This window comes from Thioalkalivibrio sulfidiphilus (genome assembly GCF_000377945.1).
Taxonomy (GTDB): domain Bacteria; phylum Pseudomonadota; class Gammaproteobacteria; order Ectothiorhodospirales; family Ectothiorhodospiraceae; genus Thioalkalivibrio_A; species Thioalkalivibrio_A sulfidiphilus_A.
In genome coordinates, this window is sequence record NZ_KB898940.1 from 1 (window position 1) to 56,259 (window position 56,259).

The window sequence follows — 56,259 nt, forward strand, 5'->3', positions numbered from 1 at the left end:
AGCGGGTGCGGCATCGGGGTGTCCTTCTTTTGGTTACTTTTCTTGGACAAGCAAGAAAAGTAACCCGAGCCCCGTGCAACGGGGATCGGAAGCCTTTGACTTTATTAATCAACCCTAAGCCACAACCCCAAAATCACCCCAATAACCCGACTTTATAGTGGAACTCTCCCTCTCCCCCACAGTCACACTGCCAAAGAAGCCGTGAACCCACCCCCAAAGTGGACATTCACAGCACACAGAAGTCGGGCTTAGAATCCCGCCATCCGCCAAAGGCGGAACACAAAAACACCGGAGGAGAGAGATGAACCGCCCCCATCTGATGCCTGTCGCGCGTCGACCAGCCGCCTGGTTGTGGTCCGGCATGATCCTGGCGACCCTGCTGGTCTGGGGCACCCTGGCCCGGGCCGCCGGCGGTCTCGACCCCTACGAACACTTCTTCCAGACCACCTTCGGCGACTTCCAGGAAGAACTGGAACTGACCCGCGAGGAGGACAAGAAGGCCCTGCTGATATTCTTCGAGATGGACGAGTGCCCCTTCTGCCACCGCATGAAGCAGAACGTGCTCAACCAGCCCGAGGTGCAGGCCTTCTACCGCGAGCACTTCCGCATATTGAGCGTGGACGTCAACGGCGACGTGGAGGTCACCAACTTCCAGGGCGAGACCGTGCGCCAGGCCGACTTCGCCTTCCGCGAGAACCGCGTGCGCGCCACGCCGGTGTTCCAGTTCTACGACCCCGAGGGCAATCCCATCGCCCGCTTCACCGGCGCCACCTCGGGCGTGGAGGAATTCCTGTGGCTGGGCGAGTTCGTCGCCGAGGGCCACTACAAGGACAACAACTTCAACCGCTTCAAACGCGAGCGACAGGCCCAGTCACGGCAATGATGCGATCAGGGAGGAATGCCGGGCGGGCGTGGGGGCGCGCGCTCGTGGCAACGGCGCTGTGCCTGGCCACCGGGGCCATGGCCGAGACCCGCCTGCCATCACCCCTCACCCTCAGTGACGCACTCGCCTTCGCCGACGACGCGCATCCCGCCGTGGCCCAGGGCCGCGCCGGCGTGCTGCGCGGCGAGGCCGAGCGCATGGCCGCCGAGAGCGCCAATGATCTCGCCGTGGGCATCCGCCTCAATGCCCGCTGGGTGGACCCCAATGAACGGGCCCCGGACCAGGGCAACAACGACTCCCAGGCCATCCTGCGCCTCACCAAGCCCCTCTATGATTTCGGCCGCAGCAGCAACGCCCAGGCGGCCGCCGAGACCGCCCTGCGCGGCCAGCAGGAACAGCACCTGAACCTCATGGCCCGCCAGCGCATGGAGATCATGCGCCGCTACTTCGACGTGCTGATGGCGGACCTGGCCTACGCCCGGGACAACGAGGCCATGGCCATCGCCTTCATCGCCTTCGACCGGGCCCAGAACCGCAACGAGCTGGGCCAGGTCTCCGACATCGACCTCTACGCCCTGCAGGAGCGCTTCCAGGAGAGCCGCCTGCGACGCCTGGCCACCCTGCAGGAGACCCGCAGCGCCCGCAATCGCCTGGCCCTGGCCCTGAACCGCCCGGATCAGGTGCCCTCGGACCTGATCAACCCCGCCCTGCCCGGCAATGACCGGGCGCTGCCCGAGGTCGAGGAGCTCTACGCCCTGGCCGAGGCCGGCAACCGGCGCCTGGCCAGCCTGCGCCTGGAGGCCGAGGCCGCCAGCCAGCGCATCGCCGCCCGGCGCGCCGACCGTCGCCCCGTGCTCAGCCTGGAGGCGGAGGCCGCCCACTACGAGCGTGTACTGGGCAGCCGCGACCCCCTGGCCGCCGGGCTGGTGCTGGACATCCCGCTCTACAGCGGCGGGCGCGTGGACGCGGGCGTGGCCCGGGAGCAGGCCAACCTCTACGATGTCCAGGCGCGCCTGCGCCAGCACGAATTGGACCTGCGCCAGGCGGTGCTGGAGACCTGGCTGGAGATCCAGCGCCTGCGCACCCAGCGTGACCATGCCCGCGCCACCGCCGACTACCGCGACCTGTACCTGGACCGCAGCCGCGCCCTCTACGAACTGGAGGTGGCCACGGACCTGGGGGATGCCATGACCCAGCAGTCCGCCGCCATGCTGTTCACGGCCCAGACGGAATTCGAACTGGCGCTGGCCTGGGAGCGGCTCGCCCTGCTCACCGGCCAGCCGGACTTCAGCGCCGTGCACGCCAGCCACGCCCAGGGCACGCCCTGATGAACCCGAACCGGGAGTTGCCACCCATGCACAGCCCTTCCAAAGCCCGGCGCCTCGCCACCCTGCTGCCCGCCCTGGCCCTGTCGCTGACCCTGGCCGCGCCGTCGTCGGCCCTGGCCCAGGACATCCCCGCGCAGCTCGACTGGGCGGAACGCCTGGAACTCGGCACCCCGGTCTCCGGCATGGTCACCCGGGTCAATGCCGAGCCGGGGCAGCAGGTCAAGCGCGGCGAGGTGCTGGTGCAGCTGGACGATCGCGGCCTGCGCGCCTCCGTGGAGGAGGCCGAGGCCCAGGTCAAGCGCCTGGAGCTGGCCCGCGATGAGGCGAAGCTGGAATACGAGCGCCAGCAGGAGATGTTCGACCGCACGCTGATTTCCCAGCGGGACCTGAGCCTGGCGGAGATCGGCTTCGCCATGGCGGAGGCGGAGTTCGTGGCCGCCCAGGCGCGGCTCACCCGCGCACGCCTGGACCTGGAATACAGCCGCGTGCGCGCCCCCTTCGACGGCCTGGTGCTCGCCCGCCACGTGCGCGTGGGACAGGCAGTGAACAACGAGCTGCAGGTGACGCCGCTGGTCACCCTGGTGTCCGCCGAGCCCATGCTGGCCCGGGGCAGTGTCGCCGAGGATCGACTGGCGCGCCTGCGTGAAGGCCAGAACATGGTGGTGCGCGTGGGCGAGGCCCGCTACGAGGGCACCGTGCGTGCCATCGGCCTGGAAGCGGTGGACAGTGGCTTCCCGGTGACGGTGCAGTTCAGCGCCCCGGCCGAACACCGCCTGCGCGCCGGCCTCGCGGCCACCCTGCAGACCGGCAATGACTGACGCCACCGGCACCCTGCTGGCCTTCACCACCCTGCCCGATGAAGCCAGCGCCACCCGGCTCGCCTCGTCGCTGGTAGAGCGCCGTCTGGCGGCCTGTGTGAATATTCTGCCCGCCGGGACGTCCATCTACGAATGGGATGGCGAGATTCACCAGGACCCGGAGCACGTGCTGATCATCAAGAGCACCGAGGCCCGCTTCGAACGGCTGCAGAACGCCATCCTGGAACTGCATCCCTATGAACTTCCTGAGATCGTGGCGGTTCCAATCAGTCACGGGCTCCTCCCTTACCTCCAATGGATCAAAGAAAGCACCACGCCATGAAACGACTGCTCGCCCTCATCCTCCTGCTGTTCACCCTCCCCGCCCACGCCTTCCTGGGCGATGAACTGCTGGAGCCCGAAAAGGCCTTCGCCTTCGAGGCCAGCGTGCAGAACGGCGACACCCTGGTGGCCGAATGGCGCATCGCCGACGGCTACTACATGTACCGGGAGCAGTTCGCGTTTGAATCCCAGACCGACGGCATCCGCCTGGGTACTCCGCGCATCCCGGCGGGCACGGTCAAGGAGGACGAGTTCTTCGGCCGGGTGGAGACCTACCGCAACCACATCCGCATCGAGGTGCCCATCGAACGCGCCAGCGGCGCCCCCAACCGGCTCGAGGTGAAGGCCCGTTCCCAGGGTTGCGCCGACATCGGCGTGTGCTACCCGCCGCTGTTCCAGACCGCATCCCTGGACCTGCCGGCCGCGCCCCGCGCCGGTAACGGTGCCGTCAGCGCCCTGAGCCAGCTGGCCGGCAGCATCGGCGGCGGCAGCGCCGACGAACTGCTGGAGCCCGAAAAGGCCTTCATGCTGTCCGTGGAGCCCATCAGCCAGAACGCCGTGCTGGCCACCTGGACCATCGCCGAGGGCTACTACCTGTACCGGGACAAGCTCGCCTTCCGGGTGACCGAAGGCGCGGGCAACCGGGTCGGCCCGGTCAATCCCCCCGAGGGCATCAAGGTGGAGGACGAGTTCTTCGGCCTCACCGAGACCTACCGCCACGAGGTGCAGATCCTGGTGCCCATCCTGCGCGAGGAGGGTGCCAGCAACCGCGTGACCCTGGAGGCGGACTACCAGGGCTGCGCCGACCTGGGGGTCTGCTACCCGCCGCTGACCCAGACCGTGAGTTTCGAATTCACCGGCGACCTGGCCGCCAGCGTGGACATCCCCGCCGCACCCGAACGGGCCGCGCCGCCGGTCTCCGAGCAGGACCGCATCGCCGCCCAGCTGGCCGACGGCCGCCTGTGGCTGGTGGTGCTGGCCTTCTTCGGCTTCGGCCTGCTGCTCACCTTCACGCCCTGCGTGTTCCCGATGATCCCGATCCTGTCCAACATCATCATCGGGCAGAAGAACCTCACCACCCGCAAGGCCTTCTTCATCTCCCTGGTGTTCGTGCTGGCCATGGCGCTCACCTACACCGTGGCGGGCGTATTCGCGGGCCTGGCCGGCGCCAACCTGCAGGCCGCCTTCCAGAACCCCTGGATCATCGGCGCCTTCGTGGCGGTGTTCATCGCGCTGGCCATGTCCATGTTCGGCTTCTATGACCTGCAGATGCCCTCCGCCATCCAGACCCGGCTGTCCAACATCAGCAACAAGCAGGAAGGCGGCACCTTCATCGGCGCCGGCATCATGGGCTTCCTCTCGGCCCTGATCGTCGGTCCCTGCGTGACCGCACCCCTGGTGGGCGCCCTGCTGTACATCAGTCAGACCGGTGACGCGGTGCTGGGCGGGCTGGCGCTGTTCTCCCTGTCCATGGGCATGGGCGCGCCGCTGCTGGTCATCGGCACCGCCGGCGGCAAGATCCTGCCCCGGGCCGGCGCCTGGATGGACCCGGTCAAGGCGGTGTTCGGCGTGGCCCTGCTGGGCATGGGCATCTGGCTGCTGGAGCGGGTCATCCCCATGCCGGTGGCCCTGTTCCTGTGGGGTGCGCTGCTGATCGTCTCCGGCATCTACATGGGCGCCCTGCAGTCCCTGGCCCCCGGGGCCAGCGGCTGGCGCAACCTGTGGAAAGGCCTCGGCCTGGTGCTGCTGGTCTGGGGCGTGCTGCTGATGATCGGCGCCGCCTCCGGTGGCCGCGACGTGTTCAAGCCCCTGAGCGGCCTGACCGCCACCACCGTGGTCAGCGGCACCCCCGGCGCCGCGACCCAGGCCCAGGGCCTGCAGTTCAGAAAGATCGACAGCCTCGCCGACCTGGAGCGGGAAGTGGCCAGCGCCAGCGCGGCGGGTCGGCCGGTGATGCTCGACTTCTACGCCGACTGGTGCGTGGACTGCGTGCGCATGGAACGCACCACCTTCCAGGATACCGGCGTGATCCAGGCCCTGTCCGGCGCCGTGCTGCTCAAGGCCGACGTGACCGCCAACAACTCGGACCACCGGGAGCTGATGCGACACTTCAACCTGTTCGGACCGCCGGCCATCGTGTTCTATGATGCCAGCGGCCGTGAACTGCGCGATTATCGCCTCGTGGGCTTCATGCCCGCCGCACGCTTCACGCAACACGTCAATAATGCCTTCGGTGGATAACAAGCCATGGTCGCCTCACGCCTCCTCCCTCACGCCTCACGGCCCCGGCAAAGCCGGGGCATGAGCCAGCCCGCCTTTCTGGGCCTGCTGGTGGTCATCGCCCTGCTGGCGGGTTTCGGCGGTTACGGCTTCTATCACCTGGGCCAGCCCAGTGAGCCTGCCCCTGCCCAGGCCGCCGTCACGCCCGCCGCCAGCAACGGCGTGGTCGGCATGGCCCGCCCCGAGTTCAGCCTGCCGGACCTGGAAGGCACCGCGCGGCACATCTCCGAGTGGGATGGCGACGTGGTGCTGGTGAATTTCTGGGCCACCTGGTGTCCGCCCTGCCTCAAGGAGATGCCTGCCTTCGTGGAGGTGCAGGAGGAATACGGCGCGCGCGGCGTGACCATCGTGGCCGTGGCCATCGACGAGGAGAATGCCGTGCGCGACTTCGTCAACACCTACGGCATCAACTTCCCGGTGCTGATCGGCGAGACCGAGGCCATGACCGTGACCCGGGACTACGGCAACCGCTTCGGCGCCCTGCCTTACAGCGTGCTCTACGACCGGGAAGGCAAGATCCGCTTCGTCAAGGCCGGCGAACTGCACAAGGACACCTTCGTGCGGGAACTCAAGCCGCTGCTTTAAACATCGATTCAAAATTCAAGATTCAACATTCAAAATTATTCCGCTGGGTCCCGTCTTGAATTTTGAACCTTGAATTTTGAATTGCCTTTGCGACCCAGGTCTCAAATTTTCAGCTAAGATCCCCGAACTGGCGCCGATCTTCGGCCAGACGCATCCCCGGCCCCGTGCCTCGCTGGACACCCCTACATTCATCAGGCAAAATGCCTTCGCCTGCCGGATAAACACCAGAACAAGCCAAGATTCCGGCCCATTTCCAGCCGTTTCAAGAAAGATCATGGCAAAGTTCCTGCTCCTCAACGGCCCCAACCTGAACCTGCTCGGCACCCGCGAGCCGCAGATCTATGGCAGCCAGACCCTGGCCCAGATCTGCGAGACGCTGCGCGAACAGGCCAAGGCCCACGGCCATGTACTGGAGGACTTGCAGTCCAATGCCGAGCATGAACTGGTGGAGCGCGTGCACCGCGCCGGCCGGGAAGGCATCGACTTCATCCTCATCAATCCGGGCGCCTTCACCCACACCAGTATCGCCCTGCGCGACGCCCTGCTGGGGGTGGCCATTCCCTTCATCGAGGTCCACCTGTCCAACGTGCATGCCCGCGAGCCATTCCGCCACACATCCTACCTGTCGGACGTGGCCCGGGGCGTGATCATGGGACTGGGACCCAAGGGCTATGCGCTGGCGCTGGAAGCCGCCATTCACCTGACACAGAAGAACTGACACCCCCATGGATATCCGCAAGATCAAGAAGCTGATCGAACTGCTGGAGGAATCCGGCATCAACGAGATCGAGATCAAGGAAGGCGAGGAATCGGTGCGCATCACCCGCAGCGCACCCGGCAGCCAGCATGCCTTCGTCATGCCCCAGCACTTCTCCGCCCCGACGGCCTCGGCACCCGCCCCGGCCGCCGAGGCCGTCACCGAGAACACCGGCGCGCCCGCCCTGCCCGCGGGCCACGCGGTCACCGCCCCCATGGTGGGCACCTTCTACCGCGCCCCCTCCCCGGGCGCCAAGCCCTTCGTGGACGTGGGTCAGTCGGTGTCCGTGGGCGACACCCTGTGCATCATCGAGGCCATGAAGATGCTCAACCAGATCGAGGCCGACAGGGCCGGCGTGGTCAAGGCCATCCTGATCGAGAACGGCCAGCCGGTGGAATACGGCCAGCCCATGTTCATCATCGAGTGATCAGAGAGTCAGAATCTGCCGCAGAGACGCGGAGGCGCAGAGAAAACAGAAGAACAATGACAGGATGGACAGGATTAAACGGATTAACAGGATTTATCTGTATTAAAAATGAACCCTCGGTTGACGGCTCTGACTTGATCTACCTGTTAATCCTGAAAAATCCTGTCCATCCTGTCCATTGCCTTTCTCCACGACTCGCGTCTCTGCGGCAATGATTAGGTTTTTTACAGGAACCCCATGTTCGACAAGATACTGATCGCCAACCGGGGCGAGATCGCCCTTCGCATCCTCCGGGCCTGCCGCGAGATGGGCATACAGACCGTGGCCGTGCACTCCGAGGCGGACCGGGATCTCAAGCACGTGCGCCTGGCCGACGAATCCGTGTGCATCGGCCCGGCCAGCTCCACCGACAGCTACCTCAACGTCCCCGCCATCATCAGCGCCGCCGAGGTCACCGACGCGGGCGCCATTCACCCCGGCTACGGTTTTCTCGCGGAGAACGCCGACTTTGCCGAGCGGGTCGAATCCAGCGGCTTCGTGTTCATCGGCCCGCGCGCGGCCACCATCCGCCTGATGGGCGACAAGGTCTGCGCCAAGGACGCCATGCTCAAGGCGGGCGTGCCCTGCGTGCCCGGCTCCGGCGGCGCCCTGAGCGATGATCCGGACGAGAACCTGCGCACCGCCCGGGAGATCGGCTACCCGGTGATCATCAAGGCCGCCGGCGGCGGCGGTGGTCGCGGCATGCGCGTGGTGCACACCGAGGGCGCACTGCTCAGCTCCATCAGCCTCACCCGAAACGAGGCCCGCAACGCCTTCAACAACGACACGGTGTACATGGAGAAATTCCTGGAGCACCCGAGGCACATCGAGTTCCAGGTGCTGGCCGACGAGCACGGCAATGCCGTGCACCTGGGCGAGCGGGACTGCTCCATGCAGCGCCGCCATCAGAAGGTGCTGGAAGAGGCACCTGCCCCGGGCATCACCGAGGAACAGCGCCGTCGCATCGGCGAACGCTGCGCCCAGGCCTGCCGGGACATCGGCTACCGGGGCGCGGGCACCTTCGAGTTCCTCTACGAGAAGGGCGAGTTCTACTTCATCGAGATGAACACCCGCATCCAGGTGGAGCATCCGGTCACCGAGATGGTCACCGGCATCGACCTGATCCGGGAACAGATCCGCGTGGCTGCCGGCGAACAGCTGAGCTTCACCCAGGACGAGGTGGTCATCCGCGGCCACGCCATCGAGTGCCGCATCAACGCCGAGGACCCGCGCAGCTTCGTGCCCTCCCCCGGCACCATCACCCAGTACCACAGCCCCGGCGGCCCCGGCATCCGCGTGGACACCCACATCTACAACGGCTACAAGGTCCCGCCCTACTACGACTCCATGATCGGCAAGCTGATCGGCTACGGCTCCACCCGGGAGATCGCCATCGCCCGCACCCGGGGCGCCCTGTCGGAGATCGTCGTGGAAGGCATCAAGACCAATATCCCCCTGCAACGCGACCTGCTCAACGATGCCGCCTTCCAGGCCGGTGGCACCGACATCCACTATCTCGAGAAGAAGCTGAAGGCTGAGGGGTAGGACGGCACAGAGGCAAGACACAAGATAAAACCAAAGGGTCTTTTCTTGTATCTTGCCTCTTTCAACTTGTCTCTGGCGCTCTCATGTTCAAACTGAAGCTCACCGTCCCCGGCCCGCAGGTAGAGTCCGTCGAAGATCACTTGCTCCAACTGGGCGCCTTATCCACCTCCCTGGAAGATGCCGGCGATCATCCCCTGCTGGAGCCCAGGCCCGGCGAGACGCCGGTCTGGCCCGAGGCGGTGGTGGCCGGCCTGTTCGATGACGACGCCGATGCCGCCAGCCTCACCCTGGCCCTGAGCGCCCGGACAGGGCTCGCGGCCGAGGCCATCGTGCGCGAGGACGTGGTCGAGCGGGACTGGGTGCGGGCCTGGATGGATGACTTCAGACCCATGCGCTTCGGCGAGCGCCTGTGGATCGTGCCCACCGGCTATGAGCCCCCCGACCCGCAGGGCGTGAACCTGCTGCTGGACCCGGGGCTGGCCTTCGGCACCGGCACCCATCCCACCACCGCCCTGTGCCTGGAATGGCTGGATAAGCACCCGCCCTCGGATGCCACCGCCATCGACTATGGCTGCGGCTCCGGGGTGCTCGCCATCGCGGCCTTGAGGCTCGGCGCCCGCCACTGCATCGGCGTGGACCTGGACCCCCAGGCCCTGGTCGCGACCCGGGACAATGCGCGGCGCAACGGCATCGCCGACGCACAACTGCCCGTCTGCCTGCCGGAAGATCTCCAGGCCGCGCCCGTGGATCTGGTCATGGCCAATATCCTCAGCGGCCCGCTGGTCGAGCTCGCACCGGTGCTGAGTGGCCTGGTCCGCCCGGGCGGCCGTTTGATCCTCTCCGGCCTGCTGGCCGAGCAGGCCGCATCCGTCAGCGAGGCCTATCGAAGCGCCTTCCTGATGGAGGCACCCGTGCTGAAGGAAGGCTGGGTCCTGCTCGCCGGAACCAGGCGTTGAACATGACCCGCGCATCGAGGATAAGCCTGCCCGTAAGACATCCTGGGGCGGCTACGCCGGCTACTTTGCCGATCCGGACGGATACCTCTGGGAGGTTGCGCACAACCCGCTCTTCTGGGTCGGGCCGAAGGACGAGCCCGCAGGCTGAGCCCGGCGCATCTCGCCTGATACAGGGCGACATGGGCTGCGCGAAATCAGGCGGTTCCGCTCGACGACGGGTCGTGAGTGCATCGTCTGCAGCGCTCATTCCTGATAAGATCGCTCAGAAATACAACATCTCATCATCAAAGGAGCGTCGTAATGGAAGCAGTGGTGGACGGCAAGACGATTCAGCTGAGCGAGGCCGGCTGGCTGGAGAACCTGGACGAATGGAGCGAGGCCCTGGCGGTGGAGATCGCCAAAAACGAGAACATCCCCGAGCTGACCCAGGAACACTGGGACATCATTCACACGGCCCGGGAATACTTCCAGGACACCGGCGTGGTGGCCGAGCCGCGCGCCTTCTCCAAGCTCATGAAGGAGAAGTTCGGTCCCGAGCGCAGCGACCAGAAGTACATCTACTCCCTGTTCCCCACCGGCCTGATCAAGTGCGCCAACAAGGTGGCCGGCCTGCCCCGCCCCAAGGGCTGCAGCTGATCGACCGGCAACTGCACTCGATGATCTTCAAGGGCCTGCACGTATGGCGCGTTCAGGCCTTTTTTGCTTGCCGCACAAGCACTACCCCCACCGGCAGAGTGAAACCTCCCGCCCAAGCGGCTACCATCCTTGCCACTAGCCACTAGCCACTAGCCACTTGCATGTACACCCAGTGCCCCCACTGCCAGGCCGTGTTCCGGGTCACCACCGCTGACCTGACCCTTCAGGACGGGCAGGTGCGTTGTGGTGAATGCATGGAGGTGTTCAACGGCATGAACAGCCTGAGCGTCCTGCCGCCGGAGGAACTGGTAGACATGGCGCCGAAGCCCTCCGGCCGGGAGCCCGCGCCGCATGGGGCACCGGCAAAGGTCGCTGATCGAAGGGCCGATGCGGAAACAGCAGCACTGCCTGACGTGGAGGCAGCGGTTGAACCCCCGCAGCCGCCACCGGAAGAACCCGAGGCCACTACGCAAGCCGAGGTTGATGAAACCAGGCACGCCTCTGCGCCAAGCGCCGCCGGCCGCAAGGGTGCCGCCACGGTCCCGCTGGCCCTCAAGGATGAGCTGGAGGCGGCCAATACCGGCACCAGCCGCCGCCATGTGGCGAGCACCCTGGGCCTGGGATTACTGTGCCTGGCCTTGATCGGCCTGCTGGGTGCACAGGTGCTCTACCATGAGCGGGAACGCCTGGCCGTCTATCCCGAACTCTCACCGGTCATCGACCGGATCTGCGCCACCACCGGCTGCACCACGGCCGAGCGCCGCGAACCCCAGGCCTTCCAGGTCACCCAGCGCAACATCTACAGCCACCCCAACGCCGTGAACGCCCTGATGGTGCAGGCGAGTTTCGTCAACGGGGCCGGCTTCACCCAGTCCCTGCCCCAGGTGGAGCTGAGCTTCCGTGACCTACAGGGTTCCCTGGTGGCCGTGCGCCGCTTTAGCCCCCAGGAATACCTGCCCCAGGGCCAGGCGCCGGAACCCGTCGCGCCCAGGGCCAGCGTGGACCTGCGCCTGGAGATCGAAGATCCAGGCCCGCGCGCCGTGGCCTACGAATTCCGTTTTCTCTGATTCCCCGACCAGCGGCAGTCCCCTCGGCTTTAACCCCGGGGGCAGTGTCGTTATCATGCTCGTTCGCCTCGACCACCCCCGTCCATGATGCGCATTGGTAACCACACATTGCCGAGCGGTCTGATCCTCGCCCCCATGGCGGGAGTGACCGACCGCCCCTTCCGGCTGTTGTGCCGGCGCCTGGGCGCGGACATGGCGGTCTCGGAGATGGTGATCGCCGACACCCGTCTCTGGCACACCCCGAAATCCCGACAGCGCCTGGACCACGAGGGCGAGCCGGACCCGATCAGCGTGCAGATCGCCGGCGCCGAGCCGGACATGCTGGCGGAGGCGGCGCGGCGCAACGTGGACAACGGCGCGCAGATCATCGACATCAACATGGGCTGTCCCGCCAAGAAGGTGTGCAACCGGGCCGCCGGTTCCGCCCTGCTGGGGGACGAGCGCCTGGTGAGCGAGATCCTGGAGACGGTGGTCAAGGCCGTGGACGTGCCCGTGACTCTGAAGATCCGCCTGGGCCTGGACCGGGACCATTTGAACGCCCTCAGCATCGCCCGCATCGCCGAGCACAGCGGCATCCAGGCGCTTGCCGTGCACGGCCGCACCCGGGCCTGCGCCTACAAGGGCGCCGTGGACTACGACGCCATCGCCGCCGTGAAACGATCGGTCGGCATCCCGGTGATCGCCAACGGCGACATCAACACCCCGGAACAGGCCAGGGCGGTGCTGGCGCGCACCGGCGCCGACGCCCTCATGATCGGGCGTGCCGCCCAGGGCCGGCCCTGGGTGTTCCGCGAGATGGCCCATTTCCTCGCCACTGGCGAACACCTGCCCGCCCCCACGGCAGACGAGATCTCCGCCCTGTTGCGCGAGCACCTGGAGGCCCTGTACGGCTTCTACGGCGAGCAGTCCGGGGTGCGCATCGCCCGCAAACACATCGGCTGGTACCTGCGTGCCCACCCGGCCGCCGCCCGCTTCCACGGCGCCATCATGGCCGCAGAGGATCCCGCCACCCAGATGGCGCGGGTCCAGGCCTGCCTGGACGCCAGCGCCGGGGAGGCCCTCGCGGCATGAGCGGCAAGCCCATCAACGGCGAGGCCAAGACCCTGTCCCTGGCGGTGCACCAGTCCCTGGAGGACTACTTCGCCCGCCTGGAAGGCCACGAGCCCGACGGCCTGTTCCGCATGGTCATGGAAGAGGTGGAGCGCCCCCTGCTGGAATGCGTCCTGCGTCACTGCGAGGGCAACCAGAGCAAGGCCGCCCAGTACCTGGGCCTCAACCGCGGCACCCTGCGCAAGAAGCTCAAACAACACGGCATCAGTGAGAAGTGAGAAGTGTGAATTGAGAAGTGCGAATTAGCCGTACTTCCAACTTCCCAATTCACCCTTCCCACTTCCTTTATAATTCCCCGCCTTACTCAACCAAGACTGCAGATATCACCCATGTCCCAGACCCCCGCCCTCACCCCCGTCCGCCGTGCCCTGATCAGCGTCTCCGATAAGGAGGGGGTGCTGGAATTCGCCCAGGCCCTGCAGAGTCTCGGGGTGGAGATCCTCTCCACCGGCGGCACCGCGAAGCTGCTGGCGGACAACGGCGTGAAGGTCAAGGAGGTCTCCGAGCACACCGGCTTTCCGGAGATGATGGACGGGCGGGTGAAGACCCTGCACCCGCGTATCCACGGCGGCATCCTGGGTCGGCGCGGCATCGACGACGCGGCCATGGCCGAGCAGGGCATCGTGCCCATCGACCTGGTGGTGGTGAATCTCTATCCCTTCGAGGCCACCGTGGCGCGCCCCGGGTGTTCCCTGGAGGACGCCATCGAGAACATCGACATCGGCGGCCCGGCCATGGTGCGCGCCGCCGCCAAGAACCACGCCCACGTGGGCATCGTGGTGGAGCCGGCCGACTACGAACGGGTGCTACAGGCCCTGAACGCCCACGACGGGCACCTGCCGGCGCGCCTGCGCTTCGAGCTGGCCGCTCGGGCCTTCGCCCACACCGCCCGCTACGACGGCGCCATCGCCAACTACCTGACCCGCTTCAACGAGGACGACAGCCAGGCGGACTTCCCGGAGACCCTGAGCCTGCAGTTCTTGCGCGTGCTGGACATGCGCTACGGGGAGAACCCGCACCAGAAGGCCGCCTTCTACCGGGACACCGTGCCCACCGAGGCGGGCGTGGCCACCGCCCAGCAGATCCAGGGCAAGGCCCTGTCCTTCAACAACATCGCCGACACCGACGCGGCCCTGGAATGCGTCAAGCAGTTCGAGGCGCCCGCCTGCGTGATCGTCAAGCACGCCAACCCCTGCGGCGTGGCCGTGGCCCAGAACACCCTGATGGCCTACGAGCGGGCCTTCCAGACCGATCCCACCTCCGCCTTCGGCGGCATCATCGCCTTCAACCGTCCCCTGGACGGCGACACCGCGCATGCCATCGTCAGCCGCCAGTTCGTGGAGGTGATCATCGCGCCGGAGGTCACCCCCGAGGCGGTGCGCGCCGTGGCCACCAAGCCCAACGTGCGCCTGCTGGCCTGCGGCCAGTGGGGCGCGCCCCAGCCGGCCTGGGACTTCAAGCGGGTCAACGGCGGCCTGCTGGTGCAGGACCGGGACCTGGGCGAGGTGGGCGAGTCGGACCTGAAGGTGGTCAGCCGACGTCAGCCCAGCGCACAGGAACTCAAAGACCTGCTGTTCGCCTGGCGGGTGGCCAAGTTCGTGAAATCCAACGCCATCGTCTACGTGCGCGATGAGCAGACCATCGGCGTGGGCGCCGGCCAGATGAGCCGCGTGTACTCGGCGAAGATCGCCGGCATCAAGGCCGCCGACGAGGGCCTGCGGGTGGAGGGCTCGGTGATGGCCTCCGACGCCTTCTTCCCCTTCCGCGACGGCATCGACGCCGCCGCCGAGGCCGGCATCCGCGCCGTGATCCAGCCCGGCGGCTCCATGCGCGACGACGAGGTCATCCAGGCCGCCGACGAACACGGCCTGGCCATGGTGTTCACGGGGATGCGTCATTTCCGGCATTGAACGGATGGAAAATCCAACGCAAAGACGCGAAGGCGCAAAGGCCGCAAAGCGGTTGGATGTTAAAACCCCATGAGGATAAGGCAGTGTTTTTTACTACTGTTTTCCTTTGCGTTCTTTGCGCCTTCGCGTCTTTGCGTTGAAGGCCTTTGAATTTAATTCCTGCAACACTCACGAGGCATCGCAGTGAAGGTATTGGTGATCGGCGGCGGTGGCCGCGAGCATGCGCTGGCGTGGAAGCTGGCCCAGTCGCCCCGGGTGCAGACCGTGTTTGTGGCGCCGGGTAATGCAGGTACGGCGCTCGAGCCCCGCTGCCTGAACGTGGAGGTCAACGTCAGCGACATCCCCGCCCTGGTGCACTTTGCCCAGAGCCAGGAAGTCGACCTCACCGTGGTGGGTCCCGAGGCGCCGCTGGTGGCCGGGGTGGTGGACGCCTTCCGCGCGGCGGGGCTGCGCATCTTCGGGCCCACCGCCAAGGCCGCCCAGCTGGAGGGCTCCAAGGCCTTCAGCAAGGACTTCCTGGCCCGGCACCGCATCCCCACCGCCGCCTACGCCAACTTCACCGACCTGGACGCCGCGCTGGCCTACATCCGCGAGCGGGGTGCTCCCATCGTGGTCAAGGCCGACGGCCTGGCCGCCGGCAAGGGCGTGATCCTGGCCCAGACCGTGGCGCAGGCCGAGGCCGCGGTGCGCGACATGCTGGCGGGCAACGCCTTCGGCGAGGCGGGTCACCGGGTGGTGATCGAGGAATTCCTGACCGGCGAGGAGGCGAGCTTCATCTGCATGGTGGACGGTGAGCACATCCTGCCCATGGCCAGTTCCCAGGACCACAAGGCCCGTGACGACGGAGACAAGGGCCCCAACACCGGCGGCATGGGCGCCTACTCTCCCGCCCCCGTGGTCACCCCGGAGATCCACGCGCGCATCATGCGCGAGGTGATGGAGCCCACGGTGCGCGGCATGGCCGCCGAGGGCAACCCTTACACGGGCTTCCTCTATGCCGGCGTGATGATCGCCCCGGACGGCACGCCGAAGGTGCTGGAGTTCAACTGCCGCTTCGGCGACCCGGAGACCCAGCCCATCATGATGCGCCTGCGCTCGGACCTGGTGGATCTGCTGGAGGCCGCCCTGGACGAACGTCTGGACCAGGTCGAGGCCGACTGGGACCCGCGGGCCGCCCTGGGCGTGGTGCTGGCCGCCGCCGGCTACCCCAACGACTACCGCAAGGGCGACGTGATCATCGGTCTGCCCGAACAGGATGAACCCGACGCCAAGGTCTTCCACGCCGGCACCCTGCAACAGGATGGTGCGGTGGTCACCAATGGTGGTCGAGTCCTGTGCGTGGTGGGCCTGGGCGAGACCGTCGCCGAGGCCCAGAAACGGGCCTACGCCCTGTCAGACCGCATTCACTGGGACGGCGTATACTGTCGCAGAGACATCGGTTACCGGGCCGTGGCCCGGGAACAGGGTCGCGCCTGAACCACCCCACGCCCGGTCTGGCACTTCCCTTGCTAGATTTCTGTGGGGCCCTGCGCCCCACACTCTTCCGTATTACGGTGAATTGACCATGGCAGCTGCCGACATCCTGACTGAACTGGAACACCACCCCCGCCCCTGCGACAAGGAGGGGCTCAAGCGCTCCATCCGCGACGCCCTGATCCACCAGGCGGGCAAGGACCCCCTGCACGCCACCCCCCGGGACTGGCTGGAGGCGGTCTCCTACGCCGTGCGCGAACGCCTCATCGAGCGGCGCATGTTCACCCAGCGCCTGTTCAACCAGGAGCACGCCAAGCGGGTCTACTACCTGTCCATGGAGTACCTGATCGGGCGCATGCTCATCAACAGCCTGCTGAACCTGGGCTTCTTTGATGCCTGCCGCGAGGCCCTCTCCGAGATGGGCGTGGACCTGCTGGAAATCTCAGAACTGGAACCGGATGCCGCGCTCGGCAACGGCGGCCTGGGGCGTCTGGCCGCCTGCATCCTGGACTCCATGGCCAGCCAGTGCATCCCCGGCTACGGCTACGGCATCCGTTACGAGTACGGTATGTTCCAGCAGCAGATCCAGAACGGGCAGCAGATCGAGCACCCGGACAACTGGCTGCGCTACGGCAACACCTGGGAATTCCCGCGCCCCGAGAAGATCTTCCCGGTGCGCTTCTACGGCCGGGTAGTCACCCACCGGGACAACGGTGAAGTGCGCCACCACTGGCAGGACTGCGAAGAAGTCATCGCCATGGCCTACGACTACCCGACCCCGGGCTACGGCAACAAAAACGTCAACAACCTGCGCCTCTGGGCGGCCAAGGCCACCCGGGACTTCGACCTCAACTACTTCAACGAGGGCGACTACATCGGCGCCATCCAGCAGAAGGCCCAGTCCGAGACCATCTCCATGGTGCTCTACCCCAACGATGCCACCGCCATCGGCCGGGAACTGCGCCTGAAGCAGGAGTACTTCTTCGTCTCCGCTTCAATCCAGGACATCCTCGCCCACCACGAGGCGATGGGCTACCGGATCACCGAGCTGGCCGACAAGGTGGCCATGCAGCTCAACGACACCCATCCAGCCATCGCCGTGGCGGAACTCATGCGCCTGCTGCTGGACAAGTACCAGTTGCCCTGGATGACCGCCTGGGAGACCACCAAGTCGGTATTCGGCTACACCAATCACACCCTGATGCCCGAGGCCCTGGAGACCTGGCCCGTGGCGCTCATGGAGCGGGTGCTGCCCCGCCACATGCAGATCATCTACGAGATCAACTTCCATTTCCTCAACGAGGTGCGCCACACCTTCCCCGGCGATACGGAGATCGTCAAGCGCCTGTCCATCATCGACGAGGACCACGGCCGGCGTGTGCGCATGGCGCACCTGGCCGTGGTGGGCAGCCACCACATCAACGGCGTGGCCGCCCTGCACACCCAGTTGCTCAAGGACACCCTGTTCCACGATTTCTACCGCCTGTGGCCGGAGCGCTTCATCAGCATCACCAACGGCATCACGCCGCGCCTGTGGCTCAACCAGGCCAATCCGGCCTTGTCTGCGTTGATCAGTGAGCACATCGGCAAGGAATGGGTCATGGACCTGGCCCAGCTCAGGGATCTGGAATCCTTCGCCGAGGACGCCACCTGCCGGCAGGAATTCAGAACCGTCAAGGAGGCCAACAAGCGCCACCTGGCGGAACTGGTGCTTGCGCGTACCGGCATCGAGATCGATCCCGCGGCCATGTTCGACGTCCAGATCAAGCGCATCCACGAGTACAAGCGCCAGCTGCTCAACATCCTGCACGTGATCGCCTTCTACAACCGCATCCGTCACGGTGAGGCCCCGGAACAGGCCCAAAGAGTGGTGCTGTTCGCCGGCAAGGCGGCGCCTGCCTATGTACGCGCCAAGCAGATCATCCGCCTGATCAATGACGTGGCCGACGTGGTCAACCACGACCCGGTGGTGGAGGGCCGCCTGAAGGTGGTATTCTTCCCCAACTACGACGTCAGTTCCGCGGCCGTAATCATCCCCGCCGCCGACCTCTCTGAGCAGATCTCCACCGCCGGCATGGAGGCCTCGGGCACCGGCAACATGAAGCTGGCCCTGAACGGCGCCCTGACCATCGGCACCCTGGACGGCGCCAACGTGGAGATCCGCGAGGCGGTGGGCGAGGAGAACATCTTCATCTTCGGTCTGACTGCCGACGAGGTCGCCGAGACCAAGGCGCGCGGCTATCGGCCGCGGGAGCACTACGAGAAGAATGGGGAGCTCAAGGAAGTGATCGACATGATCGCCTCCGGCTTCTTCTCGCCCTCGGAGCCCGGGCGCTATCGAGACCTGGTCCACGACCTGCTGAACAACGACACCTTCCTGGTGCTGGCCGATTTCGAAAGCTACCTGCATGCCCAGGAGCGGGTCGACATGCTGTACCGCAAGCCCGAGGAATGGACCCGCCGCGCCATGCTCAACACCGCCCGCATGGGTTACTTCTCCATCGACCGCACGGTGAAGCAATACGCCGACGAGATCTGGGGCGTGACGCCCGAGTGTTGGGTTTGAAGCGCTAGAGGCAAGTTGCTAGATACAAGAGACAAGTAAGAGCCGAAAAAAGAGAGGCCGGTTTTACCGGCCTCTCTTTTTGTTCCACTTGTCTCTTGTATCTTGGATCTTGTCTCTCATCCTTTCTTCATCATATCGAAGAACTCGCTGTTCACCTTGGTGGATTGCAGGCGGCTCAGCAGGAACTCGATGGCCTCCAGCTCGTCCATGGAGTGCAGGAACTTGCGCAGGATCCAGAGCTTCTGCAGCTCGTCGGGGTCGGTGAGGAGTTCTTCGCGGCGGGTGCCGGAACGGTTGATGTTGATGGCGGGGTAGGTGCGCTTTTCGGCGATGCGGCGATCCAGGTGGATCTCCATGTTACCGGTGCCCTTGAACTCCTCGTAGATCACCTCGTCCATCTTGGAGCCGGTGTCCACCAGGGCGGTGGCGAGGATGGTCAGGCTGCCGCCTTCCTCGATGTTGCGGGCCGCGCCAAAGAAGCGCTTGGGCCGGTGCAGGGCGTTGGCGTCCACGCCGCCGGTGAGCACCTTGCCGGAGGACGGCACCACGGTGTTGTAGGCCCGGGCCAGGCGGGTGATGGAATCCAGCAGGATCACCACGTCACGCTTGTGCTCCACCAGGCGCTTGGCCTTCTCGATGACCATCTCGGCCACCTGCACGTGGCGGCTGGCGGGCTCGTCGAAGGTGGAGGAGATCACCTCGCCCTGCACCATGCGCGCCATCTCGGTCACTTCCTCGGGCCGCTCGTCGATGAGCAGCACGATCAGGTAGCAGTCCGGGTAGTTGGTGGCGATGCTCTGGGCGATGTTCTGCAGCATCAGGGTCTTACCCGCCTTGGGCGGGGAGACGATCAGGCCGCGCTGGCCCTTACCGAAGGGGGCGACGATGTCGATGACCCGGGCGGTGATGTCCTCGGTGCTGCCGTTACCCCGCTCCATGCGCATGCGCTCGCTGGCATGCAGGGGGGTGAGGTTCTCGAACAGGACCTTGTTCTTGGCGTTTTCCGGCGCCTCGAAGTTGATCTGGTCCACCTTGAGCAGCGCGAAATAGCGCTCACCTTCCTTGGGGGGCCGGATCTTGCCGGAAATGGTGTCGCCGGTGCGCAGGCTGAAGCGGCGAATCTGGGAGGGCGAGACGTAGATGTCATCAGGGCCTGCCAGGTAGGAGCTGTCCCCCGAGCGCAGGAAGCCGAAACCATCCTGAAGTATTTCCAGCACACCATCGCCGAAGATGTCCTCTCCGTTCTTCGCATGCGCCTTGAGCATGGCGAAGATGATGTCCTGCTTGCGAGCCCGCGCCATGCCTTCGATCTTCATGGACTGGGCGAGTTCAACGAGTTCTGCTGCGGGCTTGCGCTTGAGTTCGGTCAGATTCATGCGAGTCGATATCGGATGGAGGGCAGGGAGAGGGTTACAGGCGTACAGACACACCCTTGGCGGGTGGCCGGAACTGCTGATCTGATTGGGAATTCGGTTCGGGGAGGCTTCGCGCGCCAGAACGACGGGCGAGGTCTGCTTATATAATTTTCGTTAAGCTAGCATGATCATCCGGTCGAGTCCAGCCCGGCGCGCAGGGCGCCGGGCCGGTCCGTGAACCGGATCAGATATTCTGGTCCAGGAAGGCAGTCAGCTGGGACTTGGACAGCGCGCCCACCTTGGTGGCCTCGACACTGCCACCCTTGAACAGCATCAGGGTGGGGATGCCGCGGATGCCATACTTGGGCGGGGTGCCGGGATTCTCGTCGATGTTCAGCTTGGCGATCTTGACCCGGTCACCGTACTCGGAGGCGATCTCGTCCAGGATCGGGGCGATCATCTTGCAGGGGCCGCACCACTCGGCCCAGTAGTCCACCAGCACCGGCTGCTCGGACTTGAGCACCTCGTCCTCGAAACTGGCATCGGTCACGTGAAGGATCTTTTCACTCACAACGGTTAACCTCCGGTTAGAATAGGGGTTTCGCGGCCTGGGCTCGGGGGGATTTGCCTGCCCCGTGCCAGGGCAGAGCGGCGAATACCCGGCAATTGGAGCCCATTCCGCCCACCATTTCAAGCCCATATGAATAGCCAGGACCCCATGACGGATACCCACCTCTCGGATACCTCCTTCAGCCAGTTCGACCTCCCCGACAGTGTCAGACAAGGCATCGAAGACGCCGGATTCAGCCGCTGCACCCCCATCCAGGCCCTGGCCCTGCCCATCGCCCTCAAGGGTCACGACGTGGCCGGCCAGGCCCAGACCGGCACCGGCAAGACCGCCGCCTTCCTGATCGCCACCTTCAACCGCCTGCTGCGTGATCCCGCCCCCGCCGAGCGCAAGCAGAACCAGATCCGCGCCCTGATCCTTGCCCCCACCCGCGAGCTGGCCATCCAGATCCACAAGGATGCCGTGACACTCGGCGCCCACACCGGCCTGAAGCTTGGTCTCGCCTACGGCGGCACCGATTACGACAAGCAGCGCCAGCAACTGGTGGACGGGGTGGACATCCTGATCGGTACCCCCGGGCGCATCATCGACTACTTCAAGCAGAAGGTGTTCGACATGCGCCTGGTCCAGGTGATGGTGCTGGATGAGGCGGACCGCATGTTCGACCTGGGCTTCATCAAGGACATCCGCTTCCTGCTGCGGCGCATGACCCCGCCCACGGAGCGCCAGTCCATGCTGTTCTCCGCCACCCTCTCCCACCGGGTGATGGAGCTGGCCTACGAGCACATGAACAACCCCGAGAAGGTGCAGACCCGGGACGAGCAGGTCACGGCCCAGCGTGTCCGCCAGGTGGTCTACTACCCCGCCAATCCGGAAAAGATCCCCCTGCTGCTGGGACTCATGAAGCGCATCGGCCCGAGCCGCTCCATGGTGTTCGTCAACACCAAGCACATGGCCGACAAGCTGGAGGCCTGGCTCAAGGGCAACGACATCAAGGTCGCGGTGCTCTCCGGCGACGTGCCTCAGCAGAAACGCCAGCGCCTGCTCAAGCAGTTCGAGAACGACGAATTTCAGGTGCTGGTGGCCACCGATGTGGCGGCCCGCGGCCTGCACATCCCCGACGTCTCCCACGTGTTCAACTTCGACCTGCCACAGTCCGGCGAGGACTACGTGCACCGCATCGGCCGCACCGGCCGCGCCGGCGCCGAGGGCGACGCGGTGAGCTTCGCCTGCGAGGATTCCGCCTTTTACCTGCCGGACATCGAGCAATACATAGGCTTCAAGATCGAGGCCGCAGCCATCGACCCGGAACTGCTGGTCAAACCGGCGCCGCCCGCCAAGCGAGAGATCCGCGAGCGCCTGGGCGGTCAGAATCGCGGTGACCGCAGCGGAAAACGCGCGCCGCCCCGCCGGCGCCGGGAACACACCTGATCCGGGCGGCGTACCCACGCCGCCAGCCATCGCAAATCCACGCCGCACCCCCGCCTCCGGGCCCTGCCGGGCCCGGAAATCTGCCTTTTCCGGGCTGTCTCGCCCAAATTCCGTGAATAGACCCAAAAGTTTTCACCACTTACCCCCCGCGATGGGGATGTCGTATAGTCAGGCGGTTTGTAAATTTCTCACTATAAAAAACCGGGGCTTTGCATGGCCCCGACAAATCACCAAAGCGATTAGGAGACAGACATGGCGAACAAGGTACTCGTCGCCCAGGGGGGCGGCCCCACGGCCGTAATCAATCAGTCCATGGTGGGCGCCGTACTGGAGTCCCGCAAATTCAGGAACGTGGAGCTGGTGTACGGGGCATTTCACGGCGTACGCGGCATTGTGGACGAGGAATTCCTGGACCTGACCCAGGAGACCAGCCACAACCTGGAGCTGGTGGCCCAGACCCCGTCCTCCGCGCTCGGCTCCACCCGCGACAAGCCCGACCTCAAGTACTGCCAGGAGATCTTCAAGGTCCTCAAGGCCCATGAGATCGGCTACTTCTTCTACATCGGCGGCAACGACTCCTCGGACACCGTGCGCATCGTCAGCGAGGAGGCCCAGAAGGCCAATTACGACCTGCGCTGCATCCACATCCCCAAGACCATCGACAACGACCTGGTGGAAAACGACCACACGCCCGGCTTCCCGTCCGCCGCGCGCTTCGTGGCCCAGTCCTTCATGGGTGCCAACCTGGACAACTGGGCCCTGCCCGGTGTGTACATCGGCGTGGTCATGGGTCGTCATGCGGGCTTTCTCACCGCCGCCGCCGCGCTCGGCAAGAAGTTTCCGGACGACGGTCCGCACCTGATCTACCTGCCGGAGCGGGTCTTCGACATCGACAGGTTCCTGGCCGACGTGAAGGCCACCATGGAGCGCTACGGGCGCTGCGTGGTCGCCGTGAGCGAGGGCATCCACGACGCCGAGGGCACCCCCATCGCGGTGAAGCTCGCCAAGGAAGTGGAAAAGGACGCCCACGGCAACGTGCAGCTCTCCGGCACCGGCCAGCTGGCGGACATGCTCTGCGACGAGATCAAGAACAAGCTCGGCATCAAACGCGTGCGCGGTGACACCTTCGGCTACCTGCAGCGCTCCTTCGTGGGCTGCGTCTCCGACGTGGACCAGCGCGAGGCCCGGGAGGTGGGCGAGAAGGCGGTGCAGTACGCCATGTGGGGCAAGCAGGATGGCTCCGTGGTGATCGAGCGTACCGGCTTCTACTCCGTGGACTACCGGCTCGCGCCCCTCGAGGCGGTGGCCGGCAAGACCAAGGTCATGCCCGATGAGTTCATCACCGCCTCCGGCACGGACGTCACCGACGCCTTCCGCCTGTACCTGCGCCCGCTGCTGGGCTCTGGCATGCCGGACGCCTACCGGCTGCGCCAGAACCTGGTGGAGAAGGTGCTCAAGAAGTAGGAAGGGGGAATTGGGAAGTGGGAAGTGGGAATTGGGAAGTGTGAAGTGGGAATTGGGAAGTGTGAAGTAAGAAGGGCCGGCTTTTGCCGGCCCTTCTCTTTGGTGCCTTGGGAAACGGGTGAGGGGTGAGGGGTGAGGGGTGCAAGCCGGACATGGTTTACTCCCTATCCCCTATCCCCTATCCCCTATCCCCTATCCCCTATCTCCTAACCGCTCACGCCTTCCCCCCCTGAGCCGCCGAGCGCCTCGAACACCTTGTCGCGGATCTCCTCCACGGAACCGACGCCCGCCACCCTGGCGTACCGGGTGGCACAGTCCTCGCTGCTCTCGGCCAGGCTGCAGTAGAACGCCACCAGCGGCTTGGTCTGGCTGTGGTACACGTCCAGCCGCTTGCGCACGGTCTCCTCGGATGATCTCGTCGGACACCAGGCCGCCCGCGTCCATGACCTTCTTGGCCTCCACGCCCAGCGGCGTGCCGGCCTTGACGGCGGCACGGAGCATGTCGCCGGTGGAGATCTGCGGGATACCGTATTTCTCGGTGATGAACTGAGCCTGGGTACCTTTCCCGGCGCCGGGAGCGCCCAACAGAATACATCTCATTTCTGACCCCTTCCGTTTGGGTGGTGGACCCGCTGGGATACGGGGCCCGTTTTTTTAGGTTATCGCGCACGAAACTTTGGCTTCTGGGCCCACAATCGTTTACTTTAGATACCCACGGCCCGTGCCCGTTTTCATGGCGACATTGATCCTGTCGCATTCGTCACCGGCGCACGAGTCCACATGCAAGCCGGCCTCCACCACGTCACGCCACTTCCCGGCAGATCGGAAGGATCCGAACAGGGACCGCAGATCAATCACTTGCGCGCACCCACCACCCGACCCTATCCCCAATGGGGGATATATGGATCAGCACAGCTTATTTAAAGATTCAAAATTCCGATTCCTAGCGCGGGCCGGGCAGTGCTAGTGTCGTGTGGCGAGATCTAGAATCTTACATTTTTCCGGCAATTCAACGGTTTCTTAATTAATTAAAGAGGAAAAAACTAATGTCACTGGTGAATCCTCACGGGGGGGGTCCGCTCAAGCCCTTGCTGCTGGAAGGCGAGGCTTTGAGCGCTGAACGGGGGCGCGCCGAGTCGCTGCCCAAGGTCAAGGTCAGCTCCCGGGAAAAGGGCGACATTATTATGTTGGGTCTGGGCGGGTTTACCCCCCTGGACGGCTTCATGAGCCACGCGGACTGGGAAGGCGTCTGCGACGGCATGAAGACCGCCAGCGGCCTGTTCTGGCCCATCCCCATCACGCTCTCCACCGACGAGGTGGTGGCCGACGGCATCAAGACCGGCAGCGACATCGCCCTGGTGGACCCGGAGAATGACGAGATCCTGGCCACCATGACGGTGACCGAGAAATACCGGATCGACAAGGCCCACGAGTGCGCCACCGTGTTCAAGACCACCGACCTGGAGCATCCGGGCGTGAAGATGGTCATGGAACAGGGCGACGTGAACCTCGCCGGTCCCGTGAAGGTGCTGTCCCAGGGCGGATTCCCCGAGAAGTACGGCGATCTGTTCATGTCCCCCAAGGAGACCCGCGCCCAGTTCGAGGCCATGGGCTGGAGCAAGGTGGCGGCGTTCCAGACCCGCAACCCCATGCACCGTTCCCACGAATACCTCGCCAAGGTGGCCATCGAGACCTGCGACGGCGTGCTGATCCACTCGCTGCTGGGCAACCTCAAGCCCGGCGACATCCCGGCCGACGTGCGCGCCAAGGCCATCAACACCCTGGTGGACAAATACTTCGTCAAGAACACCATCATCCAGGCGGGTTACCCGCTGGACATGCGCTACGCAGGTCCCCGCGAGGCCCTGCTGCATGCAGTGTTCCGCCAGAACTACGGCTGCTCCCACCTGATCGTGGGCCGCGACCATGCGGGTGTGGGCGATTACTACGGCCCGTTCGACGCGCACCATATCTTCGACCAGATCCCCAAGGGCGCCCTGGAGACCCAGGCCCTGAAGATCGACTGGACCTTCTGGTGCTACAAGTGCGGCGGCATGGCCTCTGCGCGCACCTGCCCCCACGAGCCCGGCGACCGGCTGCTGCTCTCCGGCACCAAGCTGCGCAAGGCCCTGTCCGAGGGGGACGACGTGCCGGCAGAGTTCTCGCGCCCGGAAGTGCTGGAGATCCTGCGCGAGTACTACAACAACCTCACCGAAAAGGTCGAGGTCAAGCTGACCGGGCATTCCGCCAAGTAGGGGTCGTCATCCGCCAGGTCGTGCATGAAGCGTAACTGGTGCAGGGCCGTCATGATGACAAAGGGTTAGACGAGATCCGTCTCTAAATCAATAAGAACTCAGCATCACCACTAGGAGAGTAGACAATGATTAGTACCAACCCATTCAGTGAGCTTGCAGCATTCATTCCGCCCGCGGCCATGCAGATCTATGTGGTGGCCATGATCCTGCTGGTCATCGCCGGCGTGCTCATCGATGTGACGCACAAGAAGAGCGCCAAGTATTTCTTCGAGAATGCGAAAAAGCAGGAAAAGAACGCCCGGCGCAGCGTGAGCAGTGGCGAGAAGGTCGGCCTTGCAGTCCAGACCATCGTCGGCGAGGTGCTCACCTCCTCCGAGTTTTCCCACCGCGGCGAGCAACAGCGGCGCGTCTCGCACCTCCTCACCATGTACGGCTTCATCTTCTTCGTGGTGTCGACGGCGGTGCTGATCTTTGCTCACCCCACCTCGGGCGAAGCGGGCATCTGGCCGCTGCTGTGGCACCTGGGCGCGCTCAGCCTCGCGGTCGGCGGCTACTGGTTCTGGTTCTTCATCCGCGTGGACGTCTCCGCCGAAGGCAACCCCTGGTACCGCGTGGTGCGCGCCGATCTGTTCATCCTTTCCCTGCTGGCGATGGCCACCTTCGCGCTGCTGTGGTCCTTCACCCAGGGCACCGCCATCGGCTGGCTGTTCTTCGCCCTGTTCATCGCCGCCAGCACGACGCTGTTCTCCACGGTGATCTGGTCCAAGTTTGCCCACATGTTCTTCAAGCCCGCCGCCGCCTACCAGAAGAAGGTCACCAAGGCCGACGGCTCTCAGGAGAATCTGCCCGATGTGGGTGAACTGACGGATCCCAAGCTGCAGGCGCGGTATCCCGACATCCCGGAATACATGGGCACCAACCCGCCCAACATGGGGCTCGGCATCACCCGCGAACCGCCACGCCACTACTGAGTCGAGACACTGAATAACAATTCTTTTAAGAGAGGACCGACATGCCAACTTTCGTATATATGACGCGCTGCGACGGCTGTGGAGCCTGTGTCGATATCTGCCCGTCGGACATCATGCACATCGACCCGACCGTGCGCCGTGCCTACAACATCGAACCCAACATGTGCTGGGAGTGCTACTCCTGCGTCAAGGCCTGCCCGCACAACGCCATTGACGTGCGTGGTTATGCGGACTTCGCTCCGCTGGGCCATTCCGTACGGGTGATCCGTGACGAGGAAAAGGGTGTCATCGCGTGGCGCATCAAGTCCCGCAACGGTGAAATGGACCTCAATCTGCTGGCCCCCATCACCACCAAGCCCTGGGGTCAGTACATTCCCAAGCTGGCCGACGTGCCGGCGCCCAGCAAGGAAATGCGCGACAGCCAGCTGCTCTTCAACGAGCCGAAATACATCCGTCTGGATGAGGGCGGTCTGCATACGCTGGAATCCAATGGCCTGAGAATGAAAGCAGGGGTGTACTACTAATGGCTTACAACACAATCGTAGAAGACAACATCGACATCCTGGTCTGTGGCGCTGGCCTCGGTGGCACCGGTGCGGCGTGGGAGGCTCGTTACTGGGGTCAGGACAAGAAGATCGTGATCGCCGAAAAGGCCAACATCGACCGTTCCGGCGCCGTGGCCCAGGGCCTCTATGCCATCAACTGCTACATGGGCACCCGCTTCGGCGAGAACAACCCGGAAGATCACGTGCGCTACGCCCGTATCGACCTGATGGGCATGGTGCGCGAGGACCTGCTGTTCGACATGGCGCGCCACGTGGACTCGGCTGTTCACCAGTTCGAGGAATGGGGCCTGCCGATCATGCGCAACCCCAAGACCGGCACCTACCAGCGTGAAGGCCGTTGGCAGATCATGATTCACGGTGAGTCCTACAAGCCCATCGTGGCCGAGGCCGCCAAGAAGTCCGCCGACAAGGTCTACAACCGCGTCTGCATCACCCACCTGCTGATGGACGATGCCAAGGAGAACCGCGTGGCCGGTGCCGTGGGCTTCAACGTCCGCACCGGTGACTACCACGTGTTCAAGTCCAAGGCCGTGATCGTGGCCGCGGGCGGTGCCTCCAACATCTTCAAGCCGCGTTCCGTGGGTGAAGGCGCCGGTCGCGTGTGGTATGCCCCCTGGTCCTCCGGTTCCGCCTATGGCCTGATGATCGAGGCCGGCGCGAAGATGACCCAGATGGAAAACCGCATCGTGCTGGCCCGTTTCAAGGACGGTTACGGCCCGGTGGGTGCCTACTTCCTGCACCTCAAGACCTACACCCAGAACGCCTATGGTGAAGAGTATGAGTCCAAGTGGTTCCCGGAACTGCAGAAGATGGTGGGCAAGGAGTACCTGGACCCCGAGGTCTCGCACCGCACCCATCGTCCGATCCCGACCTGCTTGCGCAACCACGCCCTCATCAACGAGGTGAATGCCGGTCGCGGTCCGATCCACATGGTCACCATGGAGGCCTTCCAGGACCCTCACCTCGAGGAGATCGGCTGGCACAACTTCCTGGGCATGACCGTGGGTCAGGCCGTGCTGTGGGCCGCCACCGACGTGAACCCCAAGTACGAGAACCCGGAGCTCACGACCTCCGAGCCCTACGTCATGGGTTCCCACGCCACCGGTTGCGGCGCCTGGTGCTCCGGTCCCGAGGACATCTCTCCGCCCGAGTATTTCTGGGGCTACAACCGTATGACCACGGTCGAAGGCCTGTTCGGTGCCGGCGATGCCGTCGGCGGCACCCCGCATGCCTTCTCCTCCGGCTCCTTCACCGAAGGACGCCTGGCTGCCAAGGCCGCGTGCAAGTACATCGACGATGGCAAGGCCGAGGGGATCCGTGTCTCCCAGGAGCAGATCGACCGCCGCAAGGCCGAGATCTACAAGCCCATGGAGCACTACAAGATCTACCGCAATGAGATCGTCGCTGGTTCGGTCAACCCCAACTACATCAACCCGCGCCAGGGTCTGGATCGCCTGCAGAAGCTGATGGATGAGTACTGCGGCGGCGTGACGGTCAACTACATGACCAACGACAAGCTGCTCAACATCGGCCTCAAGAAGATGAAGGCCCTGGAAGAGGACCTGGAGAAGGTCGCGGCGGAGAATATCCACGAACTGCTGCGCGCCTGGGAGTTGAAGCACCGTCACCGCACTGCCGAGGCGGTCTTCCACCACACCCTGTTCCGCAAGGAGACGCGCTGGCCGGGCTATTACTACCGTGGTGATGCCATGAAACTGGACGACGAGAACTGGCATGTACTGACGGTTTCCCGTCGTGACCCGAAGACCGGGGAGTACACCATGGAGAAGGCGCCCTGCTACCACATCGTGGGCAAGGACGAGTAAGGGCAGTCGATACCGGGGAGGCGTTAACCGCGCCTTCCCGGGTCGCTTCAAAAAAGATCAACGACACGTTGGTCTTTTTTTTTGCGGCACGGTAATGTGTTGACCCGGCTGCACGCCAGTGGGCAACCTGTCACACGCAAATGGTCATTTCAGAGAAAATCCATGAACATCATCGAGAAGACGGACGAGGAACTCCTCCAGATCGTCCTCCCCATGTGGGACGACCTGATCAAGTATTCCAACAAAGGCAACTACGGGAAGTTCATTCGAAACTTCTCCTACGACCTTCTGCTCGGCCTGAACGAGGTGGAGCTTGGCAAACAGTTCGCCAAGAGCGAGCTGACCCGGAGCCTCTCAACAGATTATGACTTCCTGGGCTTCATCCGGCGTGGCGAGCATGTCACCTGCCTGTTCAGGGTGCGCAGCACCAAGCGGGCTGGCGAGTGGCTGGGGCGCATGGTCGTCGGTTATGAAAGAGGCGAGGTCAAGATCTTCGCCGCATCCGTGTTCTAGACGATCATGAGCGAAATCATACAAGACAATAAGTTTGTCGAGCTGACCTACGAGGTCATCGACAAGAAATCCGGAGACGTGCTGTCAACCGTCGAGTTCCCCTTAAGTTACGTGCATGGCACGAACCATGTACTGAACAGCCAGGTCACCGACGACCTGCAGGGGCGTTGCCAGGGCGACGTGATCGAGGTCGCCATTGACGGCAATGCGATCTACGGGGCACGGGACGAAAGCCTGGTGTTTACCGACAGCATTGACAATGTGCCGGAAGAGTACCGGGAAGTCGGGACGATCATCCTGATGGAAAGCGAGAGCGGCGAACGAAAAGAGTTCATCGTGACGCGTATGGATGACAAGACACTGACGGTCGACGGCAACAACCCGCTGTGCGGCAGAGATCTGATCTTCAGGCTCAAGATCCTGAGCGTACGGGATGCCACCCCGGAAGAGATCGAAGCGGGCACCCGGGTCATCGACGGGCCGGATATTGATACGGACCGGATTGTGCCGATCTGACTTCCCGACTCGCGCCCTCACCTTCAATATCCATAGGGCGGGCCTCGCCCGCCTTATGTGCACGGGAGACCGGCCTGGAATCCGCCGGTCGCACTGGTGAACTGTCCGGATCAGGAACCCCGCGCCTGCATCTCAGTAAGGGGCACCGGCCGGCCCATCGGACAAAAGCACGCCCACGTAGGGCGCATAGGTCAGGACAGCCCCCTGTCTCGGACCCAGTGCATTGAACGCATAGACCACCTGCGACTGGAGTCCCGCACTTCCCGGATCGGCGCTCAGCGCTTCCAATGCGCTTAGCAATGGCTGGATGTCGTCAGGGCTCAGATAGGTTCTGAGCATCCGAATCGCCTCATCGATCCTCTCGGCATCGAGGTCACGCCGGAGCTTCGCCGGATTGCCCTCACCCTCATCATCAAAGTCCGGCGGCTCATCGTAGACATTGGCCTCCAGGCCGGCAGGCTGTCGGACGGGCCTGAGTCCGGCAAAGGCCTGGAACTCCTCCAGGGCCCTGCGCTTAACGAGAGCGACGAAGGCATTGAAGGCCTCGGTATCGGGCTTGCCTAGCTGGAGCGTGATCAGCGCGTCACCATTCACCCGGCTGTTGAAACTCAGGCTGGATCGGCTGATCACCGGCTCCGGATTCAGAACCGTCAGCATCACGGTCAGTTCCTCAACAGGCTTGAATGGCGCCTTGCTTCGAATCCTGACGTAATCGTCGATGATCTCGAGTTCCTGAGAACCCCTGAGAAAATGTCTCTGTATGATTTTCATGGCACGCGCCGCCCGCCCTGCGGTTATTCGTCGAATATCTCGGTGATGAGATCGGCGACATATTCATGCATATAGGAATTTTCACCGCCATGGACGAGTTGTTTGTCCCCGGTGACAAAGCTCAGGTACGGCTTGACCGCAACGCCCTCTGCTTCAATCCCGGCGTTGTCATCAATGGTACTGGCCACGCTGAAGGCGATATGGGCCGTGACTTCTTTGAGCGCTTCGTCGCGAAACCCCGCCTCGGTCAGCTTGAGCCTGATCTGCTCGATGATCTCGCGGATGAAGAGCTGTTGGAGTTGATCGAATTGTTCGGGGTCGGTCTTGAGTTGCACTTCGTTTACCCTACGGTTTTCGTGGATGTGGATTTCGTTGCTATCGGTTCAGCCACTTCAGTATTCGACCGATCCCCCGCTCGGGTTTCGGGCTCCTGATGCAGTAGAGCGTCCAGCGCTCCCTGCGCTCTGACATCCAGTCCTGCTTGTAGGCGTCATTGCCGGTCAGGAAATCGATCTCCGCCACCCTGTCATGATCGATGACATGCTCCATCAGGTGCCGGATCAGAATCGAACCCGGGGAGTAACGCTTCCATTGCTCGTCATGGGCCAGCTTGAAGATACTTGCCTTGCCACAGACCACGAACCAGAGTTGCGCGGCAACGGGAGTCTCCCCCACATAAAGGATGCCGAGTCTCAACCAGCCCTGCTCGGCCAGCGCACTGACCAGGCCGTCGATAAAATCGCGATACTGCTCCGAGGCCTTCCAGCTCCTGTCATAGACGGCGTAGTAGTCTGACATAGCCGTCTGCAGGCCACTATCCGTAAAGACCTGAATCCTGTAGCCATGCTCCCGGGCGAGCTTTCGCGCCTTGCGCGCGATGCTGTTACGGACTCTGGCGGGACGCGCCGCCATGTAATCCTCGAACGATTGACCCTGTGTACGGTGGATCCAGTTGTAGAACCGGAATCTTCGATCACAGGCAATGCCTAGGGATTCCATGGCCTGCTGCAAGCCCTCCAGGTTGGCGTCGTCAGAGGCGATCGGGTCCAGGCGCAGTGATGCGAACGACAAATCGCTGAGACCCCTGGCGAGGCAGCCGATGACCTCGCGCTGGCGATGCTCCGCCAGCAGCAGCGTGTAGAGCGAGGCGTACAGGTTTGTGAGCCCATACCAGTGTCTGCTGTCGCGCATCTCCAGGGGGAGCAGTCCCAGAACCCTGCCGTCCTCCACCACGCAGGCCAGCAGGAGGCTCTGCCGATCGGCTGGCGTGGTCCTCAGCAGGTTTTCAAACCAGGGGCGTGAAAAGAAGAGACTGTCGCCGGCCGCTTGGGAGAACAGGGACGCCGCACTCTCGGGCAACTGGTCCCAGTGGGCGTAACAGACAAACTCCATGCGTCGTCAGTTTACGGTCTCGCTGCCGCCATCCCCGGAGGCGCGGGGCATCTCGATCATTTCCGATACTTCCAGGGTGCCTTTGATTTCGAGGAAGGGACAGGCCCGGGCCGCGGCGATGGCTTCCTGCATGGAGCCCATCCGCATGATGCTCAGGCCGGACATGGCCGAGACAGTGCCCCGGGAAACCGAGCCGTCGGGTTGTATCGTGTGGGTATCCCGGAAGGGCACGGCGGGGCTCACCACTGCGGTGCCGAGCGACATCAGCCATTGCTGGTATTTCTGGAGATGCGCTTGCGCCTCCTGCGGGTCCGAAGGGTACTCGCCTCCGAGATAAACGAATATGTATTGCGGCATGCGATCAGGGCTTCAGACACGTGGATGAATGGCCCCTGATGTTAACCCGGCTGCCCGATGAATTCACGCGCCACGCCGGTACAAGGGAGGCCGCGCACGCACCTGCGGTTTCGTGCTTCAGGATGGGATTGCAGCCCTTTTTCGGCCTGTGCAGTGCCCGCGGGACACATTTCTCAACCCACTCCCGGGCATGGCGCTGCTGCCGGTTTTGCAGCCTCCCGCAAAGGCATTGGTATTTTTCCTGTCTGGATAATAGGTTAGGTGTGACGCGCCCGCGTGGAACCGGATTTCTCAAGATCCCGGACAGGATGGGAAACCTCGATTTATCACATCATAAAAAGATACATTTCACCGGGAACTTGCTGCCCGCCGGACGGTTTCTGATATACTTTTTTCTGCATGATGAAGACCAATTTCATCGTGACCGTTTTCAGCTGCGAATAACTCGCTGCGGCGATCGCGAACTCGAAGAAAAAGGTGACTTATGAGCGAACAACCCAAGACCCGACCCAAGGTGCCTGAAGGCAAGGCCCGTTTCGTCAAGACCCGTCAGAAAGAGCCCAATGAAAAGGGCTTCGTAGGCTACGAGACGATTTGGGACTCGTTCCACAAGGTGGCGGAGTACACCACCCCCAAGCGCCCCTGAGTCAACCTGCCGTTTCGCCTTATGGGGGGTACCCCCCATAAGGCGCTTCACTCCCCCGCCCCAGCCCTTTCCCTACCACCCTTACCGGCCCTCCCGGCTGGACAAGATCCTGATTCCATAGCGACCTGGCGCACACAGGCCCGTGCGGACCGATCTCTCGGACCACGGCGGTCGTGAGTGCTATCTGATGACCCGGCGTTTGGAGTGATGGGTGCGCAGACCCCACCTGGCTGGCGACCGACAGGACGCTTTCGGCCTGCCTCAGGCTATCTCTGGCTGGAGTGGCATAGGGCGGGCCAAGCCCGCCTGGACGGGGCGGGAGGCCGCAAATATCACGCCCGGGCTTCCAGGGAAGCCCGGGCGTGTCGCTCAATATTCCTTGGCGAGCGCGGCCTGGATTTCGGCGAAGGTCTTGGCCACTTCGAAAGTCTGCACCGACAGGCCGAGCTGGCGGCCGATCTGCGTGGCGGAAAAGATGCCGCAGATGCGGGTCTTGCCGGTGGCCTGGTCCGTTGACGCCACCAGGGCATGCTGACGGCCCTGGTCCTTGAGCGTTGCCACGATGTCGCGCACTTCCGCGCGCACCACGTCCCGCATGTCGATCAGGTCAATGGATTCGCGCGGGATCATGAGATCGCGCACCTGCAGGTCCTCGAATCGGCCGCCACGCTCATGCACCATCTGGATCGGCCGCTCGCCCTGGGTGTCGCGGGCGGTGATCAGGCCGATCACCTGCCCCTCCGGGTCCACGACCAGCAGCAGGCGCACGCCGCGGGCGATCATGGTCTGATTGGCCTCGACCAGGGAGGCCCCGGGACGGATGGTGCTCGCACTGACGTTGCGCAGACTGGTCATCACCTGAATGGCAGGTGACGTCGCGACGACGCGCTCCTGGATACCGGGCTCCACGTAACCCAGGTTAGCGGGCGCCTTGAAGGAGGGCAGGGGCTTGCGGGGGGTTTCTGCGGTCATTCTGAGACGATCCTCGATTAACGGTTGGTGCAGGTCGGGCCGGATTCACCGGCCGTGGTGAGACTCAGTCAGGGGTTTGGCGCAATTCGAATTTCATGGTCTCCAGGTCACCCAAAATCCACGTGGCCTCGGGCGCGCCCAACCCCGCGACCGTGCCCGGGTTGATCAGCCAGGTCTGGCTGTCGCGCACCGTCGACTGCTGGCGGATCTCGGGTTCGTGGCTGTGGCCACAGCAGACCAGGTCGAAGTCACCGGTACAGGCCATGGCATGACCGTAATGGGGGTAGTGGGTCACAAAGATCCTGCGGCCCGCGACGGTGATGTCCGCATCCAGTCCGTGGTAGATGAACATGCCCTTGGAGTTGTGGGCGATGCGTGCAATGGCCACCGGGTCACCCAGATTGTTCCCGTGCACCGCGTGAATGGGCACCCCCAGGGCCAGGGACGCCCTGATCGTGTTCCCGCCGATCAGGTCTCCGCAGTGGATGACCAGGGCGGCCCCCTCGGCGATGGCCGCCTCGATGGCCCGGGCCAGCATCGGGCCCCGATCATGGCTGTCAGAGACTATACATATCTTCATTGCGCACTATTCCTGAGCTTGCAGTCCGGGCGACACTCCGTCGCGCTCGCATTGTCGGGGCTTTCCGTGCCCGCTAATACATCGATAAAAAGTTACAACTTGCCAATGCCCGGGCGCGCTAGTCAGAATGATAAAGGAACATTCTAATTATCTAATCCCCGTAAGGGAAAAACCGACATGCAAGCAAAAACCCCCAGGCCCACCTCAGACCCGACCCTGTCCGAGACCAAGAACCCCGCGCAGGAGATCAAGAAGACCACCTGCTACATGTGCGCGTGCCGCTGCGGCATCCGTGTGCACCTGCGTGACGGCGAGCTCCGCTACATCGACGGTAACCCGGATCACCCCATCAACAAAGGGGTAATCTGCGCCAAGGGTTCCTCGGGCATCATGAAGCAGTACTCGCCCGCCCGACTGACCCAGCCCCTCAAGCGCAAGGAAGGCACCGAGCGCGGCGATGCGCAGTTCGAGCCCATCTCGTGGGAAGAAGCATTCTCTACTCTAGCCGAACGCCTTGGCAAGCTTCGCAAGACCGACCCCAAGAAGTTCGCCCTGTTCACCGGACGCGACCAGATGCAGGCCATGACCGGCCTGTTCGCCAAGCAGTTCGGCACCCCCAACTACGCGGCCCACGGCGGTTTCTGCTCCGTGAACATGGCCGCGGGCATGATCTACACCATCGGCGGCTCCTTCTGGGAGTTCGGCGGTCCGGACCTGGAGCGCTCCAAGCTGTTCATCATGCTGGGCACCGCCGAGGACCACCACTCCAACCCCATGAAGGTGGAGCTGTCCAAGTTCAAGCGCAACGGCGGTCGCTTCATCTCCATCAACCCGGTGCGCACCGGCTACTCCGCCATCGCCGACGAGTGGGTGCCCATTCGTCCGGGCACCGACGGCGCCCTGCTGCTGGCCATCATCAACGAGATCATCGCCCAGGGTCTGTATGACCGGGAATTCCTGGTGCGCTACACCAACGCCGGCCAGCTCATCAACGTCGATGAGGCCAGCAACGAGTTCGGCATGTTCCACCGCACCGAGGTGCCGGAGGAGGAAGGCTGCTACGAGCCCCAGAACAAGCTGTGGTGGGACCGTAACAGCAACCGGGCCGTGGTCACCCACACCCCCGGCACCGACCCCTACCTGCTGGGCGAATTCAAGCTGGACGACGGCACCCCCACCAAACCCTCCTTCCAGCTCCTGAAGGAGCGGGTCGAGGGCTATACCCCCGAGTGGGCCGCCAACATCACCGGCATCCCGGCCGAGACCATCCGCCGCCTGGCCCACGAGATGGGCGTCACCGCCCGTGACCAGAAGATCGAGCTGCCCATCGCCTGGACAGATTCCTGGGGTGTGGAGCACGAGTCCGTCACCGGCAACCCGGTGTCCTTCCATGCCATGCGCGGGCTTGCGGCCCATTCCAACGGTTTCCACACCATCCGCGCCCTGTCCATCCTGATGACCCTGCTCGGCACCATCGACCGCCCGGGCGGCTTCCGCCACAAGGCCCCCTTCCCGCGTCCGATCCCGCCCTGCGCCCGGCCGCCCAAGGGCCCGGAGGCGGTCAAGCCCAACACGCCACTGGACGGCATGCCGCTCGGCTGGCCCGCCGATCCGGACGACCTGTTCGTGGACGACAAGGGCAACCCGGTGCGCATCGACAAGGCCTTCTCCTGGGAGTACCCGCTCTCGGTGCACGGCCTGATGCACAACGTGATCACCAATGCCTGGCGCGGCGACCCCTACCCCATCGACACGCTGATGATCTTCATGGCCAACATGGCCTGGAACTCGACCATGAACACGGTCGAGGTGCGCAAGATGCTCAACGACAAGGATGATAACGGCGAGTACAAGATCCCGTTCCTGGTGGTGGCCGATGCCTTCCAGTCGGAGATGACCGCGTTCGCAGACCTGATCCTGCCGGACACCACGTACCTGGAACGCCACGACGTGATGTCCATGCTGGACCGGCCGATCTCCGAGTTCGACGGCCCGGTGGACTCCGTGCGCATCCCGGTGGTGCCGCCCAAGGGCGAGTGCAAGCCCTTCCAGGAGGTGCTCATCGAGCTGGGCACCCGCCTCGGCCTGCCCGCCTTCGTCACCAAGGACGGCAAGCGCAAGTACCGCGACTACCCGGACTTCATCGTCAACTACGAGACCGAGCCGGGCTCCGGTATCGGCTTCCTGGCGGGCTGGCGCGGCAAGGGCGGCGAGAAGTCCATGCGCGGCGAGCCCAACCCCAACCAGTGGGAGATGTACGCCAAGAACAACTGCGTGTTCCACTACGTGCTGCCCAAGAGTTACCAGTACATGCGCAACTGGAACAAGGGCTACCTGGACTGGTCGCAGCGCAACCGCATCACCCGCTACGCGGAGCCGATCCTCATCCACATCTACTCCGAGGTGCTGATGCGCTTCCGCGCCGCCGCCCAGGGCAAGGGCCTGTCGCGCAAGCCGCCGGAGCACTTGAGGGAGCGCGTGGAGACCTTCTTCGATCCGCTGCCGTTCTACTACGAGCCCCTGGAGGCCCAGGTCACCAACAAGCAGACCTACCCGCTGGCGGCCGTCACCCAGCGGCCCATGGCCATGTACCACTCCTGGGATTCCCAGAACGCCTGGCTGCGCCAAATCCACACTCACAACGTGCTGTTCGTCAACGCCAAGACGGCGCTGGCCCAGGGCATCCAGGACGATGACTGGGTGTGGGTGGAGAGCCAGTGGGGCAAGGTGCGCTGCATCGCCAAGCACTCCAACGCCGTGGAGCCCGGCACCGTGTGGACCTGGAACGCCATCGGCAAGGCCGCGGGCGCGTGGAACCTGACCCCTCGGGCCAACGAGTCCCAGAAGGGTTTCCTGCTCAACCACGTAATCACCGAGGAACTGCCCACCGATTACGGCACCACCTCCAACTCGGACCCCCTCACCGGCCAGGCCGGCTGGTACGACGTGCGCGTGCGCATCTACAAGGCCGCCGAGGGCGAGCCCCAGGTGACCGCACCCCAGTTCAAACCCATGCAACCCTACCCCGGCCAGTCCACGGCCCAGCGCGTGTGGGCTTACTTTGCGAACAAGGGACTCAAGAAATGACACAGCTCGCTCTAGTGATCGATCTCAACGTGTGCGTGGGCTGCCACGCCTGCGTGACCAGCTGCAAGGAGTGGAACACCTCCGGCGGCGCCGGTCCGCTGGTGGACCAGCGTCCCTACGACGAAGACCCCACGGGCACATTCTTCAACCGGGTGCAGACCTTCGAGGTGGGGGAATTCCCCAACACCGAGACGGTGCACTTTCCCAAGTCCTGCCTGCACTGCGAGGAGCCGCCCTGCGTGCCCGTGTGCCCCACCGGCGCCTCCTACAAGCGCCCCGAGGACGGCATCGTGCTGGTGGACTACGACAAGTGCATCGGCTGCAAGTACTGCTCCTGGGCCTGCCCCTACGGCGTGCGCGAGATCGACGAATCCCGCAAGGAGATGACCAAGTGCACCCTGTGCGTGGACCGCATCCACAACCCGACCTTCGAGGAAGCGGATCGTCTGCCCGCCTGCGTCAAGGCCTGCCCCACCAACGCGCGGCTCTACGGCGACATCCATGACCCGAATTCCGTGGTCTCCGTGGCGATCCGCGAGGCGGGCGGTTACCAGCTGATGCCCGAGTGGGGCACCAAGCCGGCCAACCACTACCTGCCCCGGCGCAAGACCCGGATCACCATCCGCGAGGAAGAACTCGAGCGCAGCGACAACCCGCTCAAGATCGACTCCAAGCTGCCCCGCCCGGGCCGCGACGAGCCCTCCCTCGACGACGTCACCAGCTGGTAACGGAAACTACGGACGAACGCATCATGCATCCCGCATTCTCAGTCATCTTTCTCACCACCCTCATCGGCGCCGGCCAGGGCCTGTTCATCGCCCTGTCCCTCGTCGAGAGCTACGCCGCCCTGCGGCTCCTGCCGGAACACGGCGGCCACTACTACGCCACGGGTGCCGGCATCTCGCTGGTACTCCTGGTGCTGGGCCTGTTCGCCTCGTTCTTCCACCTGGGCCACCCGGAGCGTGCCTGGCGCGCCGCGGCCCAGTGGCGCACCTCCTGGCTGTCCCGTGAGGTGATCGTGCTGCCGGCGCTCATGGGCATCGTGTTCCTGTACGGCGTGATCCACCTGATCGGCATCAACCCGGTGCTGTTCACCCTGCCCGGCAACGTAGCCGTGCCGCTGTCCCTGTTGCTGGCCCTGATCGGCGCGCTGGTCGCCATCGCGCTGTATGTCACCACCGCCATGATCTACGCCTGCCTGCGCTTCCTGCAGGAGTGGCATTCGCCGCTGACCGTGGCCAACTACACGCTGCTCGGGCTCGCCTCCGGCTTTACCCTGGCCGCCGCCCAGGCCGCCTTCATGGCGGTGGAGCTGGTGCACTTCCTGTCCGTGGGCGCGGTGGTGCTCACGGTGCTGGCCTTCTTCAGCCGCGTCGCCTCCCTGATCCGCAACGCGCGCCTCAAGCCCAAGTCCACCCTGCAGACCGCCACGGGCATCAAGCACCCCAACATCGTGCAGAAGTCCCAGGGCTTCATGGGCGGCTCCTTCAACACCCGGGAGTTCTTCCACGGCATGTCGGAGATGTTCGTCAAGTCGGTGAAGTGGATCTTCCTGATCGGCGTGTTCCCGATCCCCCTGATCCTGCTGCTCACCGCGATCTTCAGTCGCGGCGACGTCTCCACCCTGCTGGCCACCGCCTTCGTGATCCAGTACCTGGGTCTGGTGGCGGAGCGCTGGTTCTTCTTTGCCCAGGCGCGGCATCCGCAGAATCTCTACTATCAGTCGGTGGCGTGATGCGTACCGATTAACCTGTGGAGTGAAGAAAAGGGCCGTAAGGCCCTTTTCTTTTGCATGACAGGATGATGTGGGGCGCCTTTTGCGGCGGCTTGCTTGATGGCGACGGCGTGGCGGGCACGGCCCGCCCTATGGATTGACGTGCTTCACCGGCCCATAGGGCGACCCGTGGCCGCCGGACCCGTGCTTCGCTCGGTTTTGCTGCCCAGCCGATCGGGTGGAAGCATGGGTCGTGGTGGGTGATTGAAGCGGAATTCGAAGTCAAAGGCTTTCGATCCGCTTTGCAATCGGATTGAGTCAGTTGCTCATGACAAAGTCAAAGTCGGAGTCAAAGGCTTCCGATCCCCGTTGCACGGGGATCGGAAGCCTTTGATTTTGGCTGGATCAAAAGCCAGCCAGCTTTATTAAGACTACTCCGCCCCCCAATACGCCGTCGCAACCCCATCCCCCAGATCCGCCTCGATCAACCGTCGGCGCACCGCCAGCAGATGCTCGATGAGCCTCGGCTCAAAGCGCTCATAGGCCTCGGCGTCGGGCACGCGCTTGACCACCACGCCCAAGAGCTCCGTGATGGCATTGCCGATGGAGTTCTGGCTGATGGTCACGATCAGCTTGCCGTCGTCGTTGCGGTAGATGATCTGCTTGAAGGCCGGCTGCCAACGGATGGCGTGGGCATAGCGGGCGTCGGTGATGCAGCGGTCGCGCACCTTCTTGGCGGTGCGCAGGAAGTCGTTGTTGAACAGCAGCACCTCCTCCACCGCCTCCGGAAAGTACACCCCCTCGGGCATGGGTGCGCCGCGGGTGGAGACCTGGCTGAAGAAGGTCCGGTAGAAATCCAGGAAACCCTGCAGGATCGCGTCGTATTCCTTCCAGAAACGCACCTCTTTCAGGGCATCGGCACCGCCCTGGATCTCCCAGCTGGGCAGACCCTGAGGATAGCCGGTGAGCTCGATGCGGGCATCCTCGTCGGCGGCGGGCTTCAGGATCTTCAAGTCCAGGGCCCTAGTGAAAAAGGCCCGGTAGACGTCTCGCATGTAGGCCTGGAACAGGCTGTGCTGGCCGCCGTCGGTGAGGTTCGGGTTCTTCGGGTCGGCCAGGGGGGCATCGCGCAGCTCCGCCATGGGGAAGACGATGAAATGGTTGTGCAGCATGCGGATGCTGGGCACGCCGGGTGCGGTCAACGGCCAGGTGGCGTCCAGGCTCGCCTCACCGGCCAGAATCAGGGCCTCGGCCGGGTCCGGATACTGCTCCAGCATGTAGTCGATGAGGATGCCGTTCATGCGGTTCCAAACATGACGCACCGGCTCCGGCACCTGGGTGCGGCGCACCGGGCGGGCCAGGGGGTCCAGGATGACCTTGGAGGTGTTGTAGATGATGGAGGTGTCGAAGGTGTTGCTGTGGCCCAGGGCCTTTCGGTAAAGCAACAGGTTCTCGGGGTTGACCAGCAGGCCGTTGTTGAGGGCGAGATCCGCCAGGTTTTCGGTGCTGTTAAAGAACTCATTGGGCTTCATGCCCTCGGGGACTTCCAGGGGGATGGGGCGGAAGGGGGTGACGATCTCGCGGGGGCCCGATGGCATAAAATCGACCTCGAATGCATCTAACCTGGAACGATTCGCGGCACACCAGCGGCATTCCGGTCTGGGTCTTGCCAGGAAAGGCAGCGCAAGCCACTGATACCTATGCTGGTTTTCCTGCCGCTGGGGAATAACCACGGTCTTTATACCATGGAATTCCGGGTCGGGGTTGTCGTAAGCTGGCGCCCAGACGGCCGCGTAAGACGGTCGAATGCCGGGATCGGCACATATAAGCATATAAGCACGGGCAGGCTGGAGGGCAAGGCACATGGCACAACTGACAGATCGCTTCGGCAGACACATCGAATACGTGCGCCTTTCGGTCACGGACCAGTGCGACCTGCGCTGCTTCTACTGCATGCCCAAGGGCTTCAAGGACTTCGAGGAGCCGGAGCACTGGTTGAGCTTCGACGAGATTGCCCGGGTCATGGGCGCCTTCGGTCAGCTGGGCGTGCAGCGGGTGCGTATCACCGGCGGTGAGCCCCTGGTGCGCAAGGACATCCCGGATCTGGTCTCGCGCCTGGCCGCCCTGCCCGGCATCAACGACATTTCGCTGTCCACCAACGCCACCCGCATGGCCAAGCATGCCCAGGCCCTCAAGGATGCCGGCGTGGCGCGCATCAACGTAAGCCTCGATTCCCTCAAGCCCGAGGTCTTCAAGCAGGTCACCGGCGGCAAGCTGGAGAAGGTGCTGGACGGCCTGATGGCCGCCAAGGCCGCCGGCTTCTCCCCCATCAAGATCAACATGGTCGCCATGAAGGGGGTCAACGACGGCGAGTTCGAGGACATGGTGGAGTTCTGCCTGGAGCACGGTTTCACCCTGCGCTTCATCGAGACCATGCCCATGGGCGACACCGGCCGTCACGCCAGCGCGGATCACTACGTCAACCTGCAGGACGTGAAGGCGCGCCTCGCCGAGCGCTTCGAGCTGGTGCCCGGCGTGATGCCCGGTGGCGGCCCCGCCCGCTACATGCAGGTGGCCGGCACGGATCTCAAGATCGGCTTCATCACCCCCATCTCCCAGCACTTCTGCGAGACCTGCAACCGGGTGCGCCTGTCCGTGGACGGCACCATCTACACCTGCCTGGGCCAGGAGCACAACCTGGCGCTGCGCCCCCTGCTGCGCGCCGGCTGCAGCGATTCGGAACTGCTGGAGGCCATCCAGCGCGCCGTGGACCTCAAGCCCGAGCGCCACGAGTTCAAGGACGAGCCCGGCAAGGTCATGCGCTTCATGTCGATGACGGGCGGTTGAAGGGCAGTGGCAAGTCTCAAGTGGCTAGTGGCAAGAGAAAGCCTTTGACCTTCCTTGCCACTAGCCACTTGAGACTTGCCACTTAAAATGTGTGACTCGTCCCCGCGTACACCCGTCCCTCGTTGCCGTACGCGGCATCCACCCTCAGATCCGTTCTCACGAACCAGCGCAGGTTGATGCGCAGGCCCACGCCCGCGCCCACGTGGATGTCGCCCGGGTCGATATCGTCCTTGTCCCAGACACCGCCGATGTCGGTGAACACTACGCCGCGCACCGCCGGGTAGCCGAACAGCGGATGCAGATATTCGATATTGGCTAGCAGCGCCACGTCGCCGGTGCGGAAATCCCGGGCATAACCCCGCAGGCTTGAGCCGCTGCCGATGCTGTAGGCGTCGTCACCGAAGGGGGTGTCGCCGGCCCAGCCGCCCCGCACCTGCCAGTACAGGCTCGCCGGCAGATCGCCGCCCAGCGTCTGGTAGCGCCGGTAGAAGAGATCGATGCGCTGGTGATCCCGGTCCGCACCGAGTTCCGTGCTGCCGAAGGAAATCGCGCCGCCATAGGCCATGCCCTCACGGCGCACGCCGAGATCCGCCACGTCGGTGAAGATCACGCCGATGCCCCAGCTCACGTCCTCGCCGTCCACGGGCACGGTCGCACCCGGGTCCAGGGCCTTGAAAGCACGGGTCTCCCAGCGTGTGCCCAGGTCCAGGCGCCAGCCACGGCTGGGGCCTCGCTCAGCCAGCCAGCGTGAAAGAGATAGGCCCACATGGCGGCTGCGCTGCTCATAGAGATCCGGGAGATCGCCACCCGAGGGGGATTGATCCGTGACCCTTTCACCCAGGCTCAGGCCTGCACCGAATCGGGTGAAGGGCACCCGGGGCACGTTGTAGTCAAAACGGAACTGGCTGGAGCCCTGTTCAGTGCCTCCGTCGCCGTTCTCCTCCAGTTCATAGACCAGGCGCACCTGGTGATTCAGTCCGAACAGGTTGTCGGCACGCAGTTCGCCGCCGTAGCGAATGTCACCGTCGGAGCTGCGATTGAGCCGGGGCAGGGCGAAATAGAAGTACTTCTCGGTGAGATGAAAGGTCACCACCAGGCCCTCGGGCTGGTTATCGACGTCAGCCTCCACGTCCTTGAACAGCCCCAGGTTCATGATGGACTGGCGGGAGGCCTCTACGAGTTCGAGCGTGGCGGGTTCACCCTCCCGGATCAGCAGTTCCTGGCGCAGCACCGCCTCCCGGGTCACCCGGTTGCCCTCGAAACGGATCTCGCTCACGAGCGGCGCGCCCGTCAGGGCAAGCGTCGGTGTACAGAACAGGAGGGGAAGCAACAGCAACAAGGCCGCAAGGCCACGCAGTACGGCTTTCAAGTCAGCGGTACCCCGTCACAGGCATCGAATACCTCAACACATCCGGAACCCCGATTTTTCCCACTTCCCACTTCCCACTTCCCACTTCCCACTTCCCACTTCTCACTTCTCACTTCCAAGCACCGCCTCCTTCACCCGCTGCAGGGCAAACAGCCCTGTCGCCAGCAGGATCAGGCTGAACACCGTGGCCCCGTAGAACCCCAGCCAGGATTCCAGCAGGCGCCACTGGGCGCCCATCAGGTAGCCGCCCACGGCGAGCACGGCACACCAGAGCCCCGTTCCCACCAGGGTGAACAGGAAGAAGCGGGGAAAGGGCATGGGCAGCAGGCCCGCGGGCAGTGAGACCAGACTGCGCACCGTGGGCACGAAACGGCCCGCCAGCACCAGGAACTCCCCATGCCGATCATACACGTCCAGCACGCAATCCAGATCGGTTTCCCTCAACAACAGGAATCGACCCCGGCGCTGGAAGAAGCGGCGCACCCGCCGCTCACCCACCCGCCGGGCAATGAGGTAGAGGATCGTCGAGCCCAGGGTGCCGCCGATGGTGCCGGCAATGATCACCCCGAGCAGATTGAGCTGGGACTGGTTGGCCAGGAAGCCGGCGAAGGGCATGAGGAATTCCGGCGCCAGCGCCAGCATGGCCACGCCCAGACCCAGGTAGCCCAGGCGTTCGACGGCCTCGCCCGCCATGTCCGCCAGGCTCATGGCGCGCACCACCCCTGACCGGCACCGCCGGCACTGCCGAAGCGGGGACCCACTAGCGGACCCAGACCGTCTTGGCGTTCAGGAACTCACGCATGCCCAAGGCGGAGAGTTCACGGCCGTAGCCGGAATCCTTGATGCCGCCGAAGGGCAGCCTCGGGTCGCTCTTCACCAGTCCGTTGACGAAGGCACAGCCGCAGGCCAGCCGCCGCGCCAGCGCCTCGCCCCGCGCCACATCCCGGGTCCAGACGCTGCCACCCAGGCCGAAACGGGTGTCGTTGGCGAGGCGCAGGGCATCTTCCTCGTCCCGGGCGCGGAGGATTGCGGCCACCGGCCCGAACAGTTCCTCGTCATAGGCGGGCATGCCGGGGCCGACCCGATCCAGGATGGAGGGCCGGTACCAGGCCCCCTTGCCCGGCACCGGCTCGCAACCCTCCAGGGGCACGGCACCGGCGGCAATGGAGCGCTGTACCTGGCGGTGCAGTTCGTCACGCAGATCGGTGCGCGCCAGGGGCGCCAGGGTGGTGGCCTCATGGCCCGGGTCGCCGGGTCTGAGCGCCCGCACCGCCTCGCGAAAACGCGACAGGAACGCCTCGGCAACTCCCTCCAGCACCACGAAACGCTTGGCGGCGATGCAGCTCTGACCCGCGTTCATGAACCGGGAGGCCACCGCCTGCTGCACGGTCAGTTCCAGGTCCGCATCCTCCAGCACCACGAAGGGATCGGAACCGCCCAGTTCCAGCACCGCCTTCTTGAGCACGGCACCGGCAGCCGCGGCCACGGCCCGGCCCGCGGGCTCGCTTCCGGTCAGGGTCACTGCGTGCACCCGACGATCCCGGATCACCGCCTCCACTACGGAGGCCGGGATCATCAGGGTCAGGAACGTCCCCTCCGGGAAGCCCGCCTCCCGGAACACCTCCTCGATGGCCAGGGCGCAGCGGGGCACGTTGGAGGCGTGCTTGAGCAGGGCGGTGTTGCCGGCCATCAGCGCGGGCGCGGCGAAGCGGAACACCTGCCAGAAGGGGAAATTCCAGGGCATCACCGCCAGCACTGTGCCCAGGGGCTGCCAGGCGATCAGGGAGCGGCTGGCGTCGGATTCCAGCATCTCGTCGGCCAGGAAGCGCGGCCCTTCCCCGGCGTAGAAATCACAGACCGCGGCGCACTTGTCGATCTCGGCCCGGGCCTCGCTGGAAAGCTTGCCCATCTCCTGGGTGATGATGCCGGCGTACTGATCCCGGCGCTGGCGCAGGATCTGCGCCGCCCGGCGCAGCCGTTCTGCCCGGTCCGGCAGGGCTGTCCGCGCCCATTCGGGCGCGGCACTGGCCGCCAGGTCCAGGGCCTTGTCCACACGAGGCCTGTCCCAGGTGTCGAAACGCCCCAGGACGGCACCATTGACCGGATTCACGGACTGCATCACCACGAGGTATTCCTCAATCGAAGATTCTGTGTCACACCCCCTTAAGTGTACGCGAGCCGCGAGGGGTTTCGCCCGATGGGTCTCCACGGGCGCCCCAGTACGCTAATATAAGCGCCCGTTCAAATAGCAATCCGCATTGGGGAGCACGGCTTCATGAAGATCAACACCGTTTGCGTGCTGGGCGGCACGGGTTTCGTGGGCAGCCACCTGGTGGCGCGACTCATCGCCAGCGGCCGCCGGGTGAAGGTCATCACCCGCCGCCGGGAGCGTCACCGCGACCTGCTGGTTCTGCCCGGCGTGAGCCTCATCGAGGGCGATGTCAACAACCCGGCCACGCTGAAGCGCCACTTCACCGGCTGCGACGCGGTGATCAACCTGATCGGCATCCTCAACGAGAAGGGCCATGACGGCAGCGGCTTCCGCCGCGCCCACGTGGACCTGTCCCGGCACGTGGCCGAGACCTGCCGCGCCACGGGCGTGAAACGCCTGCTGCACATGAGCGCCCTGGGCGCCGATGCCGGTACCGGCACCAGCCTCTACCAGCGCACCAAGGGCGAGGCGGAGAGCCTGGTGCGCACCCAGAGCGGCGACACCAAGGTGACCATCTTCCGCCCCTCGGTGATCTTCGGACCCGGCGACAGCTTCCTCAACCGCTTCGCCGGCCTGCTGCGCATCACGCCGGTCCTGCCGCTCGCCTGCCCCGGGGCGCGCTTCGCGCCGGTGTACGTGGGCGACGTGGTCACGCGTTTCGTGGACAGCCTGGAAGACGCCGGGACCTTCGGCCAGCGCTACGACCTGTGCGGCCCGAAGGTCTATACCCTCAAGGAACTGGTGCAGTACACCGCCCGCACCCTGGGCCTGCGCCGCGCCATCATCGGCCTGCCCGACTGGGCCTCCAGGCTCCAGGCCACGGTGTTCGAATACGTCCCCGGCAAGCCCTTCTCCCTGGACAACTACCGCTCCCTGCAGCGGGACAACGTCTGCCCCGGCGGTGGCACCTGCCCCACCAGCCTGGAATCCGTCGCGCCCCGCTACCTGGGCCGCAACGACCGGGAGTCCCGCCTCCAGCGCCTGCGCAACACGGCCGGGCGGGTCTGAAGGTCGCCGCGTGATACGCCGAGATTCAAAACCAAGGGACAGGATGAACAGGATCATTGCCGATCGGATTAGATCAACAAGGCGCGAAAGGAGCTGACAGGATTGACATGATTTACAGGATTAAAAGACCTAAAAAATAATCGTGTGAATCATGTCAATCCTGTCCGAAGCTTTTCATTTCATTCTTGTTCTGCAAATCCTGTTCATCCTGTCCATAAAGATGTTTTGAAGCCCATCGTATCCTCGCCCTACACTGCATCCATGAAAACCTATCTGGTCGGCGGTGCGGTGCGTGACGAACTCCTGGGCCTGCCGGTGCGGGAGCGGGACTGGGTGGTGGTGGGCGCCACGGCGCAGCAGATGCTGGACCTGGGCTACCGGCAGGTGGGCCGGGACTTCCCGGTGTTCCTGCACCCCGAGACCCACGAGGAACACGCCCTGGCCCGCACCGAGCGCAAGACCGCGCCCGGCTACCGGGGCTTCGTGGTGCACGCCGAACCAGACGTCACCCTGGAAGAGGACCTGCTGCGCCGGGATCTCACCATCAACGCCATTGCCCGGGACGAGGCCGGCGGCCTCATCGACCCCTTCAACGGCCAGGCGGATCTCAAGGCCCGGCTGTTGCGTCACGTCTCCCCCGCCTTCGCCGAGGACCCGGTGCGCATCCTGCGGGTGGCCCGCTTCGCGGCCCGCTTTGCCGACCTGGGCTTCTCGGTGGCGGAGGAGACCCGCGACCTGATGCGCGCCATGGTCGCTGCCGGCGAGGTGGACGCCCTGGTGCCGGAGCGGGTCTGGCAGGAGATGGAGCGGGCCCTGGGCGAGGACTCGCCGGCCACCTTCTTCGAGGTGCTGCGGGACTGCGGTGCGCTGGCGGTGCTGTTCCCGGAGATCGAGCGCCTGTTCGGCGTGCCCCAGCCGCCCAAGTATCACCCCGAGATCGACACCGGGGTGCACACCCTCATGGTGCTCACCCAGGCCGCGCGCCTGAGCGCCGATGCCACGATCCGCTTCGCGGCCCTGACCCACGATCTGGGCAAGGGCACCACGCCCGCCGACATCCTGCCCAGCCACCACGGCCACGAGCAACGCAGCGTGGACCTGGTGCACGGCCTGTGCGACCGCTACCGCATCCCCAACGCCTACCGGGATCTCGCCGTGATGGTGGCCCGCTGGCACGGTTACAGCCACCGGGCCCTGGAACTGCGCCCCGACACCGTGCTCAAGGCGCTGGAGGGCCTGGACGCCTTCCGTCGCCCGGAACGCTTCGAGCCCTTCCTGCTCGCCTGCGAGGCGGACTACCGGGGCCGCACCGGCTTCGAGGAACGCCCCTACCCCCAGGCCGACTACCTGCGCGCCGCCCACGCCCGTTGCCTGGCCATCACCGCGAAGGACCTGGTGAACGAAGGCCTCACCGGCAAGGCCATCGGCGAGGCCCTGCACGCCCGCCGGGTACAGGCGCTCAAGCAGTTGAAGGCCGAGTGGCCCGGAGACGCCGGCGCATGAACAGGCTGTAAAACACCTGTCTCTCGCCAAGACGCAAAGCCGCGAAGAAAGCCAATACGATTGATTAAGGTTTTCCTCTGTGACCCCGTGTCTCCGTGAGAGGACATCGGTTTTGTCACAGCCCAACTAAAACCACGTCCTCTCACGGAGACACGGGGCCACGGGGAAACCTGTTCAAAATGATTTCTTCGCGGCTTTGCGTCTTGGCGAGAGACCCCGATTTTGTCGATTCCGCAGGGACTCACCAGAACAGGAACAGCAGGAAGGCCCCCAGCACCAGCCGGTAGATGACGAAGGGCAGCATGGTCATCTTCGCCAGCAGCTTGAGGAAGTAGTGGATGCAGAGATAGGCGCTCACCCCCGCCACCAGGGCGCCCAGCACCATCAGACCCCACTGGACATTCTCCTCCGGCTCCCTCACCAGAGACAGCGTCTCGAATCCGCCTGCCAGAGCGATGATGGGGATGGACAGCAGGAAGGAATAGCGCGCCGCCGCCTGGCGGGTGAAACCCATGAGCAGGGCGGCGGTGATGGTGATGCCGGAACGGGAGGTGCCCGGGATCAGGGCCAGGGCCTGGGCCACGCCGATCACCAGCACGTCCTTCCAGGTGATGCTGTGCTCGTCCCGGGTACGCTTGCCGGAAACATCGGCGAACAGCAGCAGCACCGCGAAGCCGATGGTGGCCATGGCGATCACCTGGGCCGAGCGCAGGTGGGTGGAGATGATGTCGTGGAACAACAGGCCCGCCAGGCCCGCTGGAATGGTGCCGAAACCCACCGCCCAGGCGAGCTTGGCGTCCGGGGTCAGTCCCCGGCCTACCAGGGAACCCACCCACTCCGCCGTCATGCGGCGCAGTTCATGGCGGAAATAGATCACCACCGCCGCCAGGGAACCCACGTGGGTGGCCACGTCAAAGGTCAGGCCCTGATCCTCCCAGTCGGTGAGTTCAGGCACCAGGATCAGGTGCGCAGCGCTGGAGATGGGCAGGAATTCGGTCAGGCCCTGAACCAGGGCCAACACCAGGGTCTGGAAGAGATCCAAGGCGGGACTCCGTGTCGTGTGGATTAATCAGTCGAGGCGCAGTGTTACCGGATTGATTCGGTGACGCAAGCACCCGGGGCGGAAAGAAATATCCAACGCAAAGACGCGAAGACGCAAAGGACGCAAAGTTTCTTCTGATGAAGAAGACTGAGACAATGCGGCCCCTGCCGACTGTTTCAGGCTTTCGGTGTTTATCTAATGAGCGCTTTTTTGCGCCCTTTGCGTCTTCGCGTCTTTGCGTTGAAATCTTTTACATATCAGAGCCTACCGCGCAGATCCCGCCCCGCGAAGCCCACCAACGGCCCCTCGATCCCCCGCCCCAGGCCGATCACCTGGAAGCGCTCGCCCATCTCCCCGGGCAGGGTGAGCTGACGCACCTGGCCGGCAAGCGCCAGTTGTTCCCGGGGATCGTCACTGGCGGATTCCTGGAACACCTGGTCCAGTCCCGCGCCGATCAGGAACCAGGCCTGGGTGGTGTAGCCCAGTACGTCCAGGCCGGCGCCCACGCCCGCCTCGGCCACGGCGGTGAAATCCACGTGGGCGGTGAGGTCCGTCAGCCCCGGCAGGAAGAAAGGGTCGTCCAGGGCCCGGTGGCGGTAGTAACCCATCAGGGTGCCCCGGCTGCGCTCGGGGCTGTAGTACTCGGCACGGGGATAACCGTAATCGATGAGCAGGATCAGCCCCGCGGCCAAGGTCTCGGCAAGCGAGGCTACCCAGGGCGCGAGACCCGGGCTGTATTCCGAGGTGTAACCCGCCGGCCAGGCGCTGCCGGTCTCGGCCTGCAGACGCTGTAAGGCGGCGCTCAGCCCGGGTTCTGCGGGGCGCTCCGCCCAGGCCAGGCGCCCGCCCTCCCAGGCAACGCCCCGTTGCAGCACGGTCTCGCCGGTCCAGGTGAACACCTCCACGGGCATGGCGTCCAGCACCTCGTTGCCCAGCATCACACCCCTGAAGCCGCTCGGCGGCAATGCATCCAGCCAGCGCACCTGGGCCGCGAGGTCTTCGGGCAGTTCGGCTACGGCGGCCTGCTGGCGTTCGCGCAGGTCCGGGCTCAGTTCCAGGATCAGGTATTGCTCCGGCAGACGATCCAGGGCCGCCAGGGCCCGCAGCATCTCCACCGCCAGGGCGCCGGTGCCGGCGCCGAACTCCAGCACCTGGCCACCGCCCAGTTCCTCCAGCACCTGGGCCACCTGCCGGGCCAGGCAGCGGGCGAACAGGGGCGAGGTCTCCGGCGCGGTGGTGAAATCACCGCCCACGCCCAGCTTGTGGCTGCCGGCCGTGTAGTAGCCGAGCCCCGGCGCGTACAGGGCCAGCTCCATGTAGCGGCGAAAGGGCAGGAAACCGCCGGCGACCTCGATCTCGTCGCGCAACCGCGCCGTCAGCGCCTCGCTGGCCTGGCGGGCGGCCTCGTCGGGTTCGGGCAGGTGGCTTAGATCGGGCATGGCGGGCGAACCGAAACGCTGTGATAAAGTCCATTCCACTGTCAGAAACCGGCATCAGCGGAGGCGAAGGTGGTCCAGTCTAACGGCAAGCGGCAGGAGAACAAGCGCGTGCTCATCACCGGGGCGGCCCGGCGGGTGGGCGCCGAGATCGCCCGGCAACTGCACGGCGCCGGCATGGATCTGATCATCCATTACCGCAGTTCCCGGGACGAGGCGCAGGCCCTGGCCGATTCCCTGAACGCGCTGCGTCCGGGTTCAGCCGGCCTGGTGCAGGGCGACCTGCTCAAGACCGCCGACCTGCCCCGCCTGGCCGAGGACGCAAAGGCCGTGTTCGGCAGCGTGGATGTGCTGGTCAACAACGCCAGCACCTTCTACCCCACCCCCGTGGGCCAGATGACCGAGCAGCACTGGGACGACCTGATGGGCAGCAACCTCAAGGCCCCCCTGTTCCTGTCCCAGGCCCTGGCCCCGGAGCTGACCGCCCGGGGCGGCTGCATCGTCAACATCGTGGACATCCACGCCCTGCGCCCGCTCAAGGGCTACCCGGTCTACTGTGCCGCCAAGGCGGGCCTGTGGATGGTGACCCAGTCCCTGGCCCGGGAGCTGGGCCCCAGGGTGCGGGTCAACGGCATCGCCCCCGGCGCCATCCTCTGGCCCGAGGCCGCCGAGAACAGCGCCCCCCACGAGGACATGATCCAGCGCACCGCCCTCAAGCGTGAGGGCTCGCCCGCGGACATCGCCCGCACCGCCCTGTTCCTGATCCGCGACGCGGACTACATCACCGGGCAGGTAATCCCGGTGGACGGCGGCCGCACGGTGGGTCAGTGATCGACCGGCCTTGCCGCAGAGACGCCGAGGCGCAGAGAAACTGCTTGAATGGACAGGATTGACAGGATTTTTCAGGATTTACAGGTAAAAAGATCTTTTCCTGTAAATCCGCTTTTTATCCTGTGAATCCTGTCCATTGATTTTGAATCTCCGCGCCTCGGCGCCTCTGCGGCGAATCCTTAAAATCCCAGATCCACCGCCCGCAGCCACTGCCCGTCCAGGTCAAACGCCGCCCACAGTTCCGCGAGGGTTCGGCCCACCACCGGATGGCGCAGGTCGGGGGCGATGTCGGCCAGGGGGGCGAGCACGAAGGCATGGTGCAGGATCTCGTCCCTTGGCAGCTCGAAGGCCTCGGTCTGAAGCACCAGGTCGTCGTAGAGCAGCAGATCCAGGTCCAGGGTGCGGGGCTTGAAGCCGTTGCTCTCGGCGGTGCGCCCCTGGGCCCGCTCGAGGGCCTTCAGGTCCCGCACCAGGGTCTCGGGGCCGGTATCGGTCTCAAAGCCCACCACCAGGTTGAGGAAGGGCTCGCCGTCGAAACCCACCGCGCCGGTCTCGTAGACGGGCGAGACGGTCAGCGCGCCGTAGCATTCAGCCAGGGCCTGGATCGCGGCCCTGACATGGACCTCCCGGTCCACGTTGCTGCCGACGCTGATATAGGCACGGGCCACGGGATCAGGCCCGCTCGCCCCGTTCGATGGTGACGCCCACCTCGCGGCTGCCGCGCACCGCGCCCGGCTTGCCCAGGGTGAGGCGCAGCCAGGGCACACCGAACTCCTCCATGACGGTGCTGGCGATGCGCTCCGCCAGGGCCTCCACCAGGGTCAGTTCGTTGTTTTCCACCAGGTCGATCACCCGCTTGGCCACGGCCTTGTAGTCCAGCACGTCGGTGATGTCGTCGCTCTTCGCCCCCTTGCGGATGTCGGTGCCCATCTCCAGGTCCAGCCGCACCTGCTGGCGGATCTGCTGCTCCCAAGCGAAGATGCCGATGGTGGTTTCAATTCGCAAATCGCGGATGTATACGATGTCCATAAAATGACAGATACAAGATTCAAGTGGCAAGAGACAAGAAAAAACTCGAAAAGCCTGTCTCTTGTCTCTAGGGCCTTGCCTCTGGCGCCTTGCGCCTGCTATCCTTCGCCGCTTTCCTGAATTCAGGCCCGATTTCGTTTGGAGCAAGTACCATGGCCCGAGTGTGTCAGATCACGGGTAAACGCCCTGTCACCGGTAACAACGTCTCCCACGCGCACAACAAGACGCGTCGGCGTTTCCTGCCCAACCTGCACAGCCACCGTTTCTGGGTGGAGAGCGAAAACCGCTGGGTGCGGCTGCGCATCAGCAGCAAGGGCCTGCGTATCATCGACAAGAAGGGCATCGACGCGGTCCTCGCCGACCTGCGCGCCCGTGGCGAAAAGGTCTGAGGAGCTTAAATCATGGCTAAGGGCGTACGTGACAAGATCAAGCTGGTGTCCAGTGCCGGGACAGGCCACTTCTACACCACCACCAAGAACAAGCGGAACATGCCGGACAAGATGGAGATCAAGAAGTACGATCCCGTCGTCCGCAAGCACGTGATGTACAAGGAAGCCAAGATCAAGTAATTGATCTCATGGCCCTTGTGAAAAAGCCCGGCACTGCCGGGCTTTTTTTATGCGCTCGGATGTCTCCCGTAAAAACCCCGGTCTCTCGCCAAGACGCGAAGGCGCGAAGAAAATCAATTCACTCGCCATGATTTCCCCGTGGCTCCGTGCCCCCGTGAGAGGACAGGGTTTTGGCGCAGCCCGAATGAAAACCAATTTGCTCTCACGGGGGCACGGAGCCACGGGGGGAAGCCCAATGAATGAATTTTCTTTCTTTGCGTCTTGGCGAGAGAAATCAGAGCCTTTCACTCCCCCTTCTGCGCTGCCAGCTCCGCCCAGCGGACCATGGCCCGGCCCCACTGGTGGGCGGTGGCCGGGTCCAGTTCCAGCTTGGTGTACTTGCCGCCGTCGCGGATGATCACCCGCAGCAGGGGCACGCCGCTGTCGTGGATGATCTGCCTGAGCTCGATCTGCTCACCGAAGGGCGCCTCGAACTGCTCCATGAAACCTCCCGTCACGAAAATGGCTTCGCCCGCCCCGGCGGGCGGCAGCAATCATACATTTGCACAAACACAACTGTTAATCTTGTGACCATACTGCCGATACAGGAATCAGGGATCGGCCAGATCCACCGTCAAAGGATTCATTGAACATGCCGGAGGTCTTCGTCGGCAGACAACCCATCTACGACCGCGAGATGCGCGTGCGTGCCTACGAGCTGCTGTTTCGATCCAGCAGCGAAAATCGCGCCGCCTTCGTGGATGGCGACGCGGCGAGCAGCGAGGTGATCCACGGCACCTTCATGGACCTGGGCCTGGATCGCATCGCCGGTGACAAGATCGTCTTCATCAACCTCACCCGCAACCTGCTCATGAGCGAGGGCATCCTCGCCTTCCCGCCCGAGCGGGTGGTGCTGGAGGTGCTGGAGGACGTGGAGATCGACGACGATCTGCTCGCCGCCCTGCGCCTGCTCAACCACAAGGGCTATCGCATCGCCCTGGATGATTTCGTCTACCGGGAAGGCCCCCAGCCCCTGCTGTCCATGGCGGACATCGTCAAGGTGGACCTGGGGCAGCTGCACAACGGCGAACTGGAAGACCAGGTGCGCCAGTTGCGCAGCCACAAGGTGCAGCTGCTGGCGGAGAAGGTGGAAGACCGGGAACAGTACACCCTGTGCCGGGATCTGGGCTTTGAATACTTCCAGGGCTACTATCTGTGCCGCCCCAACGTGGTGCGCGGGCGGCGGGTGACCACCAACCGGCTGATCGTGATCCAGCTCATCAACAAGCTGCACCAGCCGGACATGGACCTGCGGGATCTGGAGCAGACCATTGCCAACGACGTCTCGCTCTCCTACCACCTGCTGCGCTTCATCAACTCCGCCTATTACGGCCTGAGCAAGCCCATCGAGTCCATCCACCGGGCCGTGGTCTACCTGGGTCGGGACGCCATTCGTCACTGGGTCACCCTGCTGGCCCTGCGCAGCCTCAAGGACCAGCCCACGGACGTGCTCATCAACGCCCTGGTCCGCGCGCGCATGTGCCAGCTGCTGGCCGAGGAGGGGCGCTTCCCGTCACAGGAGGACAGCTTCTTCACCGTGGGCCTGTTCTCAACCCTGGAGCAGGTGCTGCGGGCCCCCATGGCCGAGATCCTGGGCGAACTGCCCATGAGCGAGGAGATCAATGCCGCCCTGCTGCGCCAGGAAGGGGTGATGGGCGAGGCGCTCGCCTGCACCCTCGCCTTCGAGCAGGAAAGCCCGGACAGCGCCCGACGCTTCCGCGACCTGGACCCGGTGCAGACCGGACGCCTCTACCTGGAGGCGGTGGCCTGGGCCAATGAGTTGAAGGAGCAGATGGGGATCTGAATCTCGGGTGAGGGGTTAGGTGTGAGGCGACAGGCGTGTGTAGGTCGGCCTTCAGGCCGACGACCCCTGCCCCGATTGGCCACGTTGTCGGCCTGAAGGCCGACCTACGAGGGGGACGGACGGCCGCTCATCCTACGCCTACCGCCTCACCCCTCACGACCCAATACCAGGTTCCCCGCCTCATCCACCTCACACGACCATCCCGGCGCGATCCAGGTGGTGGACACCGCCTCGGTGATCAACGCCGGGCCCTCGATGCGTTGACCGGTGGGCAGGGTATCCCGGTCATAGACCGGCACGGGTGAACCGACGCCATGCACCGACACCTCGCCCCGGGGCCCGGCTGGCTCCGCGGCAGTCGGGCCCGGCAGGTCCAGGGCCGGGACCGGGGCGGACAAGCCCACCCGCACGTTCACCAGTTCCACGGGCAGGTCCAGGGCATGCCCGAAGCGGGCCTCGTGGGCCCGGTGGAAGGCCCGCTCGACCCCCAGCAGCCCGGTCCAGGGCAGATTCAGGGCGGCGGACTGACCGGCATAGCGAAGATCCACGGACTGGTGTACGGAAGGCTCCGACACACCCTCTAAGGCAAGGGCCTCCCGCCCTTTCGCCGCCAGGGCATCCAGTTCCGCCTGCACGGAACGATCGCTGGTCTCCGCCAGGGGCAGGTTCAGGGTGCGCGACAGCTCCCGGCCCCGGGGCGCCACCAGCATCCCCAAGGCCGAGAGCACGCCACCGTGCACCGGCACCAGCGCGCGATTCATCCCCAGGCTCTCGGCCAGCTCGCACACATGCAGGCCCCCGGCACCGCCGAAAGGCATCAGGGTGAACTGGCGGGGATCGTGACCCCGGGCGAGCGAGATCTCCCGCAGGGCGCCGGCCATGTGC

Annotated in this window: 55 protein-coding genes and 1 pseudogene (1 of these 56 only partly in view); 36 read left to right on the plus strand and 20 right to left on the minus strand. The window is 64.5% G+C overall.

Features of this window, described 5'->3' with window-relative positions:
* The first annotated feature begins 361 nt into the window (after positions 1-361).
* The 6 genes from D580_RS0109245 to D580_RS0109270 are packed head-to-tail and all read left to right on the plus strand — an operon-like array spanning position 362 to position 6,215.
* Positions 362-883 carry a thioredoxin family protein gene (locus D580_RS0109245; RefSeq protein ID WP_018954118.1) on the plus strand — a complete coding sequence of 174 codons (522 nt, stop codon included), beginning with the start codon at positions 362-364 and terminating at the stop codon, positions 881-883.
* Entirely contained in the window at positions 880-2,211 is a 1,332-nt protein-coding gene (locus D580_RS0109250; protein WP_026289859.1) for a TolC family protein, read from the plus strand. The genes D580_RS0109245 and D580_RS0109250 overlap by 4 nt, the downstream gene beginning before the upstream one ends.
* A gap of 26 nt (positions 2,212-2,237) precedes the next feature.
* Positions 2,238-3,029 (plus strand): efflux RND transporter periplasmic adaptor subunit, encoded by a 792-nt coding sequence (locus tag D580_RS0109255; RefSeq protein WP_018954120.1) that lies wholly within the window; start codon positions 2,238-2,240, stop codon positions 3,027-3,029.
* Entirely contained in the window at positions 3,022-3,351 is a 330-nt protein-coding gene (gene cutA, locus D580_RS0109260) for a divalent-cation tolerance protein CutA (protein ID WP_018954121.1), read from the plus strand. The genes D580_RS0109255 and cutA overlap by 8 nt, the downstream gene beginning before the upstream one ends.
* Positions 3,348-5,591 carry a protein-disulfide reductase DsbD gene (gene dsbD, locus D580_RS0109265; protein WP_018954122.1) on the plus strand — a complete coding sequence of 748 codons (2,244 nt, stop codon included), beginning with the start codon at positions 3,348-3,350 and terminating at the stop codon, positions 5,589-5,591. The genes cutA and dsbD overlap by 4 nt, the downstream gene beginning before the upstream one ends.
* Before the next feature lie 60 nt (positions 5,592-5,651).
* On the plus strand, positions 5,652-6,215 hold the full coding sequence (locus tag D580_RS0109270) for a TlpA family protein disulfide reductase (RefSeq protein WP_018954123.1): 564 nt from the start codon (positions 5,652-5,654) through the stop codon (positions 6,213-6,215).
* Between the two features lie 15 nt (positions 6,216-6,230).
* Here the strand turns inward: D580_RS0109270 and D580_RS16570 are convergent, their stop codons facing one another.
* On the minus strand, positions 6,231-6,491 hold the full coding sequence (locus tag D580_RS16570) for a hypothetical protein (protein ID WP_155999804.1): 261 nt from the start codon (positions 6,489-6,491) through the stop codon (positions 6,231-6,233).
* Between D580_RS16570 and aroQ the strand changes: the two genes are divergently transcribed.
* The 11 genes from aroQ to D580_RS0109325 all read left to right on the plus strand — a co-directional run bounded on the left by aroQ (position 6,490) and on the right by D580_RS0109325 (position 18,701).
* Positions 6,490-6,933 (plus strand): type II 3-dehydroquinate dehydratase, encoded by a 444-nt coding sequence (gene aroQ / locus D580_RS0109275; protein ID WP_018954124.1) that lies wholly within the window; start codon positions 6,490-6,492, stop codon positions 6,931-6,933. The genes D580_RS16570 and aroQ overlap by 2 nt on opposite strands.
* 7 nt (positions 6,934-6,940) lie before the next feature.
* The gene (accB, locus tag D580_RS0109280) at positions 6,941-7,399 is read left to right on the plus strand and encodes an acetyl-CoA carboxylase biotin carboxyl carrier protein (RefSeq protein ID WP_018954125.1); all 459 of its coding nucleotides are present in this window, start codon (positions 6,941-6,943) and stop codon (positions 7,397-7,399) included.
* 237 nt (positions 7,400-7,636) lie between these two features.
* The gene (accC, locus tag D580_RS0109285; RefSeq protein ID WP_018954126.1) at positions 7,637-8,983 is read left to right on the plus strand and encodes an acetyl-CoA carboxylase biotin carboxylase subunit; all 1,347 of its coding nucleotides are present in this window, start codon (positions 7,637-7,639) and stop codon (positions 8,981-8,983) included.
* A gap of 83 nt (positions 8,984-9,066) precedes the next feature.
* Positions 9,067-9,939 (plus strand): 50S ribosomal protein L11 methyltransferase, encoded by an 873-nt coding sequence (gene prmA / locus D580_RS0109290; RefSeq protein ID WP_018954127.1) that lies wholly within the window; start codon positions 9,067-9,069, stop codon positions 9,937-9,939.
* A 300-nt stretch (positions 9,940-10,239) separates the two neighbouring features.
* Positions 10,240-10,575: a TusE/DsrC/DsvC family sulfur relay protein gene (locus D580_RS0109295; RefSeq protein WP_018954128.1), complete on the plus strand. Its 336-nt coding sequence runs from the start codon at positions 10,240-10,242 to the stop codon at positions 10,573-10,575.
* A gap of 161 nt (positions 10,576-10,736) precedes the next feature.
* The gene (locus D580_RS0109300; protein ID WP_018954129.1) at positions 10,737-11,642 is read left to right on the plus strand and encodes a DUF3426 domain-containing protein; all 906 of its coding nucleotides are present in this window, start codon (positions 10,737-10,739) and stop codon (positions 11,640-11,642) included.
* Between the two features lie 135 nt (positions 11,643-11,777).
* Positions 11,778-12,713: a tRNA dihydrouridine synthase DusB gene (gene dusB, locus D580_RS15385; protein ID WP_018954130.1), complete on the plus strand. Its 936-nt coding sequence runs from the start codon at positions 11,778-11,780 to the stop codon at positions 12,711-12,713.
* Positions 12,710-12,970, plus strand: coding sequence for a helix-turn-helix domain-containing protein (locus tag D580_RS0109310; protein ID WP_012636949.1), 261 nt, complete (start codon positions 12,710-12,712; stop codon positions 12,968-12,970). Before dusB ends, D580_RS0109310 begins: the two co-directional genes overlap by 4 nt.
* A 111-nt stretch (positions 12,971-13,081) precedes the next feature.
* Positions 13,082-14,662, plus strand: coding sequence for a bifunctional phosphoribosylaminoimidazolecarboxamide formyltransferase/IMP cyclohydrolase (gene purH, locus D580_RS0109315; RefSeq protein ID WP_018954131.1), 1,581 nt, complete (start codon positions 13,082-13,084; stop codon positions 14,660-14,662).
* Between the two features lie 183 nt (positions 14,663-14,845).
* Positions 14,846-16,138, plus strand: coding sequence for a phosphoribosylamine--glycine ligase (gene purD, locus D580_RS0109320; RefSeq protein WP_018954132.1), 1,293 nt, complete (start codon positions 14,846-14,848; stop codon positions 16,136-16,138).
* Between the two features lie 88 nt (positions 16,139-16,226).
* Entirely contained in the window at positions 16,227-18,701 is a 2,475-nt protein-coding gene (locus D580_RS0109325) for a glycogen/starch/alpha-glucan phosphorylase (protein ID WP_018954133.1), read from the plus strand.
* Positions 18,702-18,817: 116 nt separating this feature from the next.
* Here the strand turns inward: D580_RS0109325 and rho are convergent, their stop codons facing one another.
* Positions 18,818-20,077 carry a transcription termination factor Rho gene (gene rho / locus D580_RS0109330; RefSeq protein ID WP_012636945.1) on the minus strand — a complete coding sequence of 420 codons (1,260 nt, stop codon included), beginning with the start codon at positions 20,075-20,077 and terminating at the stop codon, positions 18,818-18,820.
* Between the two features lie 223 nt (positions 20,078-20,300).
* The gene (gene trxA / locus D580_RS0109335) at positions 20,301-20,627 is read right to left on the minus strand and encodes a thioredoxin TrxA (protein WP_012636944.1); all 327 of its coding nucleotides are present in this window, start codon (positions 20,625-20,627) and stop codon (positions 20,301-20,303) included.
* A 147-nt stretch (positions 20,628-20,774) separates the two neighbouring features.
* Here trxA and rhlB point away from each other — a divergent pair, with 147 nt between their 5' ends.
* The gene (gene rhlB / locus D580_RS0109340; RefSeq protein WP_018954134.1) at positions 20,775-22,055 is read left to right on the plus strand and encodes an ATP-dependent RNA helicase RhlB; all 1,281 of its coding nucleotides are present in this window, start codon (positions 20,775-20,777) and stop codon (positions 22,053-22,055) included.
* 252 nt (positions 22,056-22,307) lie between these two features.
* Positions 22,308-23,519, plus strand: coding sequence for a 6-phosphofructokinase (locus D580_RS0109345; RefSeq protein WP_018954135.1), 1,212 nt, complete (start codon positions 22,308-22,310; stop codon positions 23,517-23,519).
* 206 nt (positions 23,520-23,725) lie between these two features.
* Here D580_RS0109345 and D580_RS16250 read toward each other — a convergent pair.
* Positions 23,726-24,119, minus strand: a pseudogene (locus tag D580_RS16250) (nucleoside monophosphate kinase).
* A 446-nt stretch (positions 24,120-24,565) separates the two neighbouring features.
* On the opposite strand from D580_RS16250, the gene sat reads away from it, so the two are divergent.
* The 6 genes from sat to D580_RS0109385 all read left to right on the plus strand — a co-directional run bounded on the left by sat (position 24,566) and on the right by D580_RS0109385 (position 30,166).
* Positions 24,566-25,774, plus strand: a complete 1,209-nt coding sequence (sat, locus tag D580_RS0109360) for a sulfate adenylyltransferase (RefSeq protein ID WP_018954138.1) — start codon at positions 24,566-24,568, stop codon at positions 25,772-25,774.
* A gap of 179 nt (positions 25,775-25,953) precedes the next feature.
* Positions 25,954-26,745: a hypothetical protein gene (locus D580_RS0109365; protein ID WP_018954139.1), complete on the plus strand. Its 792-nt coding sequence runs from the start codon at positions 25,954-25,956 to the stop codon at positions 26,743-26,745.
* A 41-nt stretch (positions 26,746-26,786) separates the two neighbouring features.
* Complete coding sequence (aprB, locus tag D580_RS0109370; RefSeq protein WP_038043504.1) at positions 26,787-27,269, plus strand: adenylyl-sulfate reductase subunit beta; 483 nt, start codon at positions 26,787-26,789, stop codon at positions 27,267-27,269.
* Positions 27,269-29,137 carry an adenylyl-sulfate reductase subunit alpha gene (gene aprA / locus D580_RS0109375; protein WP_018954141.1) on the plus strand — a complete coding sequence of 623 codons (1,869 nt, stop codon included), beginning with the start codon at positions 27,269-27,271 and terminating at the stop codon, positions 29,135-29,137. Before aprB ends, aprA begins: the two co-directional genes overlap by 1 nt.
* A 162-nt stretch (positions 29,138-29,299) precedes the next feature.
* Positions 29,300-29,650 (plus strand): hypothetical protein, encoded by a 351-nt coding sequence (locus tag D580_RS0109380; RefSeq protein WP_018954142.1) that lies wholly within the window; start codon positions 29,300-29,302, stop codon positions 29,648-29,650.
* A gap of 6 nt (positions 29,651-29,656) precedes the next feature.
* Positions 29,657-30,166 carry an FKBP-type peptidyl-prolyl cis-trans isomerase gene (locus D580_RS0109385; protein ID WP_018954143.1) on the plus strand — a complete coding sequence of 170 codons (510 nt, stop codon included), beginning with the start codon at positions 29,657-29,659 and terminating at the stop codon, positions 30,164-30,166.
* A 132-nt stretch (positions 30,167-30,298) separates the two neighbouring features.
* Here the strand turns inward: D580_RS0109385 and D580_RS0109390 are convergent, their stop codons facing one another.
* Genes D580_RS0109390 through D580_RS0109405 form a run of 4 tightly spaced genes read right to left on the minus strand, consistent with a single transcriptional unit; the run spans position 30,299 to position 32,686 of the window.
* Complete coding sequence (locus D580_RS0109390) at positions 30,299-30,937, minus strand: hypothetical protein (RefSeq protein WP_018954144.1); 639 nt, start codon at positions 30,935-30,937, stop codon at positions 30,299-30,301.
* 23 nt (positions 30,938-30,960) lie between these two features.
* Positions 30,961-31,272, minus strand: a complete 312-nt coding sequence (locus D580_RS0109395) for a hypothetical protein (RefSeq protein ID WP_018954145.1) — start codon at positions 31,270-31,272, stop codon at positions 30,961-30,963.
* Positions 31,273-31,312: 40 nt separating this feature from the next.
* Positions 31,313-32,329 carry a GNAT family N-acetyltransferase gene (locus tag D580_RS0109400; RefSeq protein ID WP_018954146.1) on the minus strand — a complete coding sequence of 339 codons (1,017 nt, stop codon included), beginning with the start codon at positions 32,327-32,329 and terminating at the stop codon, positions 31,313-31,315.
* 6 nt (positions 32,330-32,335) lie between these two features.
* On the minus strand, positions 32,336-32,686 hold the full coding sequence (locus D580_RS0109405) for a hypothetical protein (RefSeq protein WP_018954147.1): 351 nt from the start codon (positions 32,684-32,686) through the stop codon (positions 32,336-32,338).
* Between the two features lie 484 nt (positions 32,687-33,170).
* On the opposite strand from D580_RS0109405, the gene D580_RS16710 reads away from it, so the two are divergent.
* The gene (locus D580_RS16710) at positions 33,171-33,332 is read left to right on the plus strand and encodes a hypothetical protein (RefSeq protein WP_018954149.1); all 162 of its coding nucleotides are present in this window, start codon (positions 33,171-33,173) and stop codon (positions 33,330-33,332) included.
* A gap of 369 nt (positions 33,333-33,701) precedes the next feature.
* Here D580_RS16710 and D580_RS0109420 read toward each other — a convergent pair whose 3' ends face one another.
* A complete protein-coding gene (locus tag D580_RS0109420; protein ID WP_018954150.1) occupies positions 33,702-34,304 on the minus strand; it encodes a CBS domain-containing protein in 603 nt (200 codons plus the stop codon).
* A 64-nt stretch (positions 34,305-34,368) separates the two neighbouring features.
* Positions 34,369-34,884: a metallophosphoesterase family protein gene (locus tag D580_RS0109425; protein WP_026289863.1), complete on the minus strand. Its 516-nt coding sequence runs from the start codon at positions 34,882-34,884 to the stop codon at positions 34,369-34,371.
* A gap of 177 nt (positions 34,885-35,061) precedes the next feature.
* Here D580_RS0109425 and D580_RS0109430 point away from each other — a divergent pair, with 177 nt between their 5' ends.
* From D580_RS0109430 to D580_RS0109440, 3 genes are read left to right on the plus strand one after another with little or no spacing between them, the layout of a single operon-like run.
* On the plus strand, positions 35,062-37,971 hold the full coding sequence (locus D580_RS0109430) for a molybdopterin oxidoreductase family protein (protein ID WP_018954152.1): 2,910 nt from the start codon (positions 35,062-35,064) through the stop codon (positions 37,969-37,971).
* Positions 37,968-38,699 carry a 4Fe-4S dicluster domain-containing protein gene (locus D580_RS0109435; RefSeq protein ID WP_026289865.1) on the plus strand — a complete coding sequence of 244 codons (732 nt, stop codon included), beginning with the start codon at positions 37,968-37,970 and terminating at the stop codon, positions 38,697-38,699. The genes D580_RS0109430 and D580_RS0109435 overlap by 4 nt, the downstream gene beginning before the upstream one ends.
* Positions 38,700-38,722: 23 nt before the next feature.
* Positions 38,723-39,706 (plus strand): dimethyl sulfoxide reductase anchor subunit family protein, encoded by a 984-nt coding sequence (locus D580_RS0109440; RefSeq protein ID WP_018954154.1) that lies wholly within the window; start codon positions 38,723-38,725, stop codon positions 39,704-39,706.
* Between the two features lie 410 nt (positions 39,707-40,116).
* Here D580_RS0109440 and D580_RS0109445 read toward each other — a convergent pair whose 3' ends face one another.
* Entirely contained in the window at positions 40,117-41,283 is a 1,167-nt protein-coding gene (locus D580_RS0109445) for a hypothetical protein (RefSeq protein ID WP_018954155.1), read from the minus strand.
* Positions 41,284-41,548: 265 nt separating this feature from the next.
* On the opposite strand from D580_RS0109445, the gene moaA reads away from it, so the two are divergent.
* Positions 41,549-42,532, plus strand: coding sequence for a GTP 3',8-cyclase MoaA (gene moaA, locus D580_RS0109450; protein ID WP_018954156.1), 984 nt, complete (start codon positions 41,549-41,551; stop codon positions 42,530-42,532).
* An 82-nt stretch (positions 42,533-42,614) separates the two neighbouring features.
* Here the strand turns inward: moaA and D580_RS0109455 are convergent, their stop codons facing one another.
* The 3 genes from D580_RS0109455 to D580_RS0109465 form a co-directional block, all read right to left on the minus strand.
* Positions 42,615-43,901, minus strand: coding sequence for a BamA/TamA family outer membrane protein (locus tag D580_RS0109455; RefSeq protein ID WP_155999806.1), 1,287 nt, complete (start codon positions 43,899-43,901; stop codon positions 42,615-42,617).
* Positions 43,902-44,003: 102 nt separating this feature from the next.
* Entirely contained in the window at positions 44,004-44,609 is a 606-nt protein-coding gene (locus D580_RS0109460; protein ID WP_018954158.1) for a DedA family protein, read from the minus strand.
* A gap of 52 nt (positions 44,610-44,661) precedes the next feature.
* On the minus strand, positions 44,662-46,020 hold the full coding sequence (locus tag D580_RS0109465) for an NAD-dependent succinate-semialdehyde dehydrogenase (RefSeq protein ID WP_018954159.1): 1,359 nt from the start codon (positions 46,018-46,020) through the stop codon (positions 44,662-44,664).
* A 156-nt stretch (positions 46,021-46,176) separates the two neighbouring features.
* Between D580_RS0109465 and D580_RS0109470 the strand changes: the two genes are divergently transcribed.
* The gene (locus D580_RS0109470; protein WP_018954160.1) at positions 46,177-47,121 is read left to right on the plus strand and encodes a complex I NDUFA9 subunit family protein; all 945 of its coding nucleotides are present in this window, start codon (positions 46,177-46,179) and stop codon (positions 47,119-47,121) included.
* Between the two features lie 261 nt (positions 47,122-47,382).
* Positions 47,383-48,624, plus strand: coding sequence for a multifunctional CCA addition/repair protein (locus tag D580_RS0109475; RefSeq protein ID WP_018954161.1), 1,242 nt, complete (start codon positions 47,383-47,385; stop codon positions 48,622-48,624).
* Positions 48,625-48,865: 241 nt separating this feature from the next.
* On the opposite strand, the gene D580_RS0109480 is transcribed toward D580_RS0109475, so the two are convergent.
* Both D580_RS0109480 and D580_RS0109485 read right to left on the minus strand, forming a co-directional pair.
* A complete protein-coding gene (locus D580_RS0109480; RefSeq protein ID WP_018954162.1) occupies positions 48,866-49,666 on the minus strand; it encodes an undecaprenyl-diphosphate phosphatase in 801 nt (266 codons plus the stop codon).
* Between the two features lie 257 nt (positions 49,667-49,923).
* The gene (locus tag D580_RS0109485; protein WP_018954163.1) at positions 49,924-51,105 is read right to left on the minus strand and encodes a class I SAM-dependent methyltransferase; all 1,182 of its coding nucleotides are present in this window, start codon (positions 51,103-51,105) and stop codon (positions 49,924-49,926) included.
* A gap of 69 nt (positions 51,106-51,174) precedes the next feature.
* Here D580_RS0109485 and D580_RS0109490 point away from each other — a divergent pair, with 69 nt between their 5' ends.
* A complete protein-coding gene (locus D580_RS0109490) occupies positions 51,175-51,933 on the plus strand; it encodes a pteridine reductase (RefSeq protein WP_018954164.1) in 759 nt (252 codons plus the stop codon).
* Between the two features lie 179 nt (positions 51,934-52,112).
* Here D580_RS0109490 and folK read toward each other — a convergent pair whose 3' ends face one another.
* Positions 52,113-52,601, minus strand: coding sequence for a 2-amino-4-hydroxy-6-hydroxymethyldihydropteridine diphosphokinase (folK, locus tag D580_RS0109495; RefSeq protein ID WP_018954165.1), 489 nt, complete (start codon positions 52,599-52,601; stop codon positions 52,113-52,115).
* Positions 52,602-52,605: 4 nt separating this feature from the next.
* A complete protein-coding gene (gene folB, locus D580_RS0109500; protein ID WP_018954166.1) occupies positions 52,606-52,962 on the minus strand; it encodes a dihydroneopterin aldolase in 357 nt (118 codons plus the stop codon).
* A 152-nt stretch (positions 52,963-53,114) separates the two neighbouring features.
* On the opposite strand from folB, the gene rpmB reads away from it, so the two are divergent.
* Together rpmB and rpmG are read left to right on the plus strand one after the other, a co-directional pair.
* A complete protein-coding gene (gene rpmB, locus D580_RS0109505; RefSeq protein WP_012636912.1) occupies positions 53,115-53,351 on the plus strand; it encodes a 50S ribosomal protein L28 in 237 nt (78 codons plus the stop codon).
* 12 nt (positions 53,352-53,363) lie between these two features.
* Positions 53,364-53,531: a 50S ribosomal protein L33 gene (rpmG, locus tag D580_RS0109510; RefSeq protein WP_012636911.1), complete on the plus strand. Its 168-nt coding sequence runs from the start codon at positions 53,364-53,366 to the stop codon at positions 53,529-53,531.
* A gap of 284 nt (positions 53,532-53,815) precedes the next feature.
* On the opposite strand, the gene D580_RS0109515 is transcribed toward rpmG, so the two are convergent.
* A complete protein-coding gene (locus D580_RS0109515) occupies positions 53,816-54,013 on the minus strand; it encodes a DUF6967 family protein (RefSeq protein WP_026289867.1) in 198 nt (65 codons plus the stop codon).
* A 149-nt stretch (positions 54,014-54,162) separates the two neighbouring features.
* On the opposite strand from D580_RS0109515, the gene D580_RS0109520 reads away from it, so the two are divergent.
* The gene (locus D580_RS0109520) at positions 54,163-55,374 is read left to right on the plus strand and encodes an EAL and HDOD domain-containing protein (RefSeq protein ID WP_018954168.1); all 1,212 of its coding nucleotides are present in this window, start codon (positions 54,163-54,165) and stop codon (positions 55,372-55,374) included.
* Positions 55,375-55,520: 146 nt separating this feature from the next.
* Here the strand turns inward: D580_RS0109520 and D580_RS0109525 are convergent, their stop codons facing one another.
* Positions 55,521-56,259 carry the 3' end of a hydantoinase/oxoprolinase family protein gene (locus tag D580_RS0109525; protein ID WP_018954169.1) on the minus strand. It continues 1,220 nt past the right edge of the window, so 739 of the gene's 1,959 nt are visible here — the last part of the coding sequence; its start codon lies beyond the right edge, outside the window; the stop codon is at positions 55,521-55,523.

Excerpts from the sequence above, each read along its gene's own strand:
- D580_RS0109430 (WP_018954152.1), top strand. The coding sequence starts at position 35,062 with ATGCAAGCAAAAACCCCCAGGCCCACCTCAGACCCGACCCTGTCCGAG.
- D580_RS16570 (WP_155999804.1), bottom strand. The coding sequence starts at position 6,491 with ATGATCTTTCTTGAAACGGCTGGAAATGGGCCGGAATCTTGGCTTGTT.
- cutA (WP_018954121.1), top strand. The coding sequence starts at position 3,022 with ATGACTGACGCCACCGGCACCCTGCTGGCCTTCACCACCCTGCCCGAT.
- rho (WP_012636945.1), bottom strand. The coding sequence starts at position 20,077 with ATGAATCTGACCGAACTCAAGCGCAAGCCCGCAGCAGAACTCGTTGAA.
- accB (WP_018954125.1), top strand. The coding sequence starts at position 6,941 with ATGGATATCCGCAAGATCAAGAAGCTGATCGAACTGCTGGAGGAATCC.
- aroQ (WP_018954124.1), top strand. The coding sequence starts at position 6,490 with ATGGCAAAGTTCCTGCTCCTCAACGGCCCCAACCTGAACCTGCTCGGC.
- D580_RS0109460 (WP_018954158.1), bottom strand. The coding sequence starts at position 44,609 with ATGAGCCTGGCGGACATGGCGGGCGAGGCCGTCGAACGCCTGGGCTAC.
- D580_RS0109475 (WP_018954161.1), top strand. The coding sequence starts at position 47,383 with ATGAAAACCTATCTGGTCGGCGGTGCGGTGCGTGACGAACTCCTGGGC.
- rpmG (WP_012636911.1), top strand. The coding sequence starts at position 53,364 with ATGGCTAAGGGCGTACGTGACAAGATCAAGCTGGTGTCCAGTGCCGGG.
- D580_RS0109405 (WP_018954147.1), bottom strand. The coding sequence starts at position 32,686 with ATGCCGCAATACATATTCGTTTATCTCGGAGGCGAGTACCCTTCGGAC.
- D580_RS0109255 (WP_018954120.1), top strand. The coding sequence starts at position 2,238 with ATGCACAGCCCTTCCAAAGCCCGGCGCCTCGCCACCCTGCTGCCCGCC.
- dusB (WP_018954130.1), top strand. The coding sequence starts at position 11,778 with ATGGCGGGAGTGACCGACCGCCCCTTCCGGCTGTTGTGCCGGCGCCTG.
- D580_RS0109385 (WP_018954143.1), top strand. The coding sequence starts at position 29,657 with ATGAGCGAAATCATACAAGACAATAAGTTTGTCGAGCTGACCTACGAG.
- D580_RS0109250 (WP_026289859.1), top strand. The coding sequence starts at position 880 with ATGATGCGATCAGGGAGGAATGCCGGGCGGGCGTGGGGGCGCGCGCTC.
- D580_RS0109300 (WP_018954129.1), top strand. The coding sequence starts at position 10,737 with ATGTACACCCAGTGCCCCCACTGCCAGGCCGTGTTCCGGGTCACCACC.
- rhlB (WP_018954134.1), top strand. The coding sequence starts at position 20,775 with ATGACGGATACCCACCTCTCGGATACCTCCTTCAGCCAGTTCGACCTC.
- sat (WP_018954138.1), top strand. The coding sequence starts at position 24,566 with ATGTCACTGGTGAATCCTCACGGGGGGGGTCCGCTCAAGCCCTTGCTG.
- D580_RS0109465 (WP_018954159.1), bottom strand. The coding sequence starts at position 46,020 with ATGCAGTCCGTGAATCCGGTCAATGGTGCCGTCCTGGGGCGTTTCGAC.
- D580_RS0109425 (WP_026289863.1), bottom strand. The coding sequence starts at position 34,884 with ATGAAGATATGTATAGTCTCTGACAGCCATGATCGGGGCCCGATGCTG.
- D580_RS0109440 (WP_018954154.1), top strand. The coding sequence starts at position 38,723 with ATGCATCCCGCATTCTCAGTCATCTTTCTCACCACCCTCATCGGCGCC.
- D580_RS16710 (WP_018954149.1), top strand. The coding sequence starts at position 33,171 with ATGAGCGAACAACCCAAGACCCGACCCAAGGTGCCTGAAGGCAAGGCC.
- D580_RS0109295 (WP_018954128.1), top strand. The coding sequence starts at position 10,240 with ATGGAAGCAGTGGTGGACGGCAAGACGATTCAGCTGAGCGAGGCCGGC.
- aprB (WP_038043504.1), top strand. The coding sequence starts at position 26,787 with ATGCCAACTTTCGTATATATGACGCGCTGCGACGGCTGTGGAGCCTGT.
- prmA (WP_018954127.1), top strand. The coding sequence starts at position 9,067 with ATGTTCAAACTGAAGCTCACCGTCCCCGGCCCGCAGGTAGAGTCCGTC.
- moaA (WP_018954156.1), top strand. The coding sequence starts at position 41,549 with ATGGCACAACTGACAGATCGCTTCGGCAGACACATCGAATACGTGCGC.
- D580_RS0109365 (WP_018954139.1), top strand. The coding sequence starts at position 25,954 with ATGCAGATCTATGTGGTGGCCATGATCCTGCTGGTCATCGCCGGCGTG.
- rpmB (WP_012636912.1), top strand. The coding sequence starts at position 53,115 with ATGGCCCGAGTGTGTCAGATCACGGGTAAACGCCCTGTCACCGGTAAC.
- D580_RS0109380 (WP_018954142.1), top strand. The coding sequence starts at position 29,300 with ATGAACATCATCGAGAAGACGGACGAGGAACTCCTCCAGATCGTCCTC.
- D580_RS0109470 (WP_018954160.1), top strand. The coding sequence starts at position 46,177 with ATGAAGATCAACACCGTTTGCGTGCTGGGCGGCACGGGTTTCGTGGGC.
- D580_RS0109515 (WP_026289867.1), bottom strand. The coding sequence starts at position 54,013 with ATGGAGCAGTTCGAGGCGCCCTTCGGTGAGCAGATCGAGCTCAGGCAG.
- D580_RS0109390 (WP_018954144.1), bottom strand. The coding sequence starts at position 30,937 with ATGAAAATCATACAGAGACATTTTCTCAGGGGTTCTCAGGAACTCGAG.
- purH (WP_018954131.1), top strand. The coding sequence starts at position 13,082 with ATGTCCCAGACCCCCGCCCTCACCCCCGTCCGCCGTGCCCTGATCAGC.
- D580_RS0109345 (WP_018954135.1), top strand. The coding sequence starts at position 22,308 with ATGGCGAACAAGGTACTCGTCGCCCAGGGGGGCGGCCCCACGGCCGTA.
- dsbD (WP_018954122.1), top strand. The coding sequence starts at position 3,348 with ATGAAACGACTGCTCGCCCTCATCCTCCTGCTGTTCACCCTCCCCGCC.
- D580_RS0109445 (WP_018954155.1), bottom strand. The coding sequence starts at position 41,283 with ATGCCATCGGGCCCCCGCGAGATCGTCACCCCCTTCCGCCCCATCCCC.
- D580_RS0109310 (WP_012636949.1), top strand. The coding sequence starts at position 12,710 with ATGAGCGGCAAGCCCATCAACGGCGAGGCCAAGACCCTGTCCCTGGCG.
- D580_RS0109270 (WP_018954123.1), top strand. The coding sequence starts at position 5,652 with ATGAGCCAGCCCGCCTTTCTGGGCCTGCTGGTGGTCATCGCCCTGCTG.
- D580_RS0109485 (WP_018954163.1), bottom strand. The coding sequence starts at position 51,105 with ATGCCCGATCTAAGCCACCTGCCCGAACCCGACGAGGCCGCCCGCCAG.
- aprA (WP_018954141.1), top strand. The coding sequence starts at position 27,269 with ATGGCTTACAACACAATCGTAGAAGACAACATCGACATCCTGGTCTGT.
- D580_RS0109420 (WP_018954150.1), bottom strand. The coding sequence starts at position 34,304 with ATGACCGCAGAAACCCCCCGCAAGCCCCTGCCCTCCTTCAAGGCGCCC.
- D580_RS0109245 (WP_018954118.1), top strand. The coding sequence starts at position 362 with ATGATCCTGGCGACCCTGCTGGTCTGGGGCACCCTGGCCCGGGCCGCC.
- D580_RS0109400 (WP_018954146.1), bottom strand. The coding sequence starts at position 32,329 with ATGGAGTTTGTCTGTTACGCCCACTGGGACCAGTTGCCCGAGAGTGCG.
- D580_RS0109435 (WP_026289865.1), top strand. The coding sequence starts at position 37,968 with ATGACACAGCTCGCTCTAGTGATCGATCTCAACGTGTGCGTGGGCTGC.
- D580_RS0109325 (WP_018954133.1), top strand. The coding sequence starts at position 16,227 with ATGGCAGCTGCCGACATCCTGACTGAACTGGAACACCACCCCCGCCCC.
- D580_RS0109520 (WP_018954168.1), top strand. The coding sequence starts at position 54,163 with ATGCCGGAGGTCTTCGTCGGCAGACAACCCATCTACGACCGCGAGATG.
- accC (WP_018954126.1), top strand. The coding sequence starts at position 7,637 with ATGTTCGACAAGATACTGATCGCCAACCGGGGCGAGATCGCCCTTCGC.
- folB (WP_018954166.1), bottom strand. The coding sequence starts at position 52,962 with ATGGACATCGTATACATCCGCGATTTGCGAATTGAAACCACCATCGGC.